Genomic DNA, 53,242 nt, shown 5'->3' with positions numbered 1-53,242 from the left:
CGTCGCGATCACCTGCCGCGCGGTGCTGATGTAGATGAGGCGCTGCATCACCGTTCCTTTCACCCGGGCGCGCGATCGCAAGGCCCTTCCGAAATTAGGGTTAACGAGCCGACCTTTTCGCCGGGCGAGCAAGGACTTGCGAGGCTCGCCCGGCCGAATGGCCACGCCGGGCCGGCGATCACGCGGCCTTGGCAACCCCCTGCATCCGCTGCGCCTGCTCGCGGCCCTGGACGACGGAGGCGTAAGCGCGACGGACGGTCTCGAGCGTCTCCGCCGGCATCTTTTCGTCGTTCAGCACGCGATCGAACTCCTCCTGGAGGTAGGCCTCGCCGCGGTCGACCTCCTTGGCGATCGCCGCGTCGCCGCCGTCGAAGGCGTGACGGACGTCCTCCCAGCGCCGGTGAAAATCGCCCGCGACCGAGCCGAAGTCGTTGGGCGTGCCGCCGAGCCGACGGCTCTCCGCCTGGAGCATCGCCACGATCGCACGGCGATCCGTCGCCATCGTGCGAAGCGTATCGGCCCAGCCCGCCGCCTCGGCATGCTCCGCGGCCTGTTCATAGCCCTTGATGCTGTCGATCGTGGTCGTGATCAGGTCGTCGAGCTTGGAGGCGGCATGGGCCATGAGGATATCCCTTTCGCAGAATACGAGGGTCAACCTCCGGGGACGCGAGCCGGTTGCCAGAATTCAGCCCTAACAAAGCGTTAGGCACGATTCCTTGCTCATCGTGCCGGCAGGATCCGTGGATTTCGGAGCAGACCCGCGGTCACAAGCGCGACGAGCGCGCCCACCGGCAGGATCTCGGTCATGGTCATGGGGATGCGGAACAGCGGGTTGCGATAGCTCGCGCGCATCGCCGCCATCTGGCGGAGTTCGTCGGCGAGCGCGGCAGGGTCACGGATTTCGGCGCGGCGCTGCGCGAGATAGCCGTCGATGAAGGCGTCCGGTCCGCCATTCACCAAAAGCGCCGCCTCCCAGCCGAGCGCATACATGACCGCGGCGATCAGGGTGATCCCCGCGCCGATCGCCAGTGCCGGCCAGAAGCCGATCCGTCCGCCGAGCGTCTCGTCGCGGTATCGCTTGACCGCCAGGACGATGGTCGAGAGCGCGACGAGCATCGTGGTGTAGCCCAGCGCCATGCCGAGCGCGGTCGGGAGATGACCGGGCAGCAGCGTGAAGGTCGCGAAGCTGACTCCGCCCGCGATCGCGCCGCCGATCAGGCCGTAGGTGATGATGGTTCTGAGCATCGGATCCTCCTTGTGGTGCCGCGTCGATCAGCGCGGTGGACGGCGGTGGAGGCAATCACCCGGATGGGTGATCCGGGCGATCCCACCCTAACGGAGGAGGCCGAGCGACCGCGCACGGGCGATCGCCTCGGTCCGGCGCGCGGCGGCGAGCTTCTCGAACAGGCGCGCCGAGTGGGTCTTGACCGTGTTGGGCGAGATCGCGAGCCGGCGTGCGATCTCCTTGGTCGACAGACCGTCGGCAATGGCGTGGAGCACCTCCAGCTCGCGCGGGGTGATCCCGAGCGCGGCCTGCCTGGCCGGATCGGGCGTCGGCGATGCGGGCGCGCGGCGGACGAGCCGGGCGCCGAGCGCGGCGCCGAGCGCGAGAAACAGCGTGGCGAGGATCGCGGTGTAGAGCCCGGCGGGGCCGCTGCGGATCATGCGGTGATAGTCGATCCACTCGAGCAGCGCCGTGCCCGATGCAAGCGCCGCGGCGTAGGCGACGATCGAGCGCCAGGGAAAGGGAGCGCGCCGGGGCATGGCGCGACGTTATCCGGCTCCGCGTCCGACTAGAAGCCCGCGATTCGTTTTGCCTTTGTTCCCGTCCGGCGCTACCTTCCGCTTATGGCAAAGCTCCAGAAGCGCTACGTCTGCCAGGCGTGCGGATCGGTGTCCTCGCGCTGGCAAGGGCAGTGCGCCGACTGCTCCGAGTGGAACACGTTGGTCGAGGAGGCGCCGGCCGTCGTCACCCCGTTCCAGGCCAAGCACAACCTCCAGGGCGGCGGGCGCGCGTTCCAATTGGTCTCGCTCGACGCCGAGGTGACGCTGCCCGCGCGGCTGGCGAGCGGGATCGCCGAGTTCGACCGCGCGCTTGGCGGCGGGTTCGTGGAAGGATCGGCGACGCTGATCGGCGGCGATCCGGGGATCGGCAAGTCGACCCTCCTGCTCCAGGCGGCGGCGAAGATGGCGCTGGCCGGGCATTCGGTCGCCTATGTCTCGGGCGAGGAGGCGGCGGATCAGGTCCGCCTGCGCGCGCGGCGGCTGGGGCTGGGCGATGCGCCGGTGCAACTCGCCGCCGCGACGTCGGTGCGTGATATCCTCACCACCCTGTCGCAGGGTCGCGCGCCGGCGCTGCTGGTGATCGACTCGATCCAGACGATGCACTCGGATCTGATCGAGGGCGCGCCGGGAACCGTCAGCCAGGTCCGCGCCAGCGCGCAGGAGCTGATCCGCTTCGCCAAGGAGCGCGGCACCGCGGTGGTGCTGGTGGGACACGTCACCAAGGACGGGACGATCGCGGGGCCGCGGGTCCTGGAGCATATGGTCGACACCGTCCTCGCCTTCGAGGGCGAACGCAGCCATCAATACCGCATCCTGCGCGCGATCAAGAACCGCTTCGGCGGCACCGACGAGATCGGCGTCTTCGCGATGCAGGCCGAGGGGCTGGCCGAGGTCGGCAATCCGTCCGCGCTGTTCCTCACGCACCGCGACGAGAGCGTCACGGGGGCGACGGTCTTTCCGGCGCTGGAGGGCACGCGCCCCGTGCTCGTCGAGATCCAGGCGCTGGTGGTGAGGCTCGCCAGCGGAGCGACGCCCAGACGCGCGGTGGTCGGCTGGGATGCGGGGCGGCTGGCGATGATCCTGGCGGTGCTGGAGGCGCGGTGCGGGCTCTCCTTCTCCTCGGCCGAAGTCTATCTGAACGTCGCCGGCGGCTACCGCATCCAGGATCCGGCGGCCGACGTCGCCGTCGCGGCCGCGCTGGTGTCGGCACTGTCCGAGCGCCCGGTTCCCGCCGACGCGGTGGCGTTCGGCGAGGTCGCGCTGTCCGGCGAGGTCCGCCCGGTCGCCCATGCGCCGCTCCGCCTGAAGGAGGCCGGCAAGCTGGGGTTCGAGCGCGCGCTGGTGCCCGCAAGCGTCGTCGGTGGCGAGGGCATTCGCCTCGCCGGCTTCGCCTCGCTCGGGCGGCTGGTTGATCATCTGCTGGGTCGCGGCTAGCGGCGGATGAATGACCCTCACCGCGCTCGACATTTCGGTCCTGCTCTTCGTCGGCGGCGCGGCGCTGCTCGGGCTGAAGCGCGGGTTCGTCTATGAGGTGCTCGCGCTGTTCGCCTGGATGGCGGTGGTGTTCGCGGTCAAGGTCGGTCACCTGCCGCTGTCGCGGGTGCTGACGCCGCTGATCGGCACCGCCTCGGGTGCGGCGGTGCTGTCGCTCGCGCTGCTGGGCGGCGTCACCTATTTCCTCGGGCGGCTGATCGCCAACGCGGTGGGCGCACGGACCCGCAACTCGGTGCTCGGCCCCGTCGATCGCGCGCTCGGCTTCGGCTTCGGCGCGCTGAAGGGGCTGATCCTCGCCAGTCTCGCCTTCCTGCTCATGGTGCTCGTCCTCGACGTGATCCGCGGCGGCCCGCAGCGTCGGCCAGAGTGGCTGAAGGCGAGCCGCACCTATCCGCTGCTCAATGCCACCTCGCGCGGGGTGAGCGACTTCCTCGATCGCCGACGCAAGGGCCAGCCGGTCTGGAGCGCGGACAACGCAGCCGCTGCCGACAACGCCAGCTAGTCACCCGGCAAGCGGGCGAGGGGTCGCGCCGGGCGGATCGGGCAGCTAAGGGTCGTTTCGTGACCGAACCGCTCTACAATGCCGAGATCCTTCGCCTCGCCACCGCGATCCCGCATCATGCGCGGCTCGCCGATCCGGCAGGAACCGCGGAGCGGCGATCGCCGATCTGCGGCAGCCGGGTGACGGTCGACGTCAATCTCGCGCCGGACGGGACGGTCGGTGAAGTCGGGCTGCTCGTTCGCGCCTGTGCGCTCGGCCAGGCGTCGTCCTCGCTGCTCGCCGCCAACATCGTTGGTCGAACGCCTCAGGAGCTCGTCGCCGCTCGTGACGCGCTCTCCGCCTGGCTGGCGCGGGAGGGCGATGCGCCGGATTGGCCCGGCCTCGCCGTCTTCACCCCTGCGCTCGAAAAGACGGCGCGGCATCCCTCGATCCGCCTCGCGTTCGAGGCCGCTGCCGAGGCCGCGGAGCAGGCGAGGGCGCGCGCCGATGCATGAGGTCGCGCAGACGACGTCGCTGCTCCGCGACGGGGTGATCCTGCTCGGTGCCGGGCTCGTCTTCGTGCTGATCTTCCGCCGGCTCGGCCTGGGCGCCACGCTGGGCTATCTGGTCGCGGGCGCGGTCGTCGGGCCGCAGTTGCTCGGGCTGGTCGGCGGCGCCGAATCCAAGATGGGGCTGGCCGAGTTCGGGATCACGCTGCTCCTGTTCATCGTCGGGCTGGAGCTCAACCCGTCGCGGTTGTGGCGGCTGAAGGAGGACATCTTCGGCGCGGGACTGCTCCAGGTCGTGACGTGCGGGCTCGCGATCACCGCCATCCTCTATCTGGCGAGCTTCTCCCCCGCCGCCGCGCTCGCGCTGGGCCTGCCGCTGGCACTCTCCTCGACCGCGCAGGTGCTGCCGTTGCTCCAGTCGGCGGGACGGCTGCGGACGCCGTTCGGCGAGCGCGCCTTCTCGATCCTGCTGTTCCAGGATCTCTCGATCATCCCGCTGATCACGATCATCGCCGCCTTGAGCCGAAATCCGGCCGACGCCGGCGGGCCGCCGGGCTGGCTGCTGGTGCTCTACACCGTCGCCGCGATCGCGGGGCTGATCGCGGCCGGGCGCTTCGTGCTGCGGCCGCTGTTCCGGCTGATCGGCAATCTGGGCGAGCGCGAGATGTTCGTCTTCGCCGGACTGTTCACCGTGATCGCCGCGTCGGCGCTGATGCAGGCGCTGGGGCTGTCGACCGCGCTCGGCGCGTTCGTCGCGGGCGTGATGCTGGCCGACAGCCCGTACCGGCACGAGCTGGAGGCCGATGTCGAGCCGTTCCGCTCGGTCCTGCTCGGGCTGTTCTTCCTGACGATCGGGATGCTGCTCGATCTCCACGCCATCGCCGAGCGGCCGTTCTTCGTGCTGGCCATGGCGGCGGCGCTGATCGTGACGAAGACCGGGGTGATCTTCGCGATCGGCCTGCTGTTCAAGATGGGGTGGCGCGGGGCGCTGGCGCTGGGGCTGCTGCTCTCGCAGGGCGGCGAGTTCGGTTTCGTGCTGTTCGCCCAGGCCCGCGCGGCCTATCTGATCGATCCGCAGGCGGCGAGCCTGTTCGGCGCCGTCGTCACGCTGTCGATGGCGACCACGCCGTTCCTCATGTCGATCACCCGCAAGTTCCGCGAAGCGCCGATCGTCACCGAGGAGCGCGACGGACCGAAGGCGGACGGAGCCAATGCGCTGATCGTCGGCTATGGGCGGTTCGGCCAGACGGTCGGGCAGATGCTGATCGCCAACGACATCCCGGTGACGCTGATCGACACCGACGTCGAGATGATCGACATCGCGGGCGAGTTCGGCGCTAAGGTCTATTACGGCGACGGCACCCGGCTCGACATGCTCCGCCAGGCGGGGGCGGCGGACGCCGAGCTGATCCTGTTCTGCATCGACGGCGACCAGATCACCCCCGAGATCCTGGAGGGCGTCCACGAAGCCTTCCCGCGCGCCTCCATCTACGTGCGCGCTTACGACCGCCGCTCGCTCATCAAGCTGAAGGCGGGCCCGGCGGAATATGTCGTGCGCGAGGTGCTCGAGTCGGCGGTCAAGATGGCGCGGTTGGCGCTGCGCAGCCTCGGCGCGTCGGAAGAGGAGATCGACCGGACCGAAGGCATGTACCGTGCCCGCGACAAGGAGCGGCTGCGCATCCAGGTCGAGGCCGGCGACATCCGCGCCGCCCGCGCGATGGTGGCGGAGCAGCAGCCCTGGGGGACCGACACGTGAACGGGTTGATGATCCTGGCGGCGCTGTCGGGCGCGCTGGCGGTAGCGGCGGGAGCGTTCGGCGCGCACGGCGCGCTGGGCCAAGCGCAGGAATGGTTGCGGACCGGCGGGCAGTATCAGCTGATCCACGCCGTTGCCGCGCTGGTCGCGCTGCGGCTGGAGGCGAGAGGTCCGGCGTGGCTGTTCGTGGTCGGAGCGGCGATCTTCGCCGGGACGCTGTACCTGATGGCGCTCGGCCTCCCGCGCTGGCTCGGCGCGATCACCCCGATCGGCGGCGCGCTGCTGATCGTGGGGTGGCTGTGGCTGGCGTGGGTGGGGATGAGGGGCTAGCCGCCGAAACCGGCCGCCGCGTTCGCCTCGACCTCCAGCCCCGCGCCGTGGAGCAGGAACAGGCCGTCGAGCGTCGCCAGCAACCGGTAGGCACGCGCGACGCGATCCGCCGGGTTGCCGTCGAGCCGTTCGGCGACCCAGGCGGCAAAGCCTTGTGCGATCCGGGCGGCGATCCGCCGGTGGGGCTGCTCGCCCCGCCCCGCCGCCCCGGCGAGTTCGATGAACAGGAGCATGATGGGCAGGACCGCGGGCGTACGCGCCTCCGCCCAGAGCTCCCCCAGCAGCGCGTCGTCGGAGCGGCCGCCGCCCTGGTCGAGACCATCCAGCATCGCCGTCAGCTGCGCCGCGACGTGATCGAGCAGTGCCGACAGCAGCGCATCGCGGTCCGCGAAGTAATAGAGCAGCATCCGGTCGCTGGTCCCCGCCGCCTCGGCGAGCGCGCGCAGCGACGCGCCGGCGAGCCCGCGCGCCAACAGGTGGTCGGCCATCGCGCTCAGCAAGGCGCGCCGTCGCCGCGCGCGCTTGTCGCCGCGGATTGGATCCCCTGTCAGCGACTCGTCCGCCAAGATCGTCTCCTGCGAGGCAAACTCTTGTAGCGATCGCTACAGAACGTGTTATGTAGCACTCGCTACACAGTTTCGGCAGGAGGATAGAATGGATGGATCGACCCGCAAAGCGATGATGGCCTGGTCCTGGGCCGTGGCCGTGTTCGGCGCCGTGCTGATCGGCGGTGCGTCCGCGGCGACCGACGGACCCGTGCGCGCGCTCTACGTGATGCTCGGCGGCGCGGAGCCCCGGATGGACGCGGCGCTGCGCTTCTCGGTGGCGCTGATGGGCGCGGTCTCGTTCGGCTGGGGGCTGACCATGCTGGCGGTTGCTTCCGTCGCCGACCGTCTGGACGGCGCCACGGCGCGGCGGCTGTGGCGGCGGGTCGCGCTGGCGATCGGGGCATGGTACGCGATCGACAGCGCGATCTCCGTCGCGACCGGCTTCGCGCTCAACGCGGTGTCGAACACGGTCCTGCTCGCCGCCTTCCTGCTGATCCTGGCGCGCGGCGGCGTGCTGGCGACCGAAGCGACCCGGGGTCGGGCACCGCGGGCGGCCGGGTAAGGCTCAGCGCTTCTTTCGGCACGCATCCGAACAATAGATCACGCTCTCCCAGTCGCGCACCCACTTCTTGCGCCACGCGAACGGGCGGTCGCAGGCCGGGCAGACTTTGGTCGGCAGGTCGGTCTTGCGGACGCCGTTGGGCATCACGCGGCGCGCGCCATGAAGGCTTCGACCGTGGCGAGGTCGACGTCGCGATCGAGGTAGGTCCGCCCGATCCCGCGCGCGAGCAGGAAGGGGAGCCGCCCGCCGCTCGCCTTCTTGTCGTGCCGCATCAGCTCGATCAGCCGCTCCGGAGTGGCCCGCACCCCGGACGCGACCAGCCCGTCCGGCAGCCCGCTCGCTCGCCAGTGATCGCGCACCCGTTCGGCGTCCTCGCGCTCGCACAGCCCTTGCGCGGCCGAGAAGTCGAACGCCAGCCCGCACCCCGCCGCCACCGCCTCGCCGTGCAGCAGCTTGTCGGAGAAGCCCGCCTCCGCCTCCAGCGCATGGCCGAAGGTATGGCCCAGGTTCAGCAGCGCGCGCGTCCCGTTGGTCTCATATTCGTCGGCGGCGACGATCCGCGCCTTGGCCGCGACCGCGTGAGCGATCGCATATCGGCGCGCATCCGCGTCGCCGGCGAGCAGCGCCGCCCCGTTCGCCTCGCACCAGGCGAAGAACGGGGCATCGTCGATCAGCCCGTATTTCACCACCTCGGCATAGCCCGCCCGCACCTGCCGAGGCGGCAGCGTGTCGAGCACCTGCGGATCGATCAGCACCAGCGACGGCTGGTGAAACGCCCCGACCAGGTTCTTCCCCGCCGCGGTGTTGATCCCGGTCTTGCCGCCGACCGAAGAATCGACCTGCGACAGCAGGGTCGTCGGGATCTGGACGAACCGGCAGCCCCGCTTGAGGATCGCGCAGGCGAAGCCGACGAGATCGCCGATCACGCCGCCGCCCAGCGCGACGACATGATCGCCCCGCTCGACGCCGCGCGCGAGCAGCCAGTCGACCGTCTTCGCCAGCATCGCCCAGCTCTTGGTCGTCTCCCCTGCGGGCAGCACCAGCGCCTCGCTCGCCACCCCCGCCGCGTCCAGCGAGCGGGTGAGGGTGGCAAGATGCGAGGCGACATTCTCGTCCGCGACGATCGACACCGGCCGCCCGCCCACGAGCGCCGCGACATGCTCCCCCGCCCGCGACAGCAGCCCGGCCTCGATCCGCACGGGATAGCGCCGCGCGCCCAGCTCCACCGTCACCACGCTCACCGTCCGATCGCCTCAAGGATGGCCTTCACCGTGGCCTCGTGCGGGGCGTGGTGGCTGACGATGCGCAGGTGCGCCAGCGCATAGTGCGGATTGCGTGTTGCGGCGAGCTCGCGCAGCACCTCGCCCGGGTCGCGCTCGCGCAGCAGCGGGCGCGTGTCCCGGCGCCGGACCCGCTCGACCAGCACGTCGATCTCGGCATCCAGCCAGATCACCAGCGCCTGTTCCAGCAGCAGCGCGCGGGTCCCCTCGTTGATGAACGCGCCGCCGCCGGTCGCGATGACCTTGGCCGTGCCGTCCATCAGCCGCGAGATCACGCGGCGCTCGCCGTCGCGGAAGTACGGCTCGCCATAGCGCGCGAAGATCTCGCTGATCGACAACCCCGCCGCGCTCTCGATCTCATGATCGGCGTCGACGAACGCGAGCGACAGCCGCTGCGCCAGCCGGCGTCCCACGGTCGACTTGCCGACGCCCATCAGCCCCACCAGCACGATCGGCTGTCCGGTCCATGTCGGCGGAGGCGTCGGAGGCTGCACGGGCTGGCTTTGCAACATTGCGGTGACCGTTATACAGCGACCCGCGCGGGCGGCGATAGGCCGGCGTCCCGCCGCTTGTCGTGTGCCAGGAACCCTTATGTCTCGCCTCCTCGTCTCGGTCGTCGTCGTGGTCCTGGTCGTGGTCGGCGGGCTCGCGCTGCTCGCCTCGCGCGCGAAGGAGCGTCCGACCACGCGGGTGGAGAAAACTGTCGAGCTGACCAACCTTGCGAGCTAGACTGGCGCTCGCGGCCGCGGCGCTCGCCGTCGGCGCGGCGGCGGTCGCGCAGGACCGGTCCCCCGAATCGATCCTTCCTCCGGGGTTCGGCGAGCCGGCGACGCCCGCACCGGCGCCGACGTCCGCCGCGCCGCAGCCGAGCGCGCCGGTGGCGGCGAGCACCGCCACGGCCTCCCCCGACGCGCTGCCGTCGTCGACGCCGAGTCCCAGCGCCACGCCGACCCCGCTCGATGCGACTCAGCTCGCCGAATATGAGATGCCGGCCTTCGCCCGCCGCTCGCTCGATCGGGTCGGGGTCGCCGACGGCTTCGGCGCGGACGCTTTCGGCGATGCGAACGGCCGCTGGCTCGAGATCCTGATGCGCCGCACCGCGGCGCCGCTGCCCTCGCGCTGGCTGTCGATCACGCTGCGGCGGATGCTGCTCTCGGCGACCGCCACGCCCGCCGGGGTCGACGGAGCGGACTTCGCCGCCGAGCGCGCGTGGCTGCTGTTGCGGATGGGCGAGTCGGTTGCGGCGCGGGCGCTGGTCCAGGGGGTCGATCTCGACAACGTGACCCCGAAGCTGTCGCAGGTCTGGATGCAGGCCATGCTCGCGACGGGCGATCCCGGTGGCCTCTGCCCGCTCGCCCCGATCGCGCTCGCGCATCAGCCTCAAAGTGTCTGGGGAGCGCGTGGGTGGATTTTGGCACAGGCGATGTGCGCCGCGCTGGCCGGGCCGTCCGGCAGCGCGCAGCCGCTGTTCGCCGCCGCCCGGCGCAAGGGCGTGGCGAGCGGCGTCGACCTCAACCTGGCGCAGAAGGTGATGGGGGCGGGGATCGACAGCCGTCAGGCGGTGACGATCGAATGGGATTCGGTAAGCGATCTCACCGCCTGGCGGTGGGGGCTCGCGACCGCGACCGGCGTCGCGGTACCGGACTCGCTCTATGCGACGGCGGGGCCGCAGCTATGGGGCTGGCGGGCGCAGGCCCCTGCGATCCCATTGGCCGACCGGGTCGCGGCGGCGGAGCGCGCGGCCGCGATGGGCGTGCTGTCGAGCGCCGCGCTGGTCGATCTCTACGCCGCCGCCGACGAGGCCGACGACACGCCCTCCGCGGTCGCTGCGGTCGCCAACGATCTGCGTGCCGCTTACGTCGGGGCGGACCTCGCCGCGCGGCGCGCGGGGCTCGACGGTTTGTGGCGCGGCGGCGACTATGCACGGCTGGTCATGACCGCGGGTGCGGCGGCGCGGCTGCCGGTCGACCGCGACGATGACGACGTCGACCCGCTGGTCGCGGCGATGCTCTCCGCCGGCCTCGACCGCACCGCCGAGCGCTGGGCCGGCGCGGTTCCCGAGGGCGGAGACGCCTGGGCGATGCTGCTCCTGGCCGATCCGGATGCGCGGGACGCGGTCGCCTACGGCAGTCTTTCCGCCTATGCGCCGAAGGGCGACGTGCAGCGCAAGCAACGGCTGTTCTTCGCGGGATTGGCCGGGCTCGGCCGGCTTGCGCCGGGCGACGTCGAGCGCGGGGCGGCGGCGCTCGACGTGAAGATCGGCACGCGCGACGCCTGGACCCGCGCGATCGACCGCGCCGCCTCGACCGGCCAGCCGGGGACGGTGGTGCTGCTCGCCGCGATCGGCATGCAGACGCCGACCTGGGCCGGCGTGCCGCCGGAGGCGCTCTACCGGATCGTGGCGGCGCTGCGTCAGGTCGGGCTCTCGGGCGAGGCGCGGATGATCGCCGCCGAGGCGATCGCCCGCGGGTGAGTGACCGGGCGCTGATCGAGCGCTTCCTCGAGATGATGGCGGCGGAGGCGGGCGCCGCGCGCAACACGCTGGCGGCGTACCGCAGCGACCTGCTGCTCGCGTCGGAGGCGGCGGCCGGCAGGCTCGCCGAGGCCGACGAGGCGTTGATCCACCGCGTCGCGCACGGGTGGCGCGATCTCGCCGCCTCGACGGTCGCGCGCAAGGCGGCGACGCTGCGGCGCTTCTTCGCGTTCCTGGCCGAGGAAGGGCTGCGTGCCGACGATCCGGGGTCCTCGCTGCCCCGACCGGGCAAGCGCCGCGCCTTGCCCAAGACCCTCTCGATCGACGACGTCGACCGGCTGTTCGCCGCCGTCGCGGCGCGGATCGCCCGCGATCCGCCGGACCCGCGCGATCTCCGGCTCGCCGCGCTGGTCGAGCTGCTCTACGGCTCGGGCCTGCGGGCGACCGAGCTGGTGTCGCTGCCCCGCAACGCGGTCGCGCCGGACCGCCCATACCTGATCCTTTGGGGAAAGGGATCGAAGGAGCGGCTGGTCCCCATCTCGGATCGTGCCCGCGCCGCCGTTGCGGCGTGGCGTGCGCATGTCGATCCGGATCGCCCGTTCCTGTTTCCCTCAGGCAAGACCCACCTGTCGCGCGTCCGCCTTCATCAACTCGTGAAGACGCTGGCGGCGGAGGCGGGGATCCCGCCCGAGCGGATCAGCCCGCACGTGCTGCGCCACGCCTTCGCCACGCACCTGCTCGCGGGTGGGGCCGACCTGCGCGCGCTCCAAGCCATGCTCGGCCACGCCGACATCGCCACCAACGAGATCTACACCCATGTCGACGCGAGCCGGCTGGTCGAGCTGGTCAACACGCGCCACCCGCTCGTTGACCTTCCCCGTCGCGAACGATAGCGCCCGGCAATGCCAGTGTTCCTCGACTTCGAGAAGCCGATCGCCGAGCTTCAGGCGCAGATCGACGAGTTGCGCGAGACCGGCGCCGATGTCGATCTCGGGCCGGAGATCGCGAAGCTCCAGGCGAAATCCGACAAATTGCTGCGCGATACCTTCGCCAGGCTGACGCCCTGGCAGAAGACCCAGGTCGCGCGCCATCCGGAGCGCCCGCACTTCAAAGACTATGTCGCCGGACTGTTCGACGAGTTCGTGCCGCTTGCCGGCGACCGCGCATTCGGCGACGATCAGGCGATCCTCGGCGGCTTCGCTCAGTTCCGCGGCCGGCGAGTGATGGTGGTCGGGCATGAGAAAGGCGACGACACCGCCACCCGGCTCCGGCACAATTTCGGGATGGGCAAGCCGGAGGGTTACCGAAAGGCGATCCGGCTGGTCGAGCTGGCGGATCGATTCGGGCTGCCGGTGGTGACGCTGGTCGACACCTCGGGCGCGTTCCCCGGCATCCAGGCCGAGGAGCGCGGGCAGGCCGAGGCGATCGCGCGCTCGACCGAGGCCTGTCTTGCGCTCGGCGTGCCGATGGTCGCGTCGATCGTCGGCGAGGGAGGCTCTGGCGGCGCGGTCGCGCTCGCCGCGGGCAACCGGGTGCTGATGTTCGAACACGCGGTCTATTCGGTGATCTCGCCGGAGGGCTGCGCCTCCATCCTGTGGCGCACCGCCGACAAGGCGGCGGAGGCGGCGGAGGCGATGAAGGTCACCGCGCAGGACCTGAAGGGACTGGGGGTGATCGACGCGATCGTCCCGGAGCCGCTGGGCGGCGCCCACCGCGATCCGGCGGGCGCGATCGAGGCGCTCGGCAGCGCCATCGCGAGCGCGCTGGGCGATCTCGCCCCGCTCGATGCGAATGCGCTGCGCCGGGATCGACGGGAGAAGTTCCTGACGATGGGTCGCGCGGGCTGACGCTTAGCCGACCTTCATGTTGCTCGACACGTTGGTGAAGGTCTTCTTCACTTGATTGCCGAGGCCCTGCATCGCGGCGATCGCGGCGACGGCGATCAGCGCGGCGATCAGACCGTATTCGATCGCGGTCGCCCCTCGAACGTCGCGGATGAGCGCGATGATCCTGTTCAACATATCTGTTCTCCCGTACGGAAAAGGGGCGGCGGAACTCGGTTCCGCCGCCCCCGTCCAGTCTTCCTGCGAAAGCTTACGCCTTCATGTTGGTCGAGACGTTGTTGAACGTCTTCGTGAGCTGATTGCCCAGGCCCTGCATCGCGGCGATCGCCGCAACGGCGATCAGCGCGGCGATCAGGCCGTACTCGATCGCGGTGGCGCCCTTGTTGTTCTTCAGGAAGGTGCGAATCTTCTGCATGTTCCGGTCTCCAATGGTCTCGTACTTCAGTCACCCGGCCGGACCGGAGGACCGGACCGACCTGATCGGGATAAAGGTCGAGCGGTTGAGAAAGCGTTTATGGGAGGCGGAACTTTTTTGCCGAGCGGCAAGAAGGGGGTCAGCGCGCCGCCTGCACCTTGGAGCTGATGTTCCCCCACATGTTGGTGGTGACGTCGGCGACGCCGATGATCGCCCCCATCACCGCCATCGTGACCAATGCCAGGATCAGCCCGTATTCGATCGCGGTCGCTCCGCGCCGGTCGCGGCCAAGCATCCGCAGCCAGCGCCGGACGCCACGATTGCGGAGATACGGTGGTCGGGCCATGCCGACGTGAAGTATGCAGGAACCTTTAACGAATGACTGACGTGCGCGCGGCGGGCATCGCTCCGCCCTTGTTTCCGGTGGTCGCGGTCGCGCTGATCGACGCCGACGGGCGGGTGCTCGTCCAGCAGCGTCCCGCCGGCACGATGTTCGAAGGCTTGTGGGAGTTCCCGGGCGGGAAGATCGAGCCCGGCGAAACGCCCGAGGACGCGCTCGTGCGCGAGTTGGAGGAGGAGCTGGCGATCTCGGTCCCGTGCGGCTGCCTGTTCCCTGCGACCTTCGCCAGCGCGCCGCATGGCGACCGCCACCTCGTCCTGCTGCTCTACACCTGCCGCAAGTGGATCGGCGTGCCGCGCGCGCTGGCTGCGGCAGGGCTGAAATGGGCGCGGCCCCTGGAGCTTCACGCGCTGGAGATGCCGCCTGCGGACAGGCCGCTGATCGGGTTGCTGGAGCGGCTGATCTAGCCGTGCTCGTAGCCGAGCCGCCGCCACGTCGGCGACAGCATCGCGTCCAGCGCCGCGATCGTCTTTTGGCTGAGTTTGGCGCGGTGATCGCCCGGCGCCACCTTGCGGATGAACTCGGTCGGGCGTTCCTCGTCGGGCACGATGTCGTGCTTCTCCACGATCCGCGCGATCAACGGGGCGGGCGCGAACCAGCCGAAGTGCGACATCATCGCCCGGATCCAGGCCACCTTGTCGAAGATCACCTCCTCGTACCGGAACAGCCGGAGCCTGGGGTCGTCGAGCAGCGGCGCGAAGCCGTCGATCGTGCGGTTCAGCTCGGGCGCGCGCGACAGCACGAAGTCTTCGACCTCGCTCGCCAGCGCCGCCTCCCGCTGGGTCGTCACCGGCGACGACTCGGCATTTCGATCGGGCAGACGGTGCGAATAGGCGCTGGAGAAATATTCGCTGACCAGCGCGTCGCGCGGATCGCGGACGAGCAGCAGCTTGGGCGCACCGCGGAACAGCGGGTCGGCGTAGAAGCCGGTCGGCGCCTCGCGGAAACCGGCGTAGAGGTTGCCCGGCCGCAGCATGGCGCAGAGGTGCGGATTGTCGTTCCAGTCCGGGTAGCGATAGCCTTGCGCGAAGGCGGCGTCCGGCACCTTCACCACCGGCACCTCGTTCGCCTTGGCGAGGCGGGTGAGCAGCATATTCATCAGGCTCGACCCGGACTTGCGCACGCCCAGCGCGAACAGCGCGGGAGACGACGGCACGTCGCGCACCTCGAAGGTGAGCGCGCGACCGTCGGGCATCGGCAGGGCGACGGTCGGCATCGCGGTCAGTCGTTGCCCTGGATGAAGTCTCCGAGCCCGCCGAGCACCGATCCTTCGCCGCGGTTCTGCCCCTTGCCGCCGGCCGCCGCGAGCATCCGCCCCGCCAGCCGCGCGAACGGCAGCGACTGGATCCAGACCTTGCCCGGCCCGCGCAGCCGCGCGAAGAACGCGCCCTCGCCGCCGGTGAACATCGTCTTGATCCCGCCGACGTTGACCAGGTCGAAATCGACCGAGGGCGTATAGGCGGCGAGGCAGCCGGTATCGACGTGGACCTCCTCACCGGCGCGCAGCTCGCGCTCGACCACGGTGCCGCCCATCTGGACGAAGATCCAGCCGTCACCCTCCAGCCGCTGCATGATGAAGCCCTCGCCCCCGAACAGCCCGGTCATCACCCGGCGCTGGAACTCGATCCCGATCGAGACGCCCTTGGCGGCGGCGAGGAAGCTGTCCTTCTGGCAGATCAGCACTCCGCCCAGATCGGCGAGCCGGATCGGCAGGATCGCGCCCGGCGTCGGCGAGGCGAAGGCGACGCGGGCCTTGCCCGATCCCTGATGCGTGAAGACGGTGGTGAACAGGCTCTCGCCGGTGACCAGCCGCTTCCCCGCGCCGAGCAGCGCCCCCATGAACCCGCCGCCCTGCTGCCCGGAGCCGTCGCCGAAGACCGTCGTCATCTCGATCGAGGCGTCCTTCCACACCATCGCGCCGGCCTCCGCCACTGCGCTCTCGCCGGGATCGAGCTCGATCTCGACGAACTGAAGCTCCTCGCCCTTGATCTCGAAATCGATGTCGTCGGCGACGCCGCTCTTGCGCATGTGGCTCCACGGACTGTTCGGCATGGTCGTCTCCGCAAAGTGTGTTGATCCGCTAATACACGGATGATAGCCCGTGCGCCAGCGGGAGGAAACGGCATGCGGATACGGACACGGTGGGTTGGTGCGCTGGCGTTGACGTGCGGCGTCGCGGCGGGAGCGCAGGGGTTCGATCCCCGCGCGCACCGCATCTTCGCCGGGCCGCCCAGCCAGGTGCTGGTGCTCGGCACCCCCCATCTGTCGGGCCTGCCCAAGAGCTTCGCGCCGGAGCATCTCGCGCCGGTGATCGACCGCCTTGCGGCGTGGAAGCCGGACGTGATCACGATCGAGGCGGTGTCCGGGCCGCAGTGCGAGGAACTGAAGCGTTACGCCGCGCTCCACCCCGATGCCTATGACAGCTACTGTTTCGATCCGTCGCCGGCGCAGAAGGCGCTGGGGATCGACATGCCCGCTGCGCTCACCGAAATTGCGAAGACGCTGGCGACCTGGAAGGATCCCACGCCGGCGCAGCGCCGGCGGCTGGCGGCGCTGTTCCTGGCCGCCGGCGAACCGGCGTCGGCGCTGACCCAGTGGCTGCGCCTCCCCGCCGCGGAGCGCCACATGGGCGATGGGCTGGACCGCTCGCTGGTCGACGTGCTCGATGCGCGGCGGACCAAGCGCAACGAGGACAATCTGCTCGCCGCCGTGCTCGCCGCCCGGCTGGGACTCGACCGGGTGTATCCGACCGATGATCACACCGCCGACGACGAGACCGGCGCCGACGAGGCGTATGGCAAGGCCGTTCAGGCCGCCTGGGACAATCCGGCCAGCGCCGTCCGCAAGACGGCGAACGAGGCGCTGGAGGCGAAGCTGGGCACCCCCGCCGGCACGCTTGCCCTCTACCGCGCCTACAATGCTCCGGCGGAGGCGGAGCGGGCCTTCGCCGGCGACTTCGGCGCGGCGCTGCGCGAGCCGTCGCCCCCGCATTACGGACGCATGTACGTCGGCTGGTGGGAGACGCGGAACCTGCGGATGGTCGCGAACATCCGCGCCGTCCTCCAGAAGCGCCCCGGCGCCCGCCTGCTGACGATCGTCGGTGCGAGCCATGCCGGCTACTTCAAGGCCTATCTGGCGTCGCTCCACGACGTCCGCGTCGCGGATACGCAAAGCGTCCTGCGCTGATCCGCAACGTGCGGTTCCTCGCGAAAAAAGATGGTCGACCGTACAAATGGTTGCGAAGGCGTTAGGCTTGGCCCTACGCAGCGCGCGTCGCCCGGCGGGGGGCCGCGGCGGACCACAGGGGGATGCACATGACGTTTTGGAAGGTGGCCGTCGCGGCCGCGACGATGACGTTCGCCGTGCCGGCGATCGCAGGGACGCAGGATTTCACCGTCATCAACGGCACCGGCAAGACGATCCAGAACATCTACGTGTCGGAATCGGCGGCGGACAATTGGGAAGAGGACGTTCTCGACAAGGACGTGCTGGAGAACGGCCAGCGCTTCGAGATCTCGTTCAACCACGGCGAGGACAAGTGCCTCTACGACCTCAAGGTCACCTACGATAGCGGCAGGAGCGCGACCTGGAACGCGATCGACCTGTGCAAGGTGTCGGTGGTGGCGCTGCGCTACGACCCCGCCACCGGCAAGACCTTCGCTCGCAAGGAATAGCCGCCTCCCGGTTGCGCGACGCGCGCCGGAGACCTATCGAGGAGAAGGGCGGTCCGAGGGGGCCGCCCTTCTTCATTCAGGAGACGTCCCGTGCCGATCACCCCGCTGATGCCCGTCTATCCGCGCTGCAAGGTGCGGCCGGTGCGAGGGGAGGGGGTGTACCTCTATGGCGAAGAGGGCGAACGGTATCTCGACTTCGCGGCGGGGATCGCGGTCAACGCGCTCGGCCATGCGCATCCGAAGCTGACCAGAGCGATCGCCGACCAGGCCGGGACGCTGATGCACGTCTCCAACCTCTACGGCTCGCCGCAGGGCGAGCATCTGGCGCAGCGGATCGTCGACCTCTCCTTCGCCGACACCCTGTTCTTCACCAACTCCGGCGTCGAGGCGATCGAATGCGCGATCAAGGCCGCGCGCCGCTATCACTACGTCGACGGCAACCCGCAGCGGCACAAGCTGATCACCTTCAAGAACGCCTTCCACGGCCGCTCGATCGGCGCGATCTCGGCGACCGATCAGGCCAAGATGCGCGACGGTTTCGAGCCGCTGCTGCCCGGCTTCGACTATGCGAAGTTCAACGACCTCGACGCCGCGCTGGCGCTGATCGACGACGAGACCGCGGGCTTCCTGGTCGAGACGGTGCAGGGCGAAGGCGGGATGACCGCGGGCACGCCCGAGTTCATCCAGGGTCTTCGCAAGGCCTGCGACGAGCACGGCCTGTTGCTGATCCTCGACGAGATCCAGTGCGGCTACGGCCGCACCGGCAAGATGTGGGCGTACGAGCATTACGGCATCGAGCCCGACATCATGACCGTCGCCAAGGGCATCGGCGGCGGCTTCCCGCTCGGCGCCTGCCTCGCCACCGAGGAGGCGGCGAAGGGCATGGTGATCGGCACCCACGGCTCGACCTATGGCGGCAACCCGCTGGCGATGGCGGCGGGCGAGGCGGTCCTCGACGTGATGGGCGAGCCCGGCTTCCTCGAGAATGTCGCGGCGATGGGCGACCGGCTCCGCCAGGCGTTCGAGCAGATGATCCCCAACCACGATCACCTGTTCGAGGAGATCCGCGGCAAGGGGCTGATGCTCGGCATCAAGATGAAGGAGCCTGCGGTCGCCCGGGAGTTCGTCGCCCACCTGCGTGACAACCACGGCCTGCTGACCGTCGCTGCGGGCGAGAACGTCTTCCGTGTCCTCCCGCCGCTGATCATCGACGAGACCCACATCGCCGAATGCGTCGAGCGGCTGAGCGACGGCGCGCGGACGTTCGCGGGCGCGATGGATGACTAACTTCAATCCTCCCCGGCACGGGGAGGGGGACCATGCGAAACATGGTGGAGGGGGAGTGCGGCAGGCGGTTCGCTCGCGGTGAGCCCCCTCCACCATTCGCTCAAGAAGCGAATGGTCCCTCTCCCCGTGCCGGGGAGGATTTCAGAATGCGTCACTTTCTCAGTCTCTCCGACGCCGGCGCCGACGGCCTCGCCGCGATCCTCGCCGATGCGCTCGACCGCAAGGCGGCGCGTGCGGGCTGGCCGAAGGGCCGCGCCGACGCCGACGCTCCCCTCGCCGGCCACACGCTGGCCATGGTGTTCGAGAAGAACTCCACCCGTACCCGCGTGTCGTTCGACATGGCGATCCGCCAGCTCGGCGGCACCTCGATCGTCCTCGACGCCGGAACCACCCAGCTCGGCCGCGGCGAGACCGTCGCCGACACCGCGCGTGTCCTGTCGGGCTATGTCGACGCCATCCTGCTCCGGACGGACGATCACGCCAAGCTCGAGGAGATGGCGCATCACGCGACCGTCCCGGTGATCAACGGGCTGACCGACGTCTCGCACCCGTGCCAGATCGTCGCCGACCTGCTGACCATCCTCGAAAGCGGCAAGGCGCTCCCGGGCCTCAAGGTCGCCTGGCTCGGCGACGGCAACAACGTCCTCGCCTCGCTGGTCGAGGCGGCGGGGTTGATGCACTTCGACGTCGTCGCCGCCTGCCCGCAGGGCTTCCAGCCCGAGGAGGAGGCGATCGTCCGCGGCTCCGGCCGCGCTCGCGTCGTCGCCGATCCGCGCGAGGCGGGGGAGGGGGCGGACGTCGTCGTCACCGACACCTGGATCTCGATGGGGCAGACGCACGCCGACGCCAAGCTCCGCGCGATGCTGCCCTATCAGGTGACGCCCGCGCTGATGGCGCTCGCCAGTCCCGACGCGAAGTTCCTCCACTGCCTCCCCGCGCACCGCGGCGAGGAGGTGAGCGCCGAGGTGATCGACGGGCCGCAGTCGCTGATCTGGGCCGAAGCGGCGAACCGGCTCCACGCGCAGAAGGCGATCCTCCGCTGGTGCTTCGGCCAGATCGGTTGATCGCCTCCGTCCGTCTCCCCAAATCGGGTCGGACATGACAGACCACATCACGACCCTCGACCTCGACCGCGCGCTCGGTTTCACCATTCCGTCGCGCCACGCGCGCGGGCGCGTCGCGCGGCTCGGCCCGGTGCTCGATCGGATCCTCGCCGATCACGATTATCCGCCCGCGATCGCCGCCTTGCTCGCGGAGGCGCTGACGCTCGCCGCGCTGATGGGCTCGACGCTCAAGGAGGCGGCGGGGCAGCTGACCATGCAGGCGCAGACCGACAACGGCATCGTCAAGCTGCTGGTCTGCGACTATCGGGGCGGCGAGCTGCGCGGCTATGTCGATTTCGACGCCGAGCGGCTGGCGGCGGCGCCCGCCGACCCGTCGCTGTTCGCGCTGTTCGGGGCCGGATATCTCGCGATCACCTTCGACCTCGCGACCGCGGGCGAGCGCTACCAGGGCATCGTCCCGCTCGACGGCGCGACGCTGTCGGAAGCGGCGCAGAGCTATTTCGCCCAGTCCGAACAGATCCCCACACTCGTCCGTGTCGGCATCCGACACGAGGGCGGCCGGACGATCGCCGGCGGGCTGCTGCTCCAGCACCTGCCGGAGGGCGAGGAGGGCCGAGACCGCATCCATACCCGGCTCGATCATCCCGAATGGGAGCATGTCGCCGCGCTGGGCGGAACGATGGGGCCCGACGAGCTCGCCGACTCCGCGCTTCCGCTCGAGACGTTGCTGTGGCGGCTCTTCAACGAGGAGGAGGCGGTCCGCGTCCTCGCCGCGACCCCCTTGGTGCGCGGCTGCCGCTGCAACCTGGAGCATATCCGCTCCGTCCTCGCCAACTTTCCCGCCGACGAGCGGCGCGAGATGGCGGATGCGGACGGGGTGATCTCGGTCGACTGCCGCTTCTGCGCCAGCGTCTTCCCCGTCCGACTGGACGAGCTGGTCGCATAGCCGTCGCCGGACTCGGCGTTGTCATGCGGTTCGTGCTATACGGACGACCGACCGATCGGCGGGATTCGTCTGGGGCGCGCGGGCTTGCCGATCCGATAACGGGGAAAGCGGAGATGAATCGAGCGGCGATGGTGCGCGCGCTTGCGGCGGGAATGTTCGCGGGCATGGGCGGAGTGGCGACGGCCGAGGGCGTCGGGGCGATGGCGCAGGTGCAGGCAGGCCAATGGCAGATCCACGAGGTCGGCGAGAAGACACCGCCGCGGGCGCTGTGCGCGAGCGATGTCAGGCGACTGCTCCAGATTCAGCACGGCACCGCCGCCTGCACGTTCCGCACGATCAGTGACGAGGGCAGCGCGGCGACCGTTCGGTTCGTCTGCCCGGGCGCGGGCAACGGCACGACCGAGCTGACCGTCGAGAGTCGGACGATCCTGCGGCTCCACACGCAAGGCGTGGCTAAGGGTGCGCCCTACGACATCACCTACGAGGCGCGGTTCGCCGGCGCATGCGGTGCCGGCTTAGCCCAGCGTTAACCTTTCGCCGTTAGCAAGCGGGGTGTGTTCCTTCATGCGGGCACGTTTCTCCCTTCGGCTCCGATGAGCTGACCTTGGGCCGCCCCGATCGCGGGGCGGCCCTTTTTCTTGCCGGTCGCGGGCGAAGCGCGTAGCGCGCGGCCGATCATGGCTGCTTCGGACCCTCCGGCCCCAACCACTCCGGCGGTCGTGCTCGTCTCGGGCGGGCTCGACTCGATGGTCGCCGCCGCGCTCGCGCGCGAGGCGGGGCATCGCCTGCTGGCGCTGTCGATCGACTACAATCAGCGGCACCGCGTCGAGCTCGCCGCCGCCGCCCGTGTCGCCCAGGCGCTCGGGGCGGAGCGCCACATCGTCCTGCCGATTGACCTCTCCGCGTTCGGCGGATCGGCGCTGACCGCCGACATCGCCGTGCCGAAGGCCGGGGTGGGTGAGGGCATCCCCGTCACCTACGTCCCCGCGCGCAACACGATCTTCCTCGCGCTCTGCCTCGGCTGGGCGGAGGCGGCGGGCGCGCGCGACCTCTACATCGGCGTCAACGCGCTCGATTATTCGGGTTATCCCGATTGCCGCCCCGAGTTCATCGACGGCTTCGAACGGCTTGCGGACCTCGCCACAAAGGCCGGGGTCGAGGGCGAGCCGTTCCGCGTCAACGCCCCGCTCCAGACGATGACCAAGGCCGACATCGTCCGGGAAGGAACGCGGCTCGGGCTGGACCTCGGGCTGAGCTGGTCGTGCTACGACCCTGCCCCGGGCGACCTTCACTGCGGCCTGTGCGACAGCTGCCGGCTGCGTCACAAGGGCTTCGCCGAGGCGGGCGTCGCCGATCCCACGCGCTACGCGGTGACCCCGCCGCAGCCGTGAGCTACGCCGTCAAGGAGATGTTCCTGACGCTCCAGGGCGAGGGCGTGCAGGCGGGGCGTCGCGCGGTGTTCGTGCGTTTCGCCGGCTGCAATCTGTGGAGCGGCCGCGAACAGGACCGCGCGACCGCGGTGTGCCGCTTCTGCGACACCGATTTCGTCGGGGTCGACGGCGTCGGCGGCGGCAAGTTCGCGACGGCGGAAGCGCTGGCCCGGGCGGCTGCTGCGCATTGGGGTGAGCGAACGGAGGACCGCTTCGTGGTCCTGACCGGCGGCGAGCCGATGCTCCAGGTCGACGACGCGGCTGTGGACGCGCTCCACGCCGCCGGCTTCCGCATCGCGATCGAGAGCAACGGCACGCTTCCGGTTCACCCGCGGATCGACTGGATCTGCATCAGCCCCAAGGCGGGCAGCGAGACCGTCCAGCGCGCCGGCCATGAACTGAAGCTGGTTTGGCCCCAGCCGGGCAGCGATCCCGACGCGATGGAAGCCTGGGACTTCGCGAACTTCCTCGTCCAGCCGCTCGACGACGCGAACGCCTCCGCAAACCGCGAGGCGGCGATCGCCTTCGTCATGGCGCGGCCCCGGTGGCGGCTGTCGATCCAGACCCACAAGCAGCTGGGCCTGCGATAGTCGCTACCGCGCGACGCAGGTCACCCCCGCCCAGAGATCGGACACGCTCGCATCCTTCGCGTTCGACTCGAACACGCCGCTCAACCCCGCATCGGTGGTGAACTCGGTCCCCAGGCTCGTCCGCTCGACCTTCGGATGATAGGCCGCCTCGACCGCCGACCGGGTCGAGCCGAAGCCGATCCCTGCCGCGGTCTTCAGGTCCACCGCGCCGCCCCAGCCGACGAACGTGTCGTTCTGGAAGTTAAGCTGGAGCCCCTTGTCCCAGGACGCGAAGGCGAGCGGACCCGGGCCGCACTCGTCCTGGGTGCCTTGCTTCGAAGGCGCGCCGCCCAGGCCTGCGGACACCGCCTTGAGCACGTCGGCGCGCGGCGTCCCAAACGCGATCGCCTTGCCCGCTACGCTCAGCCCGTCGCCCGCGATCAGCACCGCGCCCGCGGCCGCCGGGGTGCGCGCCGGCGTCGGCGTGGCCACCGGGGCGGCGTCGGCCGCCACGGCGGTGTTGGTCGCCACATTGGTCGTGCTCGTGTCCGTCGTGTCGGTCGTGCCGCAGGCCGCAACCGTCATCCCGGCCAGCGTTGCCGCCAGCCATCTCCGCAAAGTCGTCATGTCATTCCCCCTCGTAAGCCTATCGTCCGCGGACCCGACGTGGTTTCGGCCCCTTCAGCGGCACGGGCAGCGTTATGAAGGGCGCGGGCTGGACCACCCGCACCACCACCGGCTCGGTCACCGCCGGGTCCGCCGGAAACTCCGCCCGCGCCCGTGCGAACACGAACCGCGCCCGCGCCGCCCCGGGCACCCCGGCAGCGACCCCGACCCAGCGCCAGTGCCACGGCTCCCACTTCACGCCCTGCCGGTTGCTGGTCGGGAACGACATCTCGAACCCGAACCGCCCCGCGTTCGCGACGAGCCAGCGGAACGGCGGCGTCGCCGCCATGCACGCCTCCGCGTCCGGGCAGTCGCCGCGCGGACGGATCGCGAAGTCGAGCGCATAGCCCGTCGTATGCTCGCTGTGCCCCGGTGGCGCGACCGAGATCGCGCGATCCTCCGAGCTCGGCCGCGCGCGGCAGAACACGCCCGACTGGCGCCCGATCGAGCGGTGGCAGGACAGGCCGCGCAGCTGTCCGCCGGTTGCCGGGTCCGCCGCCGCCGCCGCGAGCAGTCGTGCGAGATCGGGCAGCACCTCGCGCCGGATCAGGCAAGGGCCGCCCACCGCGAAGCCGGGCGGCGCCTCGACCAGCTCGCCCGCAGTCACGTCGCCATAGGGCAGGTGGCCGAGCACGCGCCCGTCCGCGCTCTGCGCCGCGCTTGCCCCATCGCACAGCTGCGCCGCCGCGGGCGACGCGCCGAACAGCACTGCGCTCAGCAGGAATTGGGGGACGAGGGCGGAGCGGGGCATCTCCCCCGCGTCTGGCATGCGCCCGCGCGCAGTGGCAAGGGCAGCGGATGATCCAGGACAGCGTACTCTTCCTCGACGGCGAGGCGATCGTGCTCGACAAGCCCGCCGGCCTTCCGGTCGATCCGCCGCGCGACGGTTCGCTCAGTCTCGAAAACCATCTGTCACACCTGACCTTCGGCTTTCAGCGCTGGCCGGTCGCGGTCCATCGGCTCGATCGCGACACCAGCGGCTGCCTGCTGCTGTCGCGCAATCCGAAGGCGCACGCGCGCTTCCAGCAAGCGTTCGAGGGCGGGGCGGTCGAGAAGCGCTACCTCGCGATCCTCGATGGCGTGCCGGCGGCGGAGGAGGGGACGATCGACCTGCCGCTCGCCAAGGTCTCGAGCGAGGGCGGCGGCTGGCGGATGATCGGCAGCCGGAAGAAGGGCAAGTCGGCGCAGACTTCGTGGCGGGTGCTGCGCTCGGCGGACGGCCGCGCGCTGGTCGAGTTCCGCCCCGCGACCGGGCGCACCCACCAGATTCGCGTCCACGCCGCCGAAGGGCTCGGCGTGCCGGTGCTCGGCGATCCCGTCTACGGCAGTCCCGATCCTGCGGGGATGATGCTCCACGCCGCCGAGTTGACCGTGCCCCGTGCCGGCAAGGAGGCGATTCACGCGGCGGCGCCATGGCCGGAACGGTTCGCCGCGGCGGGGTTCGCCGCGGGCTGAGCGATCGAGGCGATCCCCTCCCGCTGTTCGTGTCGAGCCAAGTCGAGACACCTTGCGGGTCGCTGCCCGGTGTCCCTCGACTTTGCCCGCAACGACGGGATCGCGACGTCGGCCATCGCCCGCCCGCAGGCGTGTTTCGGCGGCGGATCCCCTCAGTCCGCCACCCGGCCCCGTAGGCTCTTGACGCCCGAACGCTGCGCCTTGCCCTGCATCCGCCGCTCCTTCGCTCCCTTCGAGGGCTTGGTCGGCCGCCGCTTCTTCGGGACGATCGTCGCCTGCTGGATCATGGCGATCAGCCGTTCGCGGACCTCCTGCCGGTTGAGCAGTTGCGAGCGCGACCCCTCGCTCCGCAGCACCAGCACCCCGTCCCGCGTCATCCGTGATCCCGCGATCGCCGCCAGCCGGTCCTTCACCGCCTCCGGGAGCGAAGGCGACCCAGCCACATCGAACCGCAGGATCACCGCGCTGTCGGTCGTGTTGACGTGCTGACCGCCGGGACCGCCGGCGCGGGTCGCCGATTCGACCAGCTCGTCGCTCTCGATCGAGATCGAGCGGGTGACGGAGATCGCGACCATGGCGACATGTTTAGCCGAGCCGGAACCTCACGGAAGAGGCAAGCGTCCGCGCTGTCCTACAATCGGCGCTCCATGCTATCCCGAGCCTCGTTGTCCGTCGCGGCGGCGATCGAAAGTCCGCGGCAGCGCATCGCCTCGCCGGAGGGACCCGCTTGTGTCGTTTCCCCGGAAACTTCGGAAACTTCGCGTGATGGAAGCCTATCTCAGACCTCTTCCGCGCGGTCCAGCCGCGCCACGACGACCGTAAGAGCGTGACTTCGACGCCCCTCCCCAAATCGGAGGAGCACGATAGAAGGCCCCATGCACACCAGCACCCCCACCGCCGACAGCAAGCCCGAACTCTACCGCCAGCTCCACGCCGCGCTCGATGCGCTGACCGCGGACGAGCCGGACCCGATCGCCAACATGGCCAACGCCGCCGCGCTGGTGTGGGAGTATCTCCCCGATCTCAACTGGGCCGGCTTCTACCGCATGCTGGACGGCGAACTCGTCCTCGGTCCGTTCCAGGGCAAGGCCGCGTGCATCCGCATCCCGCTCGGCAAGGGCGTCTGCGGAACGGCGGCGGCGACTGGCGAAACCCAGGTCGTCGCCGACGTCCACGCCTTTCCCGGCCACATCGCCTGCGATGCGGCGAGCGCATCCGAGCTGGTGGTTCCGATCGTGATCGACGGACGGGTGATCGCCGTCCTCGACCTCGACAGCCCGACGCCCTCGCGCTTCGACGCCCAGGACGCGCAGGGGGGCGAGGCGCTGGCGGCGTTGCTCGGCCCTCGGATCGCCTGACCCGATTCGGGACACAGCGCGCTGTGGCGATTTGCCCGGCCCGTTGGTAAGCAACCCGTTAACGACCTGCGGCGTTGCGGCTGCGGAAAACTCGTTCGGGAGGCGATATGACGCGGACGTTCTGGCTGGCGGCGACGACCGCGATCACCTTGACTGCGGCGGCCGCGGATGCGCAGCGCATGGTCGCGCATGGTCCCGCGATGCGGATGGGCGGCGCGCCGCGCGGCGGCATGCCGCACCCCGGCCCCAAGCCGATGCCCCATCCCGCGCCTCAGCATCAATGGCAGGCTCAGTGGCAGCACCAGAGCCAGTCGCAGCGTCAGCGCACCTCGGTCCACGTCAACGTCCGCAACCGCTGGGGCGGCCGGATCGGCGGCAAGTGGTGGGGCGGTGGCCGCGCACCGGGCGGCTGGGGCGCGTACCGCCGCCCGGTTCGGGGCTACGTTCTGCCGAGCTACTGGCTCTCGCCGAACTGGTACATTACCAACTGGGGCGACTACGGCCTCTCGCAGCCGCCGTACGGCTACAATTGGTCGCGCTATTATGACGATGCCGTCCTCGTCGACGGCCGGGGCTCGGTGTACGACACGGTCGATGGCGTCGACTGGGACGGCACCGGCGATGCAGACGGTGGATACGCCGACGACGGCTATGCCGATGAGGCCTATGACGATGGTGGCGGGCAGGGGAGCTACGAAGCGCCCGGCGCGCCTTACCCCTATCCCGGCGGCAACGGGATGCTCGGGCGTTCGGGAGCGGGCGTCCCGGTCGCGCCGCCTCCTCCGCCTCCGCACCATGCCCCGCCCCCGCCTCCGGGCGTCGGCTATGCGCCGCCGCCGGCCGGGGCCGGGCAGCCGGTGGTCGTCCAGCAGGGCGGTTATTACGCCAACGGCTATTATTATCCCGGCCCGACCCTCACGACCGTGACGGTGACCTCCACTCCCGTGGTCACGACCACGACCGAGGTGTTCGAGGATGCCGTGACCTACACCCGCCCGGCCCGGCACGTGTATCACCGTCGGGCGTGGCGGCCCAAGCCCCGGTGCACCTGCCGCTGAGAACCGATCAGCCGCCGAGCAGCTGACGCTGCCGGCGGCTCGTCAGCGCCGCCAGCCACGCGACGAATCGGTCGACATGATCCAGCCGCCGCGTCTCGCGGTGGGTCGATAGCCAGAACGAGCGGCGGATCGTCACCTCCGGCAGCACGGGCTCGAGCGAATCGTCGGCGTCGCCGATGAACCGCGGCAGCACGCCGATGCCGGCCCCCGAGGCGATCATCCGATATTGCGCATTAATGCTGCTGGATCGCAGCGCCGGCTCGATCCCCGGCGCGATCTCGCCCAGATAGTCGAGCTCTGGCGCGTAGAGGAAGTCGGGGATGTAGCCGACCAGCGGGTGCCGCCGGAGATCGGCCGCTTCGGCGATGGCGGTTGCCTCCGCCAGATATGACGAAGCGGCGTAGAGGCGAAGCGCATAGTCGCTGAGCTTGCGGGTCACGAGCGGCCCGCGCCGCGGCCGGGCGAGCAGGATCGCCACGTCGGTCTCGCGCTTCGACGGGCTCAGGAACCCGCTCGTCGCCACCAGATCGACCTGCACGTTCGGATGTTCGCGAGCGAACGCGCCGATGTGATGCGCGATGAACCAGGTCCCGAACCCCTCGGTCGCGCTCACCCGCAGGATCGCCCGCGGCGCCTCCGCCGCCGTCCCGAGCGCCCCCGCCGTTCGCTCCACCGCCTCAGCGTCGGCGAGCAGCCGCCGCCCCGCCTCGGTCAGCCGCGGCCCGGCGCGCTCGCGGACCAGCAAAGTCTGTCCGACCGCTTTCTCCAACCGCTGGACGCGCCGGCTGACGGTGGTGGGGTCCATCCCCAGCTCGCCCGCGGCGCGCGAGACCAGCCCCGCGCGAGCGAGGACGAGGAAGATGCGCAGGTCGTCCCAGTTCATGAACCTGCGGATATGCAGGTCAAGGCTGCACGTCGAGGGCTTGCCTCGCTTCGGTGAGAGGCCCAAACGCCCCGCCAACGAAGACGAGAGGACCAGCGCGATGCGCCAGATCGACCATTACATCGCCGGCGGCGGCGCGGGGACCAGCACCCGTAAGGGCGACGTCTTCGATCCCAACACCGGTCAGGTCCAGGCGCAGGTGACGCTCGGCGTCCAGGCCGATCTCGCCCGCGCCGTCGCCGCCGCGCAGACGGCGCAGCCCGGCTGGGCCGCGACCAACCCGCAGCGCCGCGCCCGCGTCATGTTCAACTTCAAGGCGCTGGTCGAAGCCAACATGGAGGAGCTGGCGCACACGCTCAGCTCCGAACACGGCAAGGTCATCGCCGACGCCAAGGGCGACATTCAGCGCGGGCTCGAGGTGATCGAGTTCTGCTGCGGCATCCCGCATGTGCTGAAGGGCGAATATACCCAGGGAGCGGGTCCGGGGATCGACGTCTATTCGATGCGCCAGCCGCTCGGCATCGGCGCGGGCATCACCCCGTTCAACTTCCCCGGTATGATCCCCCTGTGGATGTCGGGTGTCGCGATCGCGACCGGCAACGCCTTCATCCTCAAGCCTTCCGAGCGTGATCCGTCGGTGCCTGTCCGGCTCGCCGAGCTGTTCCGCGAGGCCGGGCTGCCGGAGGGCATTCTCCAGGTCGTCCACGGCGACAAGGAGATGGTCGACGCGATCCTCGATCATCCGGCGATCTCGGCGGTGAGCTTCGTCGGCTCCTCCGACATCGCGCACTACGTCTATCGCCGCGGCGTCGAGGCGGGGAAGCGCGTCCAGGCGATGGGCGGCGCGAAGAACCACGGCATCGTCATGCCCGACGCCGATCTCGACCAGGTGGTCGCGGATCTCTCGGGCGCGGCGTTCGGCTCGGCGGGCGAGCGCTGCATGGCGCTGCCGGTCGTCGTGCCGGTCGGCGAGAAGACCGCGGTCGCGCTGCGCGAGAAGCTGATCCCCGCGATCGAGGCGCTGCGCGTCGGCGTCTCCACCGACGCCGAGGCGCATTATGGCCCGGTCGTCACCGCGATCCACAAGAAGCGGATCGAGGACTGGATCCAGACCGGAGTCGACGAGGGCGCCGAGCTGGTCGTCGACGGCCGCGAGTTCGAGTTGCAGGGGCACGAGCAAGGCTTCTTCGTCGGCCCGACCCTGTTCGATCACGTCACCACCGAGATGAGCGCGTACAAGGAGGAGATCTTCGGCCCGGTCCTCCAGATCGTCCGCGCCGACGATTTCGAGCATGCCGTCCGGCTGCCGAGCGAGCATCAGTACGGCAACGGCGTCGCGATCTTCACCCGCAACGGCCACGCCGCGCGCGAGTTCGCGGCGCGGGTCAATGTCGCGATGGTCGGGATCAACGTGCCGATCCCCGTCCCCGTCGCCTACCACACCTTCGGCGGCTGGAAGCGCAGCGCGTTCGGCGACACCAACCAGCACGGCATGGAGGGCGTGAAGTTCTGGACCAAGGTCAAGACCATCACCCAGCGGTGGCCCGACGGCTCACCCGACGGCGGCAACGCCTTCGTCATCCCGACGATGGGGTGAGTGACGACGAGAAGGAGCGATCAGCATGACCACAATCTCCGTAGAAATTGCCGAGGTTCCTCACGGGCATGGTCTCTCTTTCAAGAAAGGAATTGCCGACGCCGTGCTAGGTCTTGCGAGCCGCGAGAGCGAGATCAAGCACGGGCACAATAGGAGTTACAGGCGCGGCTACGCTCTCGGCGAACAGCTTGTGGTTGCCGTGGCTGAAGAAGTGAAAGAGTAGCCGGCGGCCATGACCACCCAATTTGACCTCACCGACGACCAGCGCGAGGTTCAGGAGCTCGCGCGCCGCTTCACCGCCGATCGCATTACGCCGTTCGCGGCGGAATGGGACGAGACGCACCACTATCCCGTGGACGTGTGGAAAGCGGCGGGCGAGCTCGGTTTCGGTTCGATCTATGTCGCCGAGGAATCCGGCGGGATCGGGCTCGGCCGGCTTGAGGCGGCGCTGATCATGGAGGCGATGGCCTATGGCTGTCCCGCCACGTCCGCGTTTATCTCGATCCACAACATGGCGACGTGGATGATCGAGCGGTTCGGCGGGCAGGAGATCAATGACCGGTTCCTCCCCGATCTCGTCGGCATGCAAAAGATCGCCAGCTACTGCCTGACCGAGCCGGGATCGGGCTCCGACGCAGCCGCGCTCAAGACCTGGGCGCGGCGCGACGGCGACGATTACGTGCTCAACGGCACCAAGCAGTTCATCTCCGGCGCGGGCTATAACGACCTCTACGTCGTCATGGTCCGCACCGGCGAGGAGAAGTCGAAGGGCATTAGCTGCCTGGTGGTCGAAAACGGCACGCCCGGTCTCTCGTTCGGCGCGCCCGAGAGGAAGCTGGGCTGGAACGCCAGTCCCACGGCGCAGGTGATCTTCGAGGATTGCCGCGTACCCGCCGCCAACCTGATCGGCGCAGAAGGCGCAGGGTTCGGGATCGCGATGGCGGGGCTGGACGGCGGGCGGCTCAACATCGGCGCCTGCTCGCTCGGCGGGGCGCAGCGCTGCCTCGACGAATCGATCCGCTACACCAAGGAGCGTCAGCAGTTCGGCCAGCCGGTCGCGGAGTTCCAGAACACGCAGTTCACGCTCGCCGACATGGCGACCGACCTCGAGGCGGCGCGTGCGCTCCTCTATCTCGCCGCGGCCAAGGTCAACGACAACGCCCCCGACAAATCGCGCTTCTCGGCGATGGCGAAGCGGCTGGCGACCGACAACGGATCGTCGATCGTCGACCGCGCGCTCCAGCTCCACGGCGGCTACGGTTACCTCCGCGACTATCCGATCGAGCGCTTCTGGCGCGACCTGCGCGTACATTCGATCCTTGAGGGGACCAATCAGGTGATGCGGATGATCGTCGGCCGCGAGCTGACGCGGCAGTAATCGCGGGGAAGCGAGATGACCGGAGACCTGATCGTCACGACCGACGGCCCCGTCGGCCGCATTCGCCTCAACCGGCCGAAGGCGCTCCACGCCCTCAACACCGCGATGTGCGAGGGCGTGCTGGAGGCGCTGGAAGCGTGGCGGGGCGACGATGCGGTGCGCTGCGTCGTGATTGACCATGCCGAAGGCCGTGGCTTCTGCGCCGGCGGTGACATCCGCATGCTCGCGGAGAGTGGGGCGAAAGACGGCGCGGAAGCCCGCCAGTTCTTCCATACCGAATACCGGATGAACCACCGGCTGTTCACCTACGTCAAGGACACGGTCGCCTTCATGGACGGCGTCACGATGGGCGGCGGCGTGGGCATCAGCCAGCCGTGCCGCTTCCGCGTCGCGACCGAGAACACGAAGCTGGCGATGCCAGAGACCGGGATCGGGCTGTTCCCCGACGTCGGGGGCGGCTGGTATCTGTCGCGGCTACCCGGGCGGATCGGCGAGTATCTGGCGCTGACCGGACACCGGCTCGACGGCGCGGAGTGCCGGGCGCTCGGGCTGGCGACGCACTTCATCCCGGCGGCCGAGCTCGAAGGCGTCAAGCATCGGCTGATCGCCAGCGACGGCGACGTCGAGACGATCCTGTCCACCGCCGCGTCGGCGACCGACCGGCCGAACATCCTCGATCATCAATCCGATATCGATCGGCTGTTCGCGTCCGATCGGCTTGAGGATGTCTTCGCCGCGCTCGAAGCCGATGGCGGCGCCTTCGCGACCGCGACTCTGGCGACGCTGCGCACCAAGTCGCCGCAGACGATGAAGGTCTCGCTCCGCCTGCTCGCCGACGGCGCGCAGATGGCGAGCTTCGCCGACGAGTTGCGCCAGGAATACGCCGTAGGCTCCCGCGTCGTGCAGCGCCACGACTTCCTGGAGGGCGTCCGCGCGGTGATCGTCGACAAGGACAATGCGCCCCGATGGGACCCGGCGACCCCGGAGGGCGTGAGCGACCACGTCATCGACCAGATCCTCGCTCCGCTTGCCGAAGCGGAAGCGTGGACGCCGCACGACTAGGAGAGCCGAATGACCGACTACGCCACCATCCTTGTCGAGCAGCGCGGCGCCGTGACGCTCGTCACGCTCAATCGTTCGCAGGCGCTTAACGCGCTCAACACCGACGTGCTCGCCGATCTTTCCGCCGCGTTCGGCGCCTATGACAAGGACACCGGCCAGCGCTGCCTGGTGCTGACCGGGGCGGGGGAGAAGGCGTTCGCGGCGGGCGCGGACATCAAGCAGATGTACGAGATGGAGGGGGCCGACTTCTTCCTGCGCGACTTCTTCTCTGGCTACCAGAGCGGCGTCGTCGCCACCCGCAAGCCGTGGATCGCCGCGGTCAACGGCTTCGCGCTGGGCGGCGGGTGCGAGCTCGCGATGATGGCGGACTTCATCTACGCCGCCGACACAGCCAAGTTCGGCCAGCCCGAGATCAAGCTCGGCGTCGCCCCCGGCATGGGCGGATCGCAGCGGCTGACCCGCGCCATCGGCAAGGCCAAGGCGATGGAGATGTGCCTGACCGGGCGGATGATGGCCGCCGACGAGGCCGAGCGCGCCGGGCTGGTCGCCAAGGTCGTTCCGCTCGCGTCGCTGCTCGAAGAGACGATGAAGACCGCAGAGACGATCGCCGCGATGCCGCCGATGGCCGCGATGGTGAACAAAGAGATGGTCAACACCGCGTTCGAGACGGGGCTCGCGCAGGGTATCGTCACCGAGCGCCGGCTGTTCCAGATCCTGACCGCGACCGAGGACAAGCGCGAGGGGATGGCGGCGTTCATCGAGAAGCGCGCGGGAGTCTGGAAGGGGCGGTAAACAATCAAGCCCCTCCCCTTCAGGGGAGGGGTTGAGGGGTGGAGACGTGCCGTCTTGACGAGACTCGGGCCTGCCGACTGCCCCACCCCAACCCCTCCCCTGAAGGGGAGGGGCTAACAAGGAGAGATTATGGCACGTGTCGCGTTCATCGGACTGGGCAACATGGGCGGCGGGATGGCCGCGAATCTGGCGAAGGCGGGACATGACGTCCGGGCCTTCGATCTCAGCGAGGCGGCGCTCGACGCCGCCAGATCCGCAGGCTGCCTGCCGGTCGCCGACGCCGCCGCGGCGGTCGAGGGGGCGGAGGCGATCGTCACCATGCTGCCCGCGGGCAAGCACGTCGAGCAAGTCTATACCGAGGCCGTCTTCCCCAACGCCGCGCCGTCGGCGGTGCTGATCGACTGCTCGACCATCGACGTCGCCACCGCCCGCAAGCTGGCCGAGCAGGCGACCGCCAAAGGGCTGCTCGCGGTCGACGCGCCGGTCTCGGGCGGGATCGCGGCGGCCAACGGCGGGACGCTGACCTTCATGGTCGGCGGCTCGAATGAGGCGTTCGGGCGGGCGCAGCCTTACCTCGAGCAGATGGGCAAGGCGGTGATCCACGCCGGCGCGAGCGGCGCGGGGCAGGTCGCCAAGATGTGCAACAACATGATCCTCGCCGCGACCATGACGGTCACCTGCGAGGCGTTCGCGATGGCTCAGAAGCTCGGGCTCGACCCGCAGGTGTTCTACGACATCTCCTCCAAGGCGACGGGGCAGAGCTGGTCGATGACGAGCTATTGCCCGGTCCCCGGCGTCGGCCCGGAGAGCCCGGCCGACCGCGACTATCGGGGCGGGTTTGCCGCGGCGCTGATGCTCAAGGACCTGCGCCTCGCGATGGCGGCGGCGGAGGAAGGCGGGGCGGTCGTCCCGACGGGGAAGAAGACGACCGAACTGTACCAGGCGTTCGTCGACGCCGGGCACGGCGGCGAGGACTTCTCGGGGATCATCCGGACGCTGAAGTAGCGCATACCTCCCCGGGACGGGGAGGAGCGCCGAAGGGCGCGGGTGGGGCAGCGGCAGGCGCGACGGTCGCGACGAAGCGACCCGCGGCTGCCCCACCCGCCACATTCGTGGCTCCTCCCCGTGCCGGGGAGGTATGGGTCACTTCTTCGCCTTGCCCGCGAACGTCACCAGGCTTTCGGCTCCGTCCGCCGCCACGGCCGACACGCCGAAATAATGGTCGTCCACCGGCACGTCCGTCGCCGTGAAGGTCGCCCCCGACACCTTCGCTGAGCCAGACCAGTCCTGCGTATCGGTCCGTCGCCAGCGGACGACATAGCCCGTCGCGCCCGGCGTCGGCTTCCACGCCACCACCGTATCGCGCGAAAGATCGCCTGAGACCGTCACCCCGTCCGGCGCAGCCGGAGCCGCCGCCAGCCTCGCCAAGGTCGCGACGTTGATCGCCGTCACCTTGGCCAGATAGTCGAAGTCCATGCCCGCCACGGTGTCGCCGATCGGGCCGGGCGTGGCGGGCAGGTCCTGGTGCTGGCGGTCCCAATTCTCCGCGCCGACGGTGAAGCGGACCGCGGGATAGCCTTCGCGCAGGAATGGCTCGTGATCGCCGCCGCGGCCGAAGCGGTCGGGGCGGCGGTCGACGAAGACGTCGAGGCCGCCGGGGATCGTCGCCGCGACGCCGTCGATCGCCTTGGCGAGCGCGCGGCTGGGGCCGTCGTCCTCGCCGCCGAGCCCGCGGCGGTCGGTGGCATCCGCCAGCGACTCGGACGCGCGGATGCCCTCGGAGAAGACCCGAACCCGGTCGGCGACGACGAAGCCATCCTGGCCGACCGAATTGCCGACGATGTCGTTGTTGAGCATCGCATCGACCTGCCAGCCGCGCGCCTTGGCGGTCTGCGCGAGGAGGGTCGCGCCCCATAGCCCCTGCTCCTCGGCGGAGAAGAGGACGTAGACGATCGTCGCGGCGAACTTCTCCTTCGAGAGGATGCGGGCGGTTTCGAGCACCAGCGCGCTGCCCGAGGCGTCGTCGTTCGCGCCGGGGGCGTCGGCGGTGGCGTTCATCACGTCGGTGACGCGGCTGTCGATGTGCCCGCCGACGATGACGTAACGGTTGGGGTCGGAGCCCTTCTGGATGCCGAGCACGTCCTCGACCACCACGCCGTCCGGCGCGCGCAGGCCGGTGAAGCGGCGGGCGAGGCGCTCGACGGTGATGCACCCGCCGCATTGCCTGGACAGCGTCGCGAACCGCTTCGCCGCCCAGCTCCGCGCCGCGCCGATCCCACGCTTGGGGTCGGTGGTGGAGGACAAGGTGTGGCGGGTGCCGAACGCCACCAGCGACTCGACGTCGGCGCGGAGGCGGGCGGGGGAGGGTGCCTCGCGGGCGAGCGCCGGGCCTGGGAGGGCAAGCGCAAGGAGCAGACCGGCCCGAAGTTTCCGAAGTTTCCGGGAAAACGACACATCCGGCGCCTTGCCCGAACGGCAACCCGACCGTCGCGCCGGCGCGACGCGGGTGGAGGCGAAGGAGACTGTGTTGCCCATGCGCCTACGTCAGCACGGCTGCTCCAACTTTGCTAGGGGCTGATCCGGGCTCGACCAGCGCCTCGCAACTGGGCCACGGCGCGCAGGCAGCCGCATGCATCCGAGGCGGACCCAGGCACAGGGCCGGGCGACGGTGGGGGATGCTCGATCGTCGGTGTTTGCGGACCGGCAGCTTTCGCGGCGCAACTCGACCGAACGCCTTGCGAGCCTAGAAGGTATAGCGAAGCGACACGCGCACCTGCCTCGGCTCGACCGGATGAAGGTGGTAATCGTCCATGCCGCCGCTCGGCTCGCCGGGCAAACGCGAAGTGTAGAAGTAAGTGATGTCATTATCCCGCGAACCAAGGACGTTGAGCAGATCGATGCCGAGCCTTGTCCTGCCGCACTGCCAGTAGCCACCGAGATTGATCAAGGTCGTTGGAGTCGAACGCGCGCTGTCGTCTTCGATCAGCGGCGCGGAACCGAAGTGGCGGAGCCGGAGCGAGCCCGACAGGCCGTGGCCGAGGTTAAGCGCGGCACCGGCGGAAAGCACATTGTCAACCGAGTTGGGGATGCGCGTCTGGCCGGGGGCGACGTCATGAAAACGGGCGTGGGTGAACGCCGCCGCACCGTCCAGCGTCAGCCAGTTGGTCGGACGCCAGAACATCGTTGCTTCGGTACCGTAGCGGCGGGTCGCTTCGTTCGGCTCGGTCGAACCTCCATCGCCTGAGAACACGAGCTCCGAATCCAGGCTCAGATAGTAGCCGACGATCGAGGCCGTGAAGCGCCGGTATTCCAATCGCGCACCCAACTCCGCGCCGCGCGCCTTGACCAGGACGGGCATCCGATCGACCGGCTCGCCCGTCTTCGGATCGAACCGGATGGTCGCGCCGCGGACGTCGTTGGAGTGGAAGCTCTCACCATAGTTTGCGTAGAGTTCAAGATGGTTGGTCGCACGCCATGCCAGCGCGGCCTTGGGCCCGAGAATGCCGTCCGATCCATCGCCCGAGTTCGCCGGGTTGGTCTCGCCACCCACGCTGTAGCCGTACAGATCGCCGCGAAGACCGAGCACCAGCCGTAACCGATCGGTGAGCGATGCCGCGCTCTCGACGTACAGCGCCCCGGAATATTCATCGACCTGATCCTGCCGGGTGGTACCGATACGGACGGCTCGGACCGTGTGATAAAGGCCGATCTTGCCGATGTGATCGTAACGCGCGTCGCCACCGACGGCGAAGGCCACCGGAACCCCGGCCACCGATGCGTCGATCGTGTGTCGCAGCGATCCGCCGAACACGCCGCGCTGGTCGCGCTGCTGGAACTCGTCGCCGTTGATCGGATCGTCGAGATAATAGGTGAAGTTCGAGGTTAACCAAAACCGGTAGTAGAGCGCGAACAGGTTAACTTCGGTGCTGCCGAACTTGCCGTTTCCGGTCAGACCCAGGCGAGTTGTCTCGCCCCCCAGATACGGGTCGATGTTGCCGTAACGTCCGATCAATCCAGCTTCGATTGCCCGCTGTGGCACCTGATCGGTCGCGTTCCAGGTCGCGTGGTAGCCGGACAAGCCAACATTCCAGGCATTGGTCGAGTATTTGACGAGCGCGTTCACCTTTTGGAGATTCTCGTCGAGCGTCCATGGGCCGTCCGAGAAGGTGCCGTCCAGCGCAACCAGCAGGTCTCCTGTGCTCAAGGAAGTACTGCCTGCCGCGAGCGCGCGGTAGTAGCCGAAGCTTCCCAATGTCACCTCGGCGAGCGGCGCGGCGAGCCGGCTTGCGGTGCTGAACTTGACCGTGCCGGCCGCGGAAAAGTCGCCGACGTCGGCGAAAAAAGGTCCTTTCCGGTAGTCGATCCGCTCGATGAGCTCAGGGATCAGGAAGTTCAGGTCCAGATAGCCCTGCCCATGGCCGTGCGTCCGCATGTTGATGGGGACGCCATCGACAAACCCGGCGAAGTCGGTGCCGTGATCGAGGTTGAAGCCGCGGAGGAAGTATTGATTGGCTTTGCCGGTACCCGAGTGCTGGGTCGCGATTACGCCAGGCACGTTCTCGACCAGCTCGCCGACGCGACTCAGCGGCTTGTCTTCGAAATCCCTATAACCGACCACGCCCTGGGACCCCGTTGTCGCAGTGCCAATCTGCGCGATGGCGCGGCCATAAACCACAACGTCGTCGGCCTTCGGATCCTTTAGCGCACTCTGATCCTCAACCGCCTGCGCTCCGGCGCTGAACGGCAACGCGAGCGCAAGGAGAACCATTCCCGCAAGACGTCCGAAGGAGCGCGAGACGCCTTCCCACACGGTGCCAACATCGCCTCATGATCCCTGCCGGCGAATACCGATCTCGCGGATGGGAGTTCCGGTCAAGGGCGCGGTGCGGGGTTGCTGTCGGGCGAGCGGCGCCTTTGCTGCATTTGCTCACCAGACGCGGAAAGGGCGGCCGCTGCCGGACCGCCCTCTCTGATCGTCGGATCGCCGTCACGGAGTAAATCCGTGACGTCGGTCGAGGCGGTGGAGCCGCCTCGCCGGCCGGCTCGACGCGAGTCCTGGAATAGCGTCCGCGATCCCAGGCCGCGTCAGCGCTAGCGCTTGCTGAACTGGAAGCTGCGGCGGGCCTTGGCGCGGCCGTACTTCTTGCGCTCGACCGTACGGCTGTCGCGGGTCAGGAAGCCCGCTGCCTTCACCGGAGCGCGGAGCGCCGGCTCGTACTTGGTCAGCGCCTGGCTGATGCCGTGCTTCACCGCGCCGGCCTGGCCCGAGAGGCCGCCGCCCTTGACGGTGCAGATCACGTCATACTGCCCCTCGCGCTCGGTGATGCCGAACACCTGGTTGATGACGAGGCGCAGCGTCGGGCGCGCGAAATAGACTTCCTGATCGCGGGTGTTGATCGTGATCTTGCCGGTGCCGGGCTTGAGCCAGACGCGCGCGACCGCGTCCTTGCGGCGGCCGGTCGCGTAGGCGCGGCCCTGCTTGTCGAGCTCCTGCGCCCGCAGCGGCGCACGCTGGACCGGCTCGTCGATCTGGCCCGAGAGATAGGCGTCGGCGCGCTCGTCGGAGGCTTCGACGGCGGTCTCGCGCTGCTGCTGGAGCGCGGCGCCGAGATCGGAGAGGGACTGGCGGTTGTCGGACATTTAGGCGCCCACCTTGTTCTTGCGGCTCATCGCCGCGATGTCGAGGACTTCGGGGTTCTGGGCTTCGTGCGGATGCTCGGACCCGGCGAAGATGCGCAGGTTGCGCATCTGCTCGCGGCCCAGCGGCCCGCGCGGGATCATCCGCTCGACGGCCTTCTCCAGCACGCGCTCGGGGAAGCGGCCTTCCAGCACCTTCTCGGCGGTGATGCTCTTGATGCCGCCGGCATAGCCGGTGTGCTTGTAATAGACCTTCTGACCCAGCTTGTTGCCGGTGAACCGCACCTTATCCGCGTTGATGACGATGACGTTGTCGCCGCAATCGACATGGGGGGTGAAGCTGGTCTTGTGCTTGCCGCGCAGCACGTTGGCGATCACCACCGCGGCGCGGCCGACCACCAGGTCGGTGGCGTCGACGATGTGCCACTTCTTCTCCACCTCGTGCGGCTTGGCCGACTTGGTGGTCTTCATCAGCGCCTTCATGGCTCTTTGGACCTCATGCAAAACGAAACGCGCCGATCCCGCGGGACCGGCGCCGTGGCGGCCGAATGCGACGGCGCAGGCAGAAAGTCAAGGTTCAGGCCGCTTTCGCGACGGGTAACGACGTACCCGGAGGCGGGTTACTCCGGCGCCGTCGCCTCGCTCACCCACTGAACCACCACGTCGGGCGCGGCGACCGGCCAGCTCTCGATCACGGGCAGGTCGTAGCCGTGGAGCTCGCCGATCCGCCGGGCGAGCGCGGCGGCGCGGGTCGGCAGCGTCTTGAACGTCGCCGAGATCTCGTGCGCGGTCTGCACCTCCTCCTCGAAACGGAAGATCGAGGCGCAGGGGACGAGGTTGACGCAGGCGGCCAGCCGCTCCTCGATCACCTGCTGCGCGACGCGCTCGGCTTCCTCGGCCTCGGCGAAGGTGACGTGGACGAGCGCGATCGTCATCGCCACGCCCCGATCGCGTGCGCGGCCCAGGCGGTGGCGATCACCAGCAGCGCGCCGGTCAGCTGATGGAGCGCCGCGAGCCAGATCGGCACCCCGGCCATCACCGTGGCGATGCCGAGCAGGATCTGCGTCCCCACGACCGCATGGATCGCGATCGAGGCGGGACGCGAGCCCGCCCGCCGGGCCTGACGGGCGAGGAGGACGACCATCGCCACGACCACCCACGCCCACCAGCGGTGGACGAAGTGGACGATCGCCGGGTCCGCGGTCAGCATCGCGCCCAGGCTCTCGCCCGACAGCGTCGGACCCGGGAAGAGGCGGCCGTTCATGAGCGGCCATTCGTTGGTCACCAGCCCCGCGCGCATCCCCGCGACGAGCGCGCCGAGCAGCAGCTGGACGAACAGCGCCGCGCCGGTCAGCGCCGCGATCGAGGTCAGCCGCGCGGGGCGGGCGTACGGATCGCGGTCGAGCGCGCGCAGGTCGAGCGCGGTCCAGACCACCCCCGCCAGCGTCACCAGCGCGGTCAGCAGATGCGCCGCGAGCATCGCGGGCGCGACCTCGGTCCGATCGGGTGCGAAGCCGGACTTGACCATGATCCAGCCGATCGCGCCTTGCAGGCCGCCGAGCGCGAGCAGCGCGACCAGCCGCCAGGCGTAGCCGCGCGGGATCTGCCGCCGGATCGCGAACCAGATCAGCGGCAGCGCGAAGACCGAGCCGATCAGCCGGGCGAGCAGCCGGTGGACATATTCCCAGAAGAAGACCGTCTTGAACCCGGCGAGCGTCATGCCGGCGTTGAGCGCTTCATATTGCGGGATGCGGCGATAGGCGGCGAACTCCGCCTGCCACTGCGCGTCGGTGAGCGGCGGGATCACGCCGGAGATCGGCTTCCACTCGGTGATCGACAGCCCCGATTCGGTCAGCCGCGTGACGCCGCCGACGACCACGATCGCGACGATCATCGCCGCCACGACGAACAACCAGCGGGACAGCGCGAGCGGGCGCGCGCGCGTCATGAACTGCGGACTGAGCTGGAGCATCCCCGCCCGATACGCTTCCGGGCCGCGAATGTCCAAGCGCGGTCCGCAAATGTGACGTTGTAACGTGCGGTCGCCCCGCCTACATTCCTGACCGATGACCGTCACGACTCGCCTCGGCCTCGGCGCGAGCCTCGATCGCCTGGCGATCGGGCTTTCGGGGCTGTGCGTCGTCCACTGTATCGCCACCTCGATCATGCTGGCGATGCTGTCCGCCGCCGGCGGCATCTTGGGCGCGCCGATCATCCACGAGGTCGGTCTGACGATCGCGATCGGGCTGGGAGCGGTGGCGCTCGGGCGCGGCGCGATCGCGCACGGCTACATGATGCCGGCGGCGATGGGGTCGCTCGGGCTGGGGGTGATGGCGGGCGCGCTGAGCTTGCCGCACGACGCCTCCGGGATGGAGTCGGTTTGGACGGTGGTGGGCGTCGGCGTCCTCGCGCTCGGCCACGATCTGAACCGCCGCGCCACCGCCTGAGATCGGCGCGGGCACGGTCGGCGGCGCTTGCCGCAGGCCCGCCGCGGTCCTACCTTCGGGCGATGCCGGGGCACGATCATCACGAACCGCAGGGGACCGATCTGGTCGCCGCCGCGCGCGGCACGCTGGAGCGCTCGGGCGAGCAGTGGACCGCGATGCGCGAGGGCGTGTTCCGCGCGCTCGCCGGCTTCGGCAAGCCCGCGAGCGCCTATGACATCGCCGAGGCGATGAGCCGTGCCGAGGAGCGCCGGGTCGCCGCCAACAGCGTCTATCGCATTCTCGACCTGTTCGTCGGCGCCAACCTGGCGAGCCGGGTCGAGAGCGCGAACGCCTATGTCGCGAACGCCCATCCCGATTGCCTCCACGACTGCATCTTCCTGGTCTGCGACGCCTGCGGGCAGATCACGCATCTGGACGACGACCGGATCACGCAGGGCGTCCGCACCGCCGCCAGCGCCGCCGGCTTCCGGCCCGTCCGGCCCGTGATCGAGGTGCGCGGGAAATGCGCCGGCTGCGCCTGACGGACACATAATGACAAGCGGCGGGCGCTTCGCTAAACCGCGCCGATGAATGCGCTTCCCGAGACGCCGCTCCTCGACTCCGTCGCGACCCCCGCCGACCTTCGCAAGCTCCAGCCCGAGCAGCTTCGCCAGCTTGCCGACGAGCTGCGCCAGGAGGTGATCTCCGCGGTCGGGACGACCGGCGGCCATCTCGGCTCGGGGCTCGGCGTGGTCGAGCTGACGACTGCGATCCACTACGTGTTCAATACGCCCGACGACCGGCTGATCTGGGACGTCGGGCACCAATGCTATCCGCACAAGATCCTGACGGGCAGGCGCAATCGTATCCGCACGCTGCGGCAGGGCGGCGGGCTTTCGGGCTTCACCAAGCGCAGCGAGAGCGAGTTCGACCCGTTCGGCGCCGCGCACAGCTCGACCTCGATCTCGGCGGCGCTCGGCTTCGCGATCGCGAACAAGCTGAACGATCGGCCGGGCAAGGCGATCGCCGTCATCGGCGACGGCGCGATGTCGGCGGGCATGGCGTATGAGGCGATGAACAACGCCGAGGCGGCGGGCAACCGGCTGGTCGTGATCCTCAACGACAACGACATGTCGATCGCGCCGCCGGTCGGCGGGCTCTCCGCCTATCTCTCGCGGATCGCGTCGAGCCGCGAATTCCTGGGCCTGCGCGAGCAGCTGAAGCGGTTGGCGAAGAAGCTGCCCCGGCCGATCGCCGAGGCCGCGCGCAAGACGGACGAGTTCGCCCGCGGGATGACGATGGGAGGCACGCTCTTCGAGGAGCTGGGCTTCTATTACATCGGGCCGATCGACGGCCACAATCTCGAGCACCTGATCCCCGTGCTGGAGAACGTCCGCGACGCGGCCGAAGGCCCGATCCTGGTCCATGTCGTCACCCAGAAGGGCAAGGGCTACGGCCCCGCGGAAGCGTCGGCGGACAAATATCACGGCGTCCAGAAGTTCGACGTCATCACCGGCGCGCAGGCCAAGGCCCCGCCAGGACCGCCGCAATACCAGAACGTCTTTGGCGAGGCGCTCGCTCGCGAGGCCGACCGAGACCCGCGGATCTGCGCGATCACTGCGGCGATGCCGGGCGGCACCGGCGTCGACAAGTTCGCGGCGCGCCATCCCGAGCGGACCTTCGACGTCGGCATCGCCGAGCAGCACGCGGTGACCTTCGCCGCCGGGCTGGCGGCGCAAGGGATGCGGCCGTTCTGCGCGATCTATTCGACCTTCCTCCAGCGCGCCTACGACCAGGTGGTCCACGACGTCGCGATCCAGAACCTGCCGGTGCGCTTCGCGATCGACCGCGCCGGGCTGGTCGGCGCGGACGGCGCGACTCACGCCGGGTCGTTCGACGTCACCTATCTCGCGACGCTCCCGAACTTCGTGGTGATGGCGCCGGCCGACGAGGCCGAACTGGTCCATATGGTCCGCACCTGCGTCGAGCATGACTCGGGCCCGATCGCGGTCCGCTATCCGCGCGGCAACGGCACCGGCGTGGCGATCCCCCCCGAGCCGCAAGTGATCGAGATCGGCAAGGGCCGGATCGTCCGCGAGGGCAAGACGGTCGCGATCCTCTCGCTCGGCACGCGGCTGGGCGAGGCGCTGCGCGCCGCCGAGCAGCTCGAGGCGAAGGGGCTGTCGACTACGGTTGCCGACCTGCGCTTCGCCAAGCCGCTCGACGAGGCGCTGATCCGCCGACTGCTGACTACCCACGAGGTCGCCGTGACGATCGAGGAGGGTGCGGTCGGCGGGCTCGGTGCGCATGTGCTGACCTTGGCGAGCGACGAGGGGCTGACCGACGGCGGGCTCAAGATCCGCACGATGCGGCTCCCGGACCGCTTCCAGGATCAGGACAAGCCCGAGACGCAGTATGCCGAGGCGGGGCTGGACGCGGACGCGATCGTCGCGACGGTGCTGAAGGCGCTGCGGCATAACGAGGCGACCGCTGCGGCGAGTGCTTAGCGATCATCGACGATGAAGCGGCCGAGAAGGCCAAGTGGACTGCAGCGCTACTCTCTTTCTATGATTTGATACTTTCTCGCTTTCGGTATTGTTCTTGCGGTATCCGCGCCCCCTATCGCACTAAGTAACTTCATGCATTTGCCTGGCCGACGAACAGGTGATCTCACTTTCATCGGATGCATGGGGGTGGGGTTCTGCCGGTGGGTTGCGGCGTTTACGCTGGTGCGACACGCGGTTTCCGGTGCTATCGTGGTCAGCAAGGCAGCGCGACCCCGGATCAAGTCCGGGGTGACGAGAGGGGCGGGCTCCGCCGCCGCCCCCTTGTGCGCCGCACAATCTGCCTTCACGATGCGACCATATCGTGACGGAGGCGTTACCGCATTCGATGGGGCAGGCGTTCGACGAGATCATGGGGGCAGGGGCCGAAGCCCGGCCCGAACTGGCGGCGATCGGGCGCTGGCTGGCCGACACGCCCGCCGACGAGCTCCGCCGCCGTCAGCACGCCGCCGAGGCGACCTTCCGCCAGCTCGGCATCACCTTCGCGGTCTATGGCGAGAGCGAGGCGTCCGAGCGGATCATCCCGTTCGATATCGTGCCCCGCGTGTTCCTGCCCGACGAGTGGGCGCGGCTGTCGGAGGGGCTGGTCCAGCGGGTCGAGGCGATCAACGCCTTCCTCGACGACATCTACGGCGAGCGCCGCATCCTGAAAGAGGGCGTGCTCCCCGCCGATCTCGTCCTGGGCAATCCGCAGTTCCGGCCCGAGATCGCCGGCATCCGCCCGCCGCACGGCGTCTGGGCGCATATCTGCGGGATCGACCTCGTCCGCACCGGGCCGGATCAGTTCTTCGTGCTGGAGGACAATGCGCGCACGCCGTCCGGCGTCAGCTACATGCTAGAGAACCGCGAGGCGATGGTGCGGCTGTGTCCCGAGTTGTTCGGGATGTTCCGGGTGGCGGCGGTCGACAGCTACCCCGACCTGCTGCTCCAGACGATGCGCTCGGTCGCGCCGCGGGGATCGGCGGGGGCCCCGACCTGCGTCGTCCTGACGCCCGGCCATTACAACTCGGCCTATTACGAACACAGCTTCCTCGCCGATTCGATGGGGATCGAGCTGGTCGAGGGGGCCGACCTCGTGGTGGACGACGACGTCGTCTACATGCGGACGATCGCCGGGCGGGTGCGGGTCGACGTGATCTACCGCCGGATCGACGACGATTTCCTCGATCCTTTGGTGTTCCGCCCGGACTCGGCGCTCGGCGTGCCGGGGCTGATCGCAGCCTATGCCGCGGGGAACGTCGCGATCCTCAACGCGCCGGGCAACGGCATCGCCGACGACAAGGCGATCTACAGCTACATGCCCGAGATCGTCCGCTTCTATTCGGGGGCGGAGGCGAAACTGCCGAACGTCGAGACCTATCGCTGTCGCGAGCCCGAGGCGCTGAAGTATACGCTCGCCAATCTCGACAAGCTGGTGGTCAAGCTGGTCGACGGCTCGGGCGGCTACGGCATGCTCGTCGGCCCGACTGCGACCAAGGCGCAGATCGAGGAGTTCCGCGCCGCGCTGATCGCCGAGCCGCATCGCTACATCGCCCAGCCGACACTGGCGCTGTCGACCGTGCCGACGCTCGCCGACTCGGGGCTGTCGCCGCGCCATGTCGACTTCCGGCCGTTCGTGCTGAGCGGATCGAAGGGGGTGCAGGTGGTGCCCGGCGGGCTGACGCGGGTCGCGCTCAAGGAGGGCTCGCTGGTCGTCAATTCGTCGCAGGGCGGCGGGACCAAGGACAGCTTCGTGCTGATGCCCGACGCACCGCAGCGCCAGACGCAGAGCATGAGCGGGATGACCCAGTCGCAGGGGCGCGGCTGATGGAGATGCTGTCGCGCGTCGCCTCGTCGCTCTACTGGCTCGGCCGCTACGTCGAGCGCGCGGATTTCGCGGCGCGGCTGGTCGAGGCGACGGTGCGGCTCGACGTCCTTTCGGCCCGGCCCGCGGGCGAGGCGGCGTGGCGCTCGGCCCTGGCGGTGACCGAGAGCGAGGAGGCGTTCGCCGCCAGCGGCGCGTCGGCGGCGCAGGCCGAGGTCGCGCGCTTTCTCACCCGCGACACCTCGCACCCGGGCTCGATCGTCCGCTGCCTCGACATGGCGCGCAACAACGCGCGCGCTGTCCGCGTCGCGCTCAGCCGGGAAGCGTGGACGGCGATCAACCGCGCGTGGCTGGTGTTCGATCGCCGTCACCGGACCGATACCGATGCGACGCTGGCGCTGACCGACCTGGTGCTGGCCGAGACCCGCGGCTTCGAGGGCGCGATCCACCGGATGCTGCGCAACCAGACGACGCTGTTCATCCGCCTGGGCATGGCGGTGGAGCGAGCGGACAACACCGCGCGGCTGGTCGACGTCAAATACCATCTGCTGTTGCCCGCGGGCGAGCAGGTCGGCGGCGCGGTCGACCGGGACCAGTGGACGACGATCCTCCAGACGGTTTCGGCCGTGACCGCCTATCGCTGGCTCTACACCGATGGGCTCGATCCCTTGAACGTCATCGACCTGCTGCTCTCGCGCGCGGAACTGCCGCGGAGCATGGCGGCGTCGTCGGAGGAGGTGGTCGAGATCCTCAACGCGCTCGCCCGCCAGACGGGCAGTCACGGCGAGGCCGACCGGATGGCGCGGATGCGACAGTCGCGGGTCGTTCGGACGAAGTCGAGCGAGGCAATCGCGTCGGGACTGCACCAGCATCTCCAGGCGTTCATCGCCGAGAATGCGCAGCTTCACGCAGCGATCGGCCGCCAGTTCCGGTTCAGCTGATGCTTTCCCATGGTAATTTGTTCGTCCTGAGGAGCGGCTGAGCGACGGCGAAGCCGCCTATCGAAGGACTTGGGGCGCACTGTCCTTCAATACGAGCCTTCGCCGCGCTCAGGCTCTACTCAGGACGAACGGAAGTGAGGACGAATGCGCCTGTCGATCGATCACCGCACTACGTATCGTTTCTCCACCGCGCAGGATCGGCTGGTGCAGCGACTGCGGATGACGCCCGAGAACACGCACGATCAGACGATCGCGTCATGGCACATCGCGGTCGATTGCGACGCGCGGATGCGCCGGCACCGCGACGGCTTCGGCAATTGTACGACGATGCTCTACTGCGAGGGGCCGCTCGACAGTATCGAGATCACGGTCGCGGGCGAGGTCGTGACGAGCCATTCGGACGGCGTCCTGCGGGGGACGCTGGAGCCGCTCCCCGCGGCGCTGTTCCGCCGCTCGACCCCGCTGACCCGCGCGGACGAGGCGATCGTCAACTTCGCGCGCGATCAGGTCGAGGCCAGCCCGATCGGAACGCTCCACCGGCTGACCGCGGCGGTGCGCGACCGGGCGGTGATCGACCGTGGCCGCCCGATCCCCGGACGGACCGCCGCCCAGGCCTTCGCCGGCGAGGCGAACACGCCGCGCGATCTGGCCCACCTCTTCGTCGCCGCGGCGCGGTCGCTCGGCTTTCCGGCGCGCTACGTCGGCGGCTATTGCGATCTGGAAGGCGATCACCGGCCGACCCCGCACGCCTGGGCGGACGCTCATGTCGACGGCTTGGGCTGGGTCGGCTTCGATCCGACGCTGGGGCTCTCGCCCGAGGAGCATCACGTGCGCGTCGCGGTGGGGCTCGACGCGACCGACGCGGCGCCGGTCGCGGGATCGCGGCTCGGCGAGGGCGACGAACGGCTCGACGTCGAGGTGACCGTCTCGGTCGAGGGCTGAGCGGTCAGGCGGCGTCGGCGGCGGCGGTCGTCCAGCCGAGTCGCGGAATGGTGATCGAGCGCCGACCGGACAGGTCGGTCCGGCACACGATCAGGTCGCGGCTTTCGATGTAGCTCACCAGCCGGCGCACGCGGCCGAGCGACGACGTGCCGTAGGTCTCGGCGAGCGCCGCATCGGACGGGCAGGGGCCGTTCTCCCTGGCCGCGCGGGCCATGAGCAGGAACGCGCCGAGCATGTCGTCGGGCAGCGCGCCGCCGAGCGCCAGCGCCTCCGCCCAGGCCGGGTCGGCGGTGTCGAAGATGCCCGCGCGCGCGCAACTCAGCCGGCGCGAGAAGGCGGGGAGATCGAGCGCGGGCCGCGCCAGCCCCATCATCCGGCAGCGCACCTGGAAGTCCTGGAACAGCACCGATGCGGGCCGCCCGGCGGTCTCCGCCTCGGCCACGATCGCGCGCAGGACCGCAGCGTAGATCGCCTCGACCTCGTCCTCCGATCGCTCCGGCTCGGCGGCGAGCGGCGCGGGTCGGGTGAGGTCGGCGAGCAGCTCCTCCGCCGGAACGCGGCGCGGGCGTGCGTCGAACGCCATCGGCAGCATCGGCGCGGTCTCCGGCTCGGGCTCGGCGAAGATCAAATCCTTGAGGTCGGCGGCCGGTGCGGTGGGGAGGGGGGTGAGCTTGGGCGAGCCGCTGCGGGCGCTCGTCTCGACCGCGCCGATCTTCACCGTCACCGGTCGGCGGCAGATCGCGGGGCCGAGCGCCAGAAAGGTGCCGCGCGCGAGATCGCGGATCGCCTCCGCCTGTCGCCGCTCCATCCCGAGCAGGTCGGCGGCGCGCGCCATGTCGATATCGAGGAAGGTCCGCCCCATCAGGAAGTTCGACGCCTCGGCGGCGACGTTCTTGGCGAGCTTCGCCAACCGCTGGGTCGCGATCACCCCGGCGAGCCCGCGCTTGCGCCCGCGGCACATCAGGTTGGTCATCGCGGAGAGCGAGGCGCGTCGCACCTCCTCCGCCACTTCGCCGCCGGTCGTGGGCGCGAACAGCTGCGCCTCGTCGACCACCACCAGCGCCGGATACCAATGCTCGCGCGGGGCATCGAACAGCGCGGAGAGGAAGGCGGCGGCGCAGCGCATCTGCCCCTCGGCCTCCAGGCCTTCCAGGCTCAGCACGACGCTCGCGCGGTGCTCGCGCAGCCGCCCCGCGATCCGCGCGATCTCGCGCTCGCTATAGTCGGACGCCTCGACCACGACATGGCCATAGCTCGGCCCGAGCGTGACGAAGTCGCCCTCGGGATCGATCACGACCTGCTGGACCTGCCCCGCCGAGCGTTCGAGCAGGCGGCGCAGCAGGTGCGACTTGCCCGAGCCCGAATTGCCCTGGACGAGCAGGCGGGTGGCGAGCAGTTCCTCGAGATCGATCGCGACCGGGCTGCCGGTCGAATCGGCCCCCATGTCCACGGCGACGGTCATCGCGGCCGTTTGGCCGATGCGGCGGGGCGGGGGCAAGGGACTTGCTTGTCGCGCCGTCGCCGCGCGGGGTAGGGTCTGTCCGAAGGGGACGACGATGCAGGACCGGCCCATGACGATCGCCCATCTGGCGCAGCGGCTGCTCGGCAAATCGCTCGACGAGCTGGACGAGGAGGAGCGCCGGGTCCTGACGGGGATCGAGACGGGGCAGACCGTCAGCCGCGACGCAGGCGATGTCGCCGACGAACGCGCCACGTTCGGCGAGCGCCTGTCGGACCGGGTCGCCGCGGTCGGCGGATCGTGGAGCTTCATCATCGCCTTTGCGGCGGTGCTGTTCGGCTGGATGCTGCTCAATTCGGGCGTGCTCGCGCAGCTCGGCCGCGCGTTCGACCCCTATCCGTATATCTTCCTCAATCTGATGCTCTCGACGCTCGCCGCGGTCCAGGCGCCGATCATCATGATGAGCCAGAACCGGCAGGCAGCGAAGGACAGGCTCGCCGCCAGTCTCGACTATGAGACCAACCTGCGCGCCGAGCTCGACATCCTGCGATTGCACCACAAGCTGGACCAGCAGGTGATCGAGCGGCTCGACCGGCTGGACGCGAAACTGGACGCTCTGGCGAAATCCGCGGCGGCGGATTAGGAGCGACGCCCGGTTCGATCAGAGGCGTCCATGGCAGGCCATTCCAAGTTCAAGAACATCATGCACCGCAAAGGTGCCCAGGATAAGAAGCGCTCGGGCATGTTCTCCAAGCTCTCGCGCGAGATCACCGTCGCGGCGAAATCCGGGTTGCCGGACCCCGATATGAACCCGCGCCTGCGCGCGGCGGTCAACGCCGCCAAGGCACAGTCGATGCCCAAGGACAACATCCAACGCTCCATCGACAAGGCGGCGCGCGGCGACGCCGAGACCTATGAGGAGATCCGCTACGAGGGCTTCGGCCCCGCCGGGGTCTCGCTGATCATCGAGGCGCTGACCGACAACCGCAACCGCACCGCCACCAACGTCCGCACTGCGGTGAGCAAGAACGGCGGCAATCTCGGCGCGAGCGGCTCGGTCAGCCATGCGTTCGATCGCCTTGGCCTCATCAGCTATCCCGCGAGCGTCGGCGATGCCGAAAAGGTGTTCGAGGCGGCGCTCGAGGCGGGGGCGGAGGACGTCACCTCGTCGGAGGAGGGCCACGAGATCTGGACCGCACAGGGCGACCTGCACGAGGTCGCCAAGGCGCTGGTTCCCGTGCTCGGCGAGGCGGAAGGGGCCAAGCTCGCCTGGCGGCCGCAGACGATGATCGAGGTCGGCGAGGACGACGCGGCGACGCTCTTCAAGCTGATCGACGCGCTCGACGACGACGACGACGTCCAGACCGTGTGGGGCAATTACGAGGTCTCGGACGAGGTCATGGAGAAGATGGGGTGATCCTGCGGCCGTGATCATCCTGGGCCTCGATCCCGGTCTCGGGACGACCGGCTGGGGCGTGATCCGTGCCGACGGCAACCGGCTTTCGCATATCGCCAACGGCCAGATCCGCACCGATCCATCGATGCCGCTGCCGCGCCGCCTGACCAACCTCCATGCCGCGCTGCTCGACGTGATCCGCTCGGAACGGCCCGAGGGCGCGGCGGTGGAGGAGGTGCTGGGCAACACCAACGCGGTGTCGACGCTGAAGCTCGGCCAGGCGCGCGGCGTCGTCCTGCTCGCCGCGGCGGGCGCGGGGCTCGCGATCGGTGAGTACCACCCCTCCACCGTCAAGAAGGCGGTGGTCGGCACCGGCGGGGCGGAGAAGCGGCAGATCCAGGCGATGATGCAGGTGCTGCTCCCGGGCGTGACGCTGGCCGGCCCCGACGCCGCCGACGCGCTCGCGGTCGCGATCACCCACGCCCACCACCTCGCCAGCGCCGCGGGCCTCGCGCGTCGTATCCGTGCGGGGGCGTGACGCACCGCGGACGATCGCTTAGGCTTCCCCGATGATCGCGCATCTCAAGGGAAGGATCGACGAGACCGGGATCGACCATGCCGTGATCGACGTCGGCGGCGTCGGCTATCTCGTCGGTGCCTCGTCGCGCACGCTCGCGGCGCTGCCGCCGGTCGGAGAGGCGGCGACGCTCTTCACCGAGCTGCTCGTCGGCGAGGACTTCCTCCGCCTCGTCGGCTTCGCCCGCGCCGACGAGCGCGACTGGTTCCGGTTGCTCACGGGGGTGCAGGGCGTCGGCGCGCGCGTGGCGCTCGCGATCCTCTCCGCGCTCGAGCCCGTCGATCTCGCCCGCGCGATCGCCGCGCAGGACAAGGCGACCGTCGCGCGCGCCAACGGCGTCGGACCCAAGCTCGCCGAGCGGATCGTCCGCGAGTTGAAGGACAAGGCCGGTGGGATCGTCCTCGGCCCTGCCGCCGCCGCGCAGTCTGTCCTGGCCGGGGCGAGCGTCGACGCGGTCTCCGCCCTCCTCAACCTCGGCTTCCGCCCGGCGGAGGCCAGTGGCGCGGTCGCCGCGGCGAACGACGAGCTGGGGGAGGGTGCGACGCTCGATGCGCTGGTCCGGCTGGCGCTCAGGAAGGCGGCGAAGTGAGGCGCGCCACCTGCCGCTGCGGCCAGCTTGCCGTTCACTGCGCGGGCGAGCCGGTGCGCGTCTCGGTCTGCCACTGCCTCAACTGCCAGCGTCGCTCGGGCAGCTCTTTCGCGGCGCAGGCCCGATTTCCCGAGGCGGCGGTGACGATCACCGGTGACGCAAAGATGTGGAGCCAGGCCGGCGACAGCGGCGATATCGCTCACTTCGGCTTCTGTCCGGAATGCGGCTCGACGGTTTTTTGCCGCAACGAGGGGATGCCGGGCCTCGTCGCGGTCGCGATCGGGGCGTTCGCCGATCCGTCGTTTCCCGCGCCCACCGTCTCCGTCTACGAGAATCGCAAGCACGCCTGGGTGGAGATCGTCGCGGAGGGCGTCGTCCATGACTGAGGTCGCCGCGTGACCGCGCGCACCGTCGCGATCTACAGCCTCAAGGGCGGGGTCGGGAAGACGACGCTGGCCGTCAATCTCGCCTGGGCCTCGGCGGCATTGTCGTCTCGGCGGACCTTGTTGTGGGACCTCGACGGGCAGGCGGCGGCGACCTGGCTGCTCGGCCACGAGCCGGGCGGGCGCGAAGCGGGGGCGGCGATCCGGGGCGATACCGCCGCGAAGAAGCTCGTCCGCGGAACCGCGATCGTGGGCCTCGACCTGCTTCCGGCCGACGCCTCGCTCCGCGACCTCGACGTCGCGTTCCGCGCGCTCGACAAGAAGAAGCGGCTGGCCAAGCTCGTCGCCGAGCTGGCGGACGGCTACGACCGGATCGTGATCGACTGTCCGCCGGGGCTGACCGACACGTCCGACCAGATCCTGCGCGCGGCCGATCTCGTCGTCGTCCCGGTGATCCCTTCCGCGCTGTCGCGCCGCGCGCTCGACGTGATCGCCGCGCACGTCGCCGCCAAGAAGGGTCCGAAGGTGACTCTCGCGCCGGTGTTCTCGATGGTCGACCGGCGGCGGGCACTCCACCGCGAGGCGCTGGCCGAGCACCCGGATTGGCCCGCGATCCCGATGGCGAGCGCGTTCGAGGCGATGACCGAACGCCGCGCGCCGCTCGGCGCGTTCGCCCCGCGCGGCTCGATCGGGGTGGAGGCTGTGGCGGTGCTCTGGCGGCGGGTCGAGGCGGCGCTGGCGCGATAGCGGGGGCTGGCGCTCGCAACGCCGCTCGTCCATCGGGGGCCGACTGCAACGGGGGTGACGGGTGATCGACGAACCGGAAGCGCCACACGGCCATCACAAGTCTGGGATCGCCTGGCTCGACCTGGCGCTCGCGCTCTCCGTCCTGGCACTGTCGGGGGCGTCGCTGCTGACCGCGCGGCATACCGGGCACACGATGGAGAAGCTGGTCCAGGAGAACTCCCGACTGGTGCGCGCCAATGCGACGCCCGTGCTTCAGTTCCTCACCGGCAATGTCGATGGCGATCGGCGGGCGCTGACGCTCAGCGTCGCCAACGTCGGCACGGGCACCGCGCGGGTGATCTGGTTCCAGGTCGAGAAGGACGGGGTTCGCCAGACCGACCCGACCGACCTGATCGATTATCAGCCCCGCGCCGAGGAGCAGGACTATCTGCCGACCCGTCCCGTCGGCGGCACCTATTTCCCCGCGGGAGAGACCCGGAATTTCATGATGTGGCGGTATCCGCGCAGCGCGGCGAGCCGCGCGAAATGGGAGGCGTTCGATCAGGCGCGCACGGGCGTGACGGTGTCCGCCTGCTTCTGCTCGGTTTTGGGCGAATGCTGGACGTCGCACCTCGCCGCCGACATGCCGAAGCCGGTCGCCGCCTGCACGATGCAGAATGTCGTGAACTTCAGCGAATCGCCA

Annotated in this window: 65 protein-coding genes (2 of these 65 cut by a window edge); 41 read left to right on the top strand and 24 right to left on the bottom strand. The window is 69.7% G+C overall.

Annotation, left to right across the window (positions count from 1 at the left end; all coding sequences use genetic code 11):
* The 4 genes from AC4GYY_RS05530 to AC4GYY_RS05515 form a co-directional block, all read right to left on the bottom strand.
* Positions 1 to 48, bottom strand: partial view of a BLUF domain-containing protein gene (locus AC4GYY_RS05530; RefSeq protein ID WP_491119213.1) — the beginning only. Its footprint begins 363 nt before the window's first position; the window shows 48 of its 411 coding nt (coding positions 1-48); its start codon is at positions 46 to 48; its stop codon lies beyond the left edge, outside the window.
* A 130-nt stretch (positions 49 to 178) separates the two neighbouring features.
* On the bottom strand, positions 179 to 622 hold the full coding sequence (locus AC4GYY_RS05525; protein WP_491119212.1) for a PA2169 family four-helix-bundle protein: 444 nt from the start codon (positions 620 to 622) through the stop codon (positions 179 to 181).
* Between the two features lie 98 nt (positions 623 to 720).
* Entirely contained in the window at positions 721 to 1,245 is a 525-nt protein-coding gene (locus tag AC4GYY_RS05520) for a DUF4199 domain-containing protein (RefSeq protein ID WP_491119211.1), read from the bottom strand.
* An 87-nt stretch (positions 1,246 to 1,332) separates the two neighbouring features.
* A complete protein-coding gene (locus AC4GYY_RS05515; protein ID WP_491119210.1) occupies positions 1,333 to 1,764 on the bottom strand; it encodes a helix-turn-helix domain-containing protein in 432 nt (143 codons plus the stop codon).
* Positions 1,765 to 1,848: 84 nt separating this feature from the next.
* Here AC4GYY_RS05515 and radA point away from each other — a divergent pair, with 84 nt between their 5' ends.
* Genes radA through AC4GYY_RS05490 form a run of 5 tightly spaced genes read left to right on the top strand, consistent with a single transcriptional unit; the run spans position 1,849 to position 6,354 of the window.
* Positions 1,849 to 3,219, top strand: coding sequence for a DNA repair protein RadA (gene radA / locus AC4GYY_RS05510; protein WP_491119209.1), 1,371 nt, complete (start codon positions 1,849 to 1,851; stop codon positions 3,217 to 3,219).
* Between the two features lie 10 nt (positions 3,220 to 3,229).
* Positions 3,230 to 3,781 carry a CvpA family protein gene (locus tag AC4GYY_RS05505; protein WP_491119208.1) on the top strand — a complete coding sequence of 184 codons (552 nt, stop codon included), beginning with the start codon at positions 3,230 to 3,232 and terminating at the stop codon, positions 3,779 to 3,781.
* Positions 3,782 to 3,840: 59 nt separating this feature from the next.
* Positions 3,841 to 4,275 (top strand): iron-sulfur cluster assembly scaffold protein, encoded by a 435-nt coding sequence (locus tag AC4GYY_RS05500; protein ID WP_491119207.1) that lies wholly within the window; start codon positions 3,841 to 3,843, stop codon positions 4,273 to 4,275.
* Positions 4,268 to 6,025, top strand: coding sequence for a cation:proton antiporter domain-containing protein (locus AC4GYY_RS05495; RefSeq protein ID WP_491119206.1), 1,758 nt, complete (start codon positions 4,268 to 4,270; stop codon positions 6,023 to 6,025). Before AC4GYY_RS05500 ends, AC4GYY_RS05495 begins: the two co-directional genes overlap by 8 nt.
* An 8-nt stretch (positions 6,026 to 6,033) precedes the next feature.
* Complete coding sequence (locus AC4GYY_RS05490; protein WP_491119309.1) at positions 6,034 to 6,354, top strand: DUF423 domain-containing protein; 321 nt, start codon at positions 6,034 to 6,036, stop codon at positions 6,352 to 6,354.
* On the opposite strand, the gene AC4GYY_RS05485 is transcribed toward AC4GYY_RS05490, so the two are convergent.
* Positions 6,351 to 6,842, bottom strand: coding sequence for a TetR/AcrR family transcriptional regulator (locus AC4GYY_RS05485; protein WP_491119205.1), 492 nt, complete (start codon positions 6,840 to 6,842; stop codon positions 6,351 to 6,353). The genes AC4GYY_RS05490 and AC4GYY_RS05485 overlap by 4 nt on opposite strands.
* A 166-nt stretch (positions 6,843 to 7,008) precedes the next feature.
* On the opposite strand from AC4GYY_RS05485, the gene AC4GYY_RS05480 reads away from it, so the two are divergent.
* The gene (locus AC4GYY_RS05480; protein WP_491119204.1) at positions 7,009 to 7,464 is read left to right on the top strand and encodes a hypothetical protein; all 456 of its coding nucleotides are present in this window, start codon (positions 7,009 to 7,011) and stop codon (positions 7,462 to 7,464) included.
* A 3-nt stretch (positions 7,465 to 7,467) separates the two neighbouring features.
* Here AC4GYY_RS05480 and AC4GYY_RS05475 read toward each other — a convergent pair whose 3' ends face one another.
* The 3 genes from AC4GYY_RS05475 to AC4GYY_RS05465 are packed head-to-tail and all read right to left on the bottom strand — an operon-like array spanning position 7,468 to position 9,256.
* Entirely contained in the window at positions 7,468 to 7,608 is a 141-nt protein-coding gene (locus tag AC4GYY_RS05475; protein ID WP_491119203.1) for a DUF2256 domain-containing protein, read from the bottom strand.
* Positions 7,608 to 8,705, bottom strand: a complete 1,098-nt coding sequence (gene aroB / locus AC4GYY_RS05470; RefSeq protein ID WP_491119202.1) for a 3-dehydroquinate synthase — start codon at positions 8,703 to 8,705, stop codon at positions 7,608 to 7,610. Before aroB ends, AC4GYY_RS05475 begins: the two co-directional genes overlap by 1 nt.
* Complete coding sequence (locus AC4GYY_RS05465; protein ID WP_491119201.1) at positions 8,702 to 9,256, bottom strand: shikimate kinase; 555 nt, start codon at positions 9,254 to 9,256, stop codon at positions 8,702 to 8,704. The genes aroB and AC4GYY_RS05465 overlap by 4 nt, the downstream gene beginning before the upstream one ends.
* Positions 9,257 to 9,335: 79 nt before the next feature.
* On the opposite strand from AC4GYY_RS05465, the gene AC4GYY_RS05460 reads away from it, so the two are divergent.
* The 4 genes from AC4GYY_RS05460 to AC4GYY_RS05445 are packed head-to-tail and all read left to right on the top strand — an operon-like array spanning position 9,336 to position 13,064.
* Positions 9,336 to 9,473, top strand: a complete 138-nt coding sequence (locus AC4GYY_RS05460) for a hypothetical protein (protein ID WP_491119200.1) — start codon at positions 9,336 to 9,338, stop codon at positions 9,471 to 9,473.
* Complete coding sequence (locus tag AC4GYY_RS05455) at positions 9,463 to 11,217, top strand: hypothetical protein (RefSeq protein ID WP_491119199.1); 1,755 nt, start codon at positions 9,463 to 9,465, stop codon at positions 11,215 to 11,217. Before AC4GYY_RS05460 ends, AC4GYY_RS05455 begins: the two co-directional genes overlap by 11 nt.
* Positions 11,218 to 11,249: 32 nt before the next feature.
* On the top strand, positions 11,250 to 12,110 hold the full coding sequence (locus AC4GYY_RS05450) for a tyrosine-type recombinase/integrase (protein ID WP_491119308.1): 861 nt from the start codon (positions 11,250 to 11,252) through the stop codon (positions 12,108 to 12,110).
* A gap of 9 nt (positions 12,111 to 12,119) precedes the next feature.
* Positions 12,120 to 13,064: an acetyl-CoA carboxylase carboxyltransferase subunit alpha gene (locus tag AC4GYY_RS05445; RefSeq protein ID WP_491119198.1), complete on the top strand. Its 945-nt coding sequence runs from the start codon at positions 12,120 to 12,122 to the stop codon at positions 13,062 to 13,064.
* Positions 13,065 to 13,067: 3 nt separating this feature from the next.
* Here the strand turns inward: AC4GYY_RS05445 and AC4GYY_RS05440 are convergent, their stop codons facing one another.
* From AC4GYY_RS05440 to AC4GYY_RS05430, 3 genes are all read right to left on the bottom strand, one after another.
* Positions 13,068 to 13,238 (bottom strand): Flp family type IVb pilin, encoded by a 171-nt coding sequence (locus AC4GYY_RS05440; RefSeq protein WP_491119197.1) that lies wholly within the window; start codon positions 13,236 to 13,238, stop codon positions 13,068 to 13,070.
* Positions 13,239 to 13,311: 73 nt separating this feature from the next.
* Positions 13,312 to 13,476 (bottom strand): Flp family type IVb pilin, encoded by a 165-nt coding sequence (locus AC4GYY_RS05435; protein ID WP_491119196.1) that lies wholly within the window; start codon positions 13,474 to 13,476, stop codon positions 13,312 to 13,314.
* Positions 13,477 to 13,615: 139 nt separating this feature from the next.
* Positions 13,616 to 13,822, bottom strand: a complete 207-nt coding sequence (locus tag AC4GYY_RS05430; protein WP_491119195.1) for a Flp family type IVb pilin — start codon at positions 13,820 to 13,822, stop codon at positions 13,616 to 13,618.
* 32 nt (positions 13,823 to 13,854) lie between these two features.
* Between AC4GYY_RS05430 and AC4GYY_RS05425 the strand changes: the two genes are divergently transcribed.
* Complete coding sequence (locus AC4GYY_RS05425) at positions 13,855 to 14,283, top strand: (deoxy)nucleoside triphosphate pyrophosphohydrolase (RefSeq protein WP_491119194.1); 429 nt, start codon at positions 13,855 to 13,857, stop codon at positions 14,281 to 14,283.
* On the opposite strand, the gene AC4GYY_RS05420 is transcribed toward AC4GYY_RS05425, so the two are convergent.
* The gene (locus tag AC4GYY_RS05420; protein ID WP_491119193.1) at positions 14,280 to 15,092 is read right to left on the bottom strand and encodes a hypothetical protein; all 813 of its coding nucleotides are present in this window, start codon (positions 15,090 to 15,092) and stop codon (positions 14,280 to 14,282) included. The genes AC4GYY_RS05425 and AC4GYY_RS05420 overlap by 4 nt on opposite strands.
* Before the next feature lie 5 nt (positions 15,093 to 15,097).
* Positions 15,098 to 15,928: a TIGR00266 family protein gene (locus AC4GYY_RS05415; protein ID WP_491119192.1), complete on the bottom strand. Its 831-nt coding sequence runs from the start codon at positions 15,926 to 15,928 to the stop codon at positions 15,098 to 15,100.
* Between the two features lie 72 nt (positions 15,929 to 16,000).
* Between AC4GYY_RS05415 and AC4GYY_RS05410 the strand changes: the two genes are divergently transcribed.
* The 8 genes from AC4GYY_RS05410 (at position 16,001) to queE (ending at position 22,867) form a co-directional block, all read left to right on the top strand.
* A complete protein-coding gene (locus tag AC4GYY_RS05410) occupies positions 16,001 to 17,062 on the top strand; it encodes a DUF5694 domain-containing protein (RefSeq protein WP_491119191.1) in 1,062 nt (353 codons plus the stop codon).
* A gap of 128 nt (positions 17,063 to 17,190) precedes the next feature.
* Entirely contained in the window at positions 17,191 to 17,550 is a 360-nt protein-coding gene (locus AC4GYY_RS05405; protein WP_491119190.1) for a hypothetical protein, read from the top strand.
* A 90-nt stretch (positions 17,551 to 17,640) separates the two neighbouring features.
* A complete protein-coding gene (locus AC4GYY_RS05400; protein WP_491119189.1) occupies positions 17,641 to 18,837 on the top strand; it encodes an aspartate aminotransferase family protein in 1,197 nt (398 codons plus the stop codon).
* A gap of 146 nt (positions 18,838 to 18,983) precedes the next feature.
* Entirely contained in the window at positions 18,984 to 19,901 is a 918-nt protein-coding gene (gene argF / locus AC4GYY_RS05395) for an ornithine carbamoyltransferase (protein WP_491119188.1), read from the top strand.
* Positions 19,902 to 19,935: 34 nt separating this feature from the next.
* Positions 19,936 to 20,847, top strand: coding sequence for an Hsp33 family molecular chaperone HslO (gene hslO, locus AC4GYY_RS05390; protein WP_491119187.1), 912 nt, complete (start codon positions 19,936 to 19,938; stop codon positions 20,845 to 20,847).
* A gap of 113 nt (positions 20,848 to 20,960) precedes the next feature.
* Positions 20,961 to 21,377 (top strand): DUF3617 domain-containing protein, encoded by a 417-nt coding sequence (locus tag AC4GYY_RS05385; protein WP_491119186.1) that lies wholly within the window; start codon positions 20,961 to 20,963, stop codon positions 21,375 to 21,377.
* A gap of 147 nt (positions 21,378 to 21,524) precedes the next feature.
* Complete coding sequence (gene queC, locus AC4GYY_RS05380; RefSeq protein ID WP_491119185.1) at positions 21,525 to 22,238, top strand: 7-cyano-7-deazaguanine synthase QueC; 714 nt, start codon at positions 21,525 to 21,527, stop codon at positions 22,236 to 22,238.
* Positions 22,235 to 22,867 (top strand): 7-carboxy-7-deazaguanine synthase, encoded by a 633-nt coding sequence (gene queE / locus AC4GYY_RS05375; RefSeq protein ID WP_491119184.1) that lies wholly within the window; start codon positions 22,235 to 22,237, stop codon positions 22,865 to 22,867. The genes queC and queE overlap by 4 nt, the downstream gene beginning before the upstream one ends.
* A 3-nt stretch (positions 22,868 to 22,870) precedes the next feature.
* Here the strand turns inward: queE and AC4GYY_RS05370 are convergent, their stop codons facing one another.
* Positions 22,871 to 23,473: a hypothetical protein gene (locus AC4GYY_RS05370; protein ID WP_491119183.1), complete on the bottom strand. Its 603-nt coding sequence runs from the start codon at positions 23,471 to 23,473 to the stop codon at positions 22,871 to 22,873.
* Between the two features lie 19 nt (positions 23,474 to 23,492).
* Positions 23,493 to 24,263, bottom strand: a complete 771-nt coding sequence (locus AC4GYY_RS05365) for a M15 family metallopeptidase (RefSeq protein WP_491119182.1) — start codon at positions 24,261 to 24,263, stop codon at positions 23,493 to 23,495.
* Between the two features lie 47 nt (positions 24,264 to 24,310).
* Between AC4GYY_RS05365 and AC4GYY_RS05360 the strand changes: the two genes are divergently transcribed.
* Positions 24,311 to 24,967: an RluA family pseudouridine synthase gene (locus tag AC4GYY_RS05360; RefSeq protein ID WP_491119181.1), complete on the top strand. Its 657-nt coding sequence runs from the start codon at positions 24,311 to 24,313 to the stop codon at positions 24,965 to 24,967.
* Between the two features lie 152 nt (positions 24,968 to 25,119).
* Here the strand turns inward: AC4GYY_RS05360 and arfB are convergent, their stop codons facing one another.
* Complete coding sequence (gene arfB / locus AC4GYY_RS05355; protein WP_491119180.1) at positions 25,120 to 25,542, bottom strand: alternative ribosome rescue aminoacyl-tRNA hydrolase ArfB; 423 nt, start codon at positions 25,540 to 25,542, stop codon at positions 25,120 to 25,122.
* Between the two features lie 300 nt (positions 25,543 to 25,842).
* Between arfB and AC4GYY_RS05350 the strand changes: the two genes are divergently transcribed.
* Entirely contained in the window at positions 25,843 to 26,325 is a 483-nt protein-coding gene (locus AC4GYY_RS05350; RefSeq protein WP_491119179.1) for a GAF domain-containing protein, read from the top strand.
* Positions 26,326 to 26,432: 107 nt separating this feature from the next.
* Positions 26,433 to 27,383: an RcnB family protein gene (locus tag AC4GYY_RS05345; protein WP_491119178.1), complete on the top strand. Its 951-nt coding sequence runs from the start codon at positions 26,433 to 26,435 to the stop codon at positions 27,381 to 27,383.
* Positions 27,384 to 27,390: 7 nt separating this feature from the next.
* Here AC4GYY_RS05345 and AC4GYY_RS05340 read toward each other — a convergent pair whose 3' ends face one another.
* Complete coding sequence (locus AC4GYY_RS05340; protein WP_491119177.1) at positions 27,391 to 28,266, bottom strand: LysR family transcriptional regulator; 876 nt, start codon at positions 28,264 to 28,266, stop codon at positions 27,391 to 27,393.
* A 100-nt stretch (positions 28,267 to 28,366) separates the two neighbouring features.
* On the opposite strand from AC4GYY_RS05340, the gene AC4GYY_RS05335 reads away from it, so the two are divergent.
* From AC4GYY_RS05335 to mmsB, 6 genes are all read left to right on the top strand, one after another.
* On the top strand, positions 28,367 to 29,863 hold the full coding sequence (locus tag AC4GYY_RS05335; protein ID WP_491119176.1) for a CoA-acylating methylmalonate-semialdehyde dehydrogenase: 1,497 nt from the start codon (positions 28,367 to 28,369) through the stop codon (positions 29,861 to 29,863).
* Between the two features lie 25 nt (positions 29,864 to 29,888).
* Positions 29,889 to 30,086 (top strand): hypothetical protein, encoded by a 198-nt coding sequence (locus AC4GYY_RS05330; protein WP_491119175.1) that lies wholly within the window; start codon positions 29,889 to 29,891, stop codon positions 30,084 to 30,086.
* Positions 30,087 to 30,095: 9 nt separating this feature from the next.
* Entirely contained in the window at positions 30,096 to 31,241 is a 1,146-nt protein-coding gene (locus AC4GYY_RS05325; protein WP_491119174.1) for an acyl-CoA dehydrogenase family protein, read from the top strand.
* A 15-nt stretch (positions 31,242 to 31,256) separates the two neighbouring features.
* Complete coding sequence (locus AC4GYY_RS05320) at positions 31,257 to 32,303, top strand: enoyl-CoA hydratase/isomerase family protein (protein WP_491119173.1); 1,047 nt, start codon at positions 31,257 to 31,259, stop codon at positions 32,301 to 32,303.
* A 9-nt stretch (positions 32,304 to 32,312) separates the two neighbouring features.
* Positions 32,313 to 33,095 (top strand): enoyl-CoA hydratase-related protein, encoded by a 783-nt coding sequence (locus AC4GYY_RS05315; RefSeq protein WP_491119172.1) that lies wholly within the window; start codon positions 32,313 to 32,315, stop codon positions 33,093 to 33,095.
* 129 nt (positions 33,096 to 33,224) lie between these two features.
* Complete coding sequence (gene mmsB, locus AC4GYY_RS05310) at positions 33,225 to 34,100, top strand: 3-hydroxyisobutyrate dehydrogenase (protein WP_491119171.1); 876 nt, start codon at positions 33,225 to 33,227, stop codon at positions 34,098 to 34,100.
* 138 nt (positions 34,101 to 34,238) lie between these two features.
* Here mmsB and AC4GYY_RS05305 read toward each other — a convergent pair whose 3' ends face one another.
* The 6 genes from AC4GYY_RS05305 to AC4GYY_RS05280 form a co-directional block, all read right to left on the bottom strand.
* Complete coding sequence (locus tag AC4GYY_RS05305; protein ID WP_491119170.1) at positions 34,239 to 35,549, bottom strand: M20/M25/M40 family metallo-hydrolase; 1,311 nt, start codon at positions 35,547 to 35,549, stop codon at positions 34,239 to 34,241.
* A 289-nt stretch (positions 35,550 to 35,838) separates the two neighbouring features.
* Complete coding sequence (locus AC4GYY_RS05300) at positions 35,839 to 37,905, bottom strand: TonB-dependent receptor (protein ID WP_491119169.1); 2,067 nt, start codon at positions 37,903 to 37,905, stop codon at positions 35,839 to 35,841.
* Positions 37,906 to 38,186: 281 nt separating this feature from the next.
* Positions 38,187 to 38,735 carry a 30S ribosomal protein S9 gene (gene rpsI, locus AC4GYY_RS05295; RefSeq protein ID WP_491119168.1) on the bottom strand — a complete coding sequence of 183 codons (549 nt, stop codon included), beginning with the start codon at positions 38,733 to 38,735 and terminating at the stop codon, positions 38,187 to 38,189.
* Complete coding sequence (gene rplM / locus AC4GYY_RS05290) at positions 38,736 to 39,215, bottom strand: 50S ribosomal protein L13 (protein WP_491119167.1); 480 nt, start codon at positions 39,213 to 39,215, stop codon at positions 38,736 to 38,738.
* A gap of 137 nt (positions 39,216 to 39,352) precedes the next feature.
* A complete protein-coding gene (gene cutA / locus AC4GYY_RS05285) occupies positions 39,353 to 39,667 on the bottom strand; it encodes a divalent-cation tolerance protein CutA (protein WP_491119166.1) in 315 nt (104 codons plus the stop codon).
* Positions 39,664 to 40,704, bottom strand: a complete 1,041-nt coding sequence (locus tag AC4GYY_RS05280) for a COX15/CtaA family protein (RefSeq protein WP_491119165.1) — start codon at positions 40,702 to 40,704, stop codon at positions 39,664 to 39,666. Before AC4GYY_RS05280 ends, cutA begins: the two co-directional genes overlap by 4 nt.
* Before the next feature lie 94 nt (positions 40,705 to 40,798).
* On the opposite strand from AC4GYY_RS05280, the gene AC4GYY_RS05275 reads away from it, so the two are divergent.
* From AC4GYY_RS05275 to AC4GYY_RS05250, 6 genes are all read left to right on the top strand, one after another.
* Positions 40,799 to 41,179 carry a MerC domain-containing protein gene (locus tag AC4GYY_RS05275; protein WP_491119164.1) on the top strand — a complete coding sequence of 127 codons (381 nt, stop codon included), beginning with the start codon at positions 40,799 to 40,801 and terminating at the stop codon, positions 41,177 to 41,179.
* Positions 41,180 to 41,241: 62 nt separating this feature from the next.
* Complete coding sequence (locus AC4GYY_RS05270; RefSeq protein ID WP_491119163.1) at positions 41,242 to 41,700, top strand: Fur family transcriptional regulator; 459 nt, start codon at positions 41,242 to 41,244, stop codon at positions 41,698 to 41,700.
* 45 nt (positions 41,701 to 41,745) lie between these two features.
* Positions 41,746 to 43,665 (top strand): 1-deoxy-D-xylulose-5-phosphate synthase, encoded by a 1,920-nt coding sequence (gene dxs / locus AC4GYY_RS05265; protein WP_491119162.1) that lies wholly within the window; start codon positions 41,746 to 41,748, stop codon positions 43,663 to 43,665.
* 385 nt (positions 43,666 to 44,050) lie between these two features.
* Positions 44,051 to 45,529, top strand: a complete 1,479-nt coding sequence (locus AC4GYY_RS05260; protein ID WP_491119307.1) for a circularly permuted type 2 ATP-grasp protein — start codon at positions 44,051 to 44,053, stop codon at positions 45,527 to 45,529.
* Positions 45,530 to 45,534: 5 nt separating this feature from the next.
* A complete protein-coding gene (locus AC4GYY_RS05255; RefSeq protein WP_491119306.1) occupies positions 45,535 to 46,467 on the top strand; it encodes an alpha-E domain-containing protein in 933 nt (310 codons plus the stop codon).
* Positions 46,468 to 46,611: 144 nt separating this feature from the next.
* Complete coding sequence (locus AC4GYY_RS05250; RefSeq protein ID WP_491119161.1) at positions 46,612 to 47,409, top strand: transglutaminase family protein; 798 nt, start codon at positions 46,612 to 46,614, stop codon at positions 47,407 to 47,409.
* Positions 47,410 to 47,413: 4 nt separating this feature from the next.
* Here the strand turns inward: AC4GYY_RS05250 and AC4GYY_RS05245 are convergent, their stop codons facing one another.
* A complete protein-coding gene (locus AC4GYY_RS05245; protein ID WP_491119160.1) occupies positions 47,414 to 48,871 on the bottom strand; it encodes an ATP-binding protein in 1,458 nt (485 codons plus the stop codon).
* 109 nt (positions 48,872 to 48,980) lie between these two features.
* On the opposite strand from AC4GYY_RS05245, the gene AC4GYY_RS05240 reads away from it, so the two are divergent.
* The 7 genes from AC4GYY_RS05240 to AC4GYY_RS05210 all read left to right on the top strand — a co-directional run.
* Positions 48,981 to 49,511, top strand: coding sequence for a DUF1003 domain-containing protein (locus AC4GYY_RS05240; RefSeq protein WP_491119159.1), 531 nt, complete (start codon positions 48,981 to 48,983; stop codon positions 49,509 to 49,511).
* 30 nt (positions 49,512 to 49,541) lie between these two features.
* On the top strand, positions 49,542 to 50,285 hold the full coding sequence (locus AC4GYY_RS05235) for a YebC/PmpR family DNA-binding transcriptional regulator (RefSeq protein WP_491119158.1): 744 nt from the start codon (positions 49,542 to 49,544) through the stop codon (positions 50,283 to 50,285).
* A 10-nt stretch (positions 50,286 to 50,295) separates the two neighbouring features.
* Positions 50,296 to 50,802: a crossover junction endodeoxyribonuclease RuvC gene (gene ruvC, locus AC4GYY_RS05230; protein ID WP_491119157.1), complete on the top strand. Its 507-nt coding sequence runs from the start codon at positions 50,296 to 50,298 to the stop codon at positions 50,800 to 50,802.
* 31 nt (positions 50,803 to 50,833) lie between these two features.
* Entirely contained in the window at positions 50,834 to 51,430 is a 597-nt protein-coding gene (ruvA, locus tag AC4GYY_RS05225; protein WP_491119156.1) for a Holliday junction branch migration protein RuvA, read from the top strand.
* On the top strand, positions 51,427 to 51,816 hold the full coding sequence (locus AC4GYY_RS05220; RefSeq protein ID WP_491119155.1) for a GFA family protein: 390 nt from the start codon (positions 51,427 to 51,429) through the stop codon (positions 51,814 to 51,816). The genes ruvA and AC4GYY_RS05220 overlap by 4 nt, the downstream gene beginning before the upstream one ends.
* Positions 51,817 to 51,825: 9 nt before the next feature.
* A complete protein-coding gene (locus AC4GYY_RS05215; RefSeq protein WP_491119154.1) occupies positions 51,826 to 52,560 on the top strand; it encodes a ParA family protein in 735 nt (244 codons plus the stop codon).
* A 61-nt stretch (positions 52,561 to 52,621) separates the two neighbouring features.
* A protein-coding gene (locus AC4GYY_RS05210; protein WP_491119153.1) for a hypothetical protein crosses the window boundary here: on the top strand, positions 52,622 to 53,242 show its 5' portion. It continues 18 nt past the right edge of the window; only the first 621 of its 639 coding nucleotides appear in the window; it begins with the start codon at positions 52,622 to 52,624; its stop codon lies beyond the right edge, outside the window.

It is taken from the genome of Sphingomonas sp. SP6, assembly GCF_058313435.1.
Note: the sequence above shows the minus strand (reverse complement) of the source record. Positions and strands in the feature narration are given on the sequence as shown.

Coding starts and splice junctions, on each gene's coding strand:
- AC4GYY_RS05350 (WP_491119179.1), top strand. CDS start 25,843: ATGCACACCAGCACCCCCACCGCCGACAGCAAGCCCGAACTCTACCGC.
- AC4GYY_RS05330 (WP_491119175.1), top strand. CDS start 29,889: ATGACCACAATCTCCGTAGAAATTGCCGAGGTTCCTCACGGGCATGGT.
- AC4GYY_RS05415 (WP_491119192.1), bottom strand. CDS start 15,928: ATGCCGAACAGTCCGTGGAGCCACATGCGCAAGAGCGGCGTCGCCGAC.
- AC4GYY_RS05270 (WP_491119163.1), top strand. CDS start 41,242: ATGCCGGGGCACGATCATCACGAACCGCAGGGGACCGATCTGGTCGCC.
- AC4GYY_RS05440 (WP_491119197.1), bottom strand. CDS start 13,238: ATGTTGAACAGGATCATCGCGCTCATCCGCGACGTTCGAGGGGCGACC.
- AC4GYY_RS05275 (WP_491119164.1), top strand. CDS start 40,799: ATGACCGTCACGACTCGCCTCGGCCTCGGCGCGAGCCTCGATCGCCTG.
- AC4GYY_RS05235 (WP_491119158.1), top strand. CDS start 49,542: ATGGCAGGCCATTCCAAGTTCAAGAACATCATGCACCGCAAAGGTGCC.
- hslO (WP_491119187.1), top strand. CDS start 19,936: ATGACAGACCACATCACGACCCTCGACCTCGACCGCGCGCTCGGTTTC.
- rplM (WP_491119167.1), bottom strand. CDS start 39,215: ATGAAGGCGCTGATGAAGACCACCAAGTCGGCCAAGCCGCACGAGGTG.
- AC4GYY_RS05245 (WP_491119160.1), bottom strand. CDS start 48,871: ATGACCGTCGCCGTGGACATGGGGGCCGATTCGACCGGCAGCCCGGTC.
- AC4GYY_RS05445 (WP_491119198.1), top strand. CDS start 12,120: ATGCCAGTGTTCCTCGACTTCGAGAAGCCGATCGCCGAGCTTCAGGCG.
- AC4GYY_RS05325 (WP_491119174.1), top strand. CDS start 30,096: ATGACCACCCAATTTGACCTCACCGACGACCAGCGCGAGGTTCAGGAG.
- AC4GYY_RS05520 (WP_491119211.1), bottom strand. CDS start 1,245: ATGCTCAGAACCATCATCACCTACGGCCTGATCGGCGGCGCGATCGCG.
- mmsB (WP_491119171.1), top strand. CDS start 33,225: ATGGCACGTGTCGCGTTCATCGGACTGGGCAACATGGGCGGCGGGATG.
- AC4GYY_RS05435 (WP_491119196.1), bottom strand. CDS start 13,476: ATGCAGAAGATTCGCACCTTCCTGAAGAACAACAAGGGCGCCACCGCG.
- AC4GYY_RS05425 (WP_491119194.1), top strand. CDS start 13,855: ATGACTGACGTGCGCGCGGCGGGCATCGCTCCGCCCTTGTTTCCGGTG.
- AC4GYY_RS05460 (WP_491119200.1), top strand. CDS start 9,336: ATGTCTCGCCTCCTCGTCTCGGTCGTCGTCGTGGTCCTGGTCGTGGTC.
- AC4GYY_RS05340 (WP_491119177.1), bottom strand. CDS start 28,266: ATGAACTGGGACGACCTGCGCATCTTCCTCGTCCTCGCTCGCGCGGGG.
- AC4GYY_RS05260 (WP_491119307.1), top strand. CDS start 44,051: ATGGGGCAGGCGTTCGACGAGATCATGGGGGCAGGGGCCGAAGCCCGG.
- AC4GYY_RS05255 (WP_491119306.1), top strand. CDS start 45,535: ATGCTGTCGCGCGTCGCCTCGTCGCTCTACTGGCTCGGCCGCTACGTC.
- ruvA (WP_491119156.1), top strand. CDS start 50,834: ATGATCGCGCATCTCAAGGGAAGGATCGACGAGACCGGGATCGACCAT.
- AC4GYY_RS05320 (WP_491119173.1), top strand. CDS start 31,257: ATGACCGGAGACCTGATCGTCACGACCGACGGCCCCGTCGGCCGCATT.
- AC4GYY_RS05505 (WP_491119208.1), top strand. CDS start 3,230: ATGACCCTCACCGCGCTCGACATTTCGGTCCTGCTCTTCGTCGGCGGC.
- dxs (WP_491119162.1), top strand. CDS start 41,746: ATGAATGCGCTTCCCGAGACGCCGCTCCTCGACTCCGTCGCGACCCCC.
- AC4GYY_RS05475 (WP_491119203.1), bottom strand. CDS start 7,608: ATGCCCAACGGCGTCCGCAAGACCGACCTGCCGACCAAAGTCTGCCCG.
- AC4GYY_RS05410 (WP_491119191.1), top strand. CDS start 16,001: ATGCGGATACGGACACGGTGGGTTGGTGCGCTGGCGTTGACGTGCGGC.
- AC4GYY_RS05345 (WP_491119178.1), top strand. CDS start 26,433: ATGACGCGGACGTTCTGGCTGGCGGCGACGACCGCGATCACCTTGACT.
- AC4GYY_RS05525 (WP_491119212.1), bottom strand. CDS start 622: ATGGCCCATGCCGCCTCCAAGCTCGACGACCTGATCACGACCACGATC.
- AC4GYY_RS05405 (WP_491119190.1), top strand. CDS start 17,191: ATGACGTTTTGGAAGGTGGCCGTCGCGGCCGCGACGATGACGTTCGCC.
- AC4GYY_RS05420 (WP_491119193.1), bottom strand. CDS start 15,092: ATGCCGACCGTCGCCCTGCCGATGCCCGACGGTCGCGCGCTCACCTTC.
- AC4GYY_RS05250 (WP_491119161.1), top strand. CDS start 46,612: ATGCGCCTGTCGATCGATCACCGCACTACGTATCGTTTCTCCACCGCG.
- AC4GYY_RS05315 (WP_491119172.1), top strand. CDS start 32,313: ATGACCGACTACGCCACCATCCTTGTCGAGCAGCGCGGCGCCGTGACG.
- queC (WP_491119185.1), top strand. CDS start 21,525: ATGGCTGCTTCGGACCCTCCGGCCCCAACCACTCCGGCGGTCGTGCTC.
- rpsI (WP_491119168.1), bottom strand. CDS start 38,735: ATGTCCGACAACCGCCAGTCCCTCTCCGATCTCGGCGCCGCGCTCCAG.
- AC4GYY_RS05365 (WP_491119182.1), bottom strand. CDS start 24,263: ATGCCCCGCTCCGCCCTCGTCCCCCAATTCCTGCTGAGCGCAGTGCTG.
- AC4GYY_RS05480 (WP_491119204.1), top strand. CDS start 7,009: ATGGATGGATCGACCCGCAAAGCGATGATGGCCTGGTCCTGGGCCGTG.
- AC4GYY_RS05385 (WP_491119186.1), top strand. CDS start 20,961: ATGAATCGAGCGGCGATGGTGCGCGCGCTTGCGGCGGGAATGTTCGCG.
- AC4GYY_RS05485 (WP_491119205.1), bottom strand. CDS start 6,842: ATGGCCGACCACCTGTTGGCGCGCGGGCTCGCCGGCGCGTCGCTGCGC.
- AC4GYY_RS05360 (WP_491119181.1), top strand. CDS start 24,311: ATGATCCAGGACAGCGTACTCTTCCTCGACGGCGAGGCGATCGTGCTC.
- AC4GYY_RS05515 (WP_491119210.1), bottom strand. CDS start 1,764: ATGCCCCGGCGCGCTCCCTTTCCCTGGCGCTCGATCGTCGCCTACGCC.
- AC4GYY_RS05450 (WP_491119308.1), top strand. CDS start 11,250: ATGATGGCGGCGGAGGCGGGCGCCGCGCGCAACACGCTGGCGGCGTAC.
- AC4GYY_RS05335 (WP_491119176.1), top strand. CDS start 28,367: ATGCGCCAGATCGACCATTACATCGCCGGCGGCGGCGCGGGGACCAGC.
- AC4GYY_RS05240 (WP_491119159.1), top strand. CDS start 48,981: ATGACGATCGCCCATCTGGCGCAGCGGCTGCTCGGCAAATCGCTCGAC.
- radA (WP_491119209.1), top strand. CDS start 1,849: ATGGCAAAGCTCCAGAAGCGCTACGTCTGCCAGGCGTGCGGATCGGTG.
- arfB (WP_491119180.1), bottom strand. CDS start 25,542: ATGGTCGCGATCTCCGTCACCCGCTCGATCTCGATCGAGAGCGACGAG.
- AC4GYY_RS05495 (WP_491119206.1), top strand. CDS start 4,268: ATGCATGAGGTCGCGCAGACGACGTCGCTGCTCCGCGACGGGGTGATC.
- AC4GYY_RS05430 (WP_491119195.1), bottom strand. CDS start 13,822: ATGGCCCGACCACCGTATCTCCGCAATCGTGGCGTCCGGCGCTGGCTG.
- AC4GYY_RS05490 (WP_491119309.1), top strand. CDS start 6,034: ATGATCCTGGCGGCGCTGTCGGGCGCGCTGGCGGTAGCGGCGGGAGCG.
- argF (WP_491119188.1), top strand. CDS start 18,984: ATGCGTCACTTTCTCAGTCTCTCCGACGCCGGCGCCGACGGCCTCGCC.
- cutA (WP_491119166.1), bottom strand. CDS start 39,667: ATGACGATCGCGCTCGTCCACGTCACCTTCGCCGAGGCCGAGGAAGCC.
- AC4GYY_RS05465 (WP_491119201.1), bottom strand. CDS start 9,256: ATGTTGCAAAGCCAGCCCGTGCAGCCTCCGACGCCTCCGCCGACATGG.
- AC4GYY_RS05280 (WP_491119165.1), bottom strand. CDS start 40,704: ATGCTCCAGCTCAGTCCGCAGTTCATGACGCGCGCGCGCCCGCTCGCG.
- AC4GYY_RS05370 (WP_491119183.1), bottom strand. CDS start 23,473: ATGACGACTTTGCGGAGATGGCTGGCGGCAACGCTGGCCGGGATGACG.